The 57,206-nt window shown below is 70.0% G+C and carries 51 protein-coding genes and 2 tRNA genes (1 of these 53 cut by a window edge); 39 read left to right on the top strand and 14 right to left on the bottom strand.

Features of this window, described 5'->3' with window-relative positions:
- Positions 1-97: 97 nt before the first annotated feature.
- The 8 genes from ESP57_RS05150 to ESP57_RS05115 all read left to right on the top strand — a co-directional run bounded on the left by ESP57_RS05150 (position 98) and on the right by ESP57_RS05115 (position 9,242).
- The gene (locus ESP57_RS05150) at positions 98-1,762 is read left to right on the top strand and encodes an ABC transporter substrate-binding protein (RefSeq protein WP_129230755.1); all 1,665 of its coding nucleotides are present in this window, start codon (positions 98-100) and stop codon (positions 1,760-1,762) included.
- 45 nt (positions 1,763-1,807) lie between these two features.
- Entirely contained in the window at positions 1,808-2,812 is a 1,005-nt protein-coding gene (locus ESP57_RS05145) for an ABC transporter permease (RefSeq protein WP_056010243.1), read from the top strand.
- Positions 2,805-3,896, top strand: coding sequence for an ABC transporter permease (locus ESP57_RS05140; protein WP_082571373.1), 1,092 nt, complete (start codon positions 2,805-2,807; stop codon positions 3,894-3,896). The genes ESP57_RS05145 and ESP57_RS05140 overlap by 8 nt, the downstream gene beginning before the upstream one ends.
- Positions 3,893-4,789, top strand: coding sequence for an ABC transporter ATP-binding protein (locus tag ESP57_RS05135; RefSeq protein ID WP_129230754.1), 897 nt, complete (start codon positions 3,893-3,895; stop codon positions 4,787-4,789). The genes ESP57_RS05140 and ESP57_RS05135 overlap by 4 nt, the downstream gene beginning before the upstream one ends.
- Positions 4,786-5,652, top strand: coding sequence for an ABC transporter ATP-binding protein (locus tag ESP57_RS05130; RefSeq protein WP_056010239.1), 867 nt, complete (start codon positions 4,786-4,788; stop codon positions 5,650-5,652). The genes ESP57_RS05135 and ESP57_RS05130 overlap by 4 nt, the downstream gene beginning before the upstream one ends.
- Before the next feature lie 69 nt (positions 5,653-5,721).
- Positions 5,722-6,882, top strand: coding sequence for an ROK family transcriptional regulator (locus ESP57_RS05125; RefSeq protein WP_056010237.1), 1,161 nt, complete (start codon positions 5,722-5,724; stop codon positions 6,880-6,882).
- A gap of 102 nt (positions 6,883-6,984) precedes the next feature.
- A complete protein-coding gene (locus tag ESP57_RS05120; RefSeq protein WP_056010235.1) occupies positions 6,985-8,244 on the top strand; it encodes a 6-phospho-beta-glucosidase in 1,260 nt (419 codons plus the stop codon).
- Positions 8,241-9,242: an N-acetylglucosamine kinase gene (locus ESP57_RS05115; protein WP_129230753.1), complete on the top strand. Its 1,002-nt coding sequence runs from the start codon at positions 8,241-8,243 to the stop codon at positions 9,240-9,242. The genes ESP57_RS05120 and ESP57_RS05115 overlap by 4 nt, the downstream gene beginning before the upstream one ends.
- A 15-nt stretch (positions 9,243-9,257) precedes the next feature.
- Here ESP57_RS05115 and ESP57_RS05110 read toward each other — a convergent pair whose 3' ends face one another.
- Positions 9,258-9,887, bottom strand: coding sequence for a MerR family transcriptional regulator (locus ESP57_RS05110; protein ID WP_129230752.1), 630 nt, complete (start codon positions 9,885-9,887; stop codon positions 9,258-9,260).
- 86 nt (positions 9,888-9,973) lie between these two features.
- Here ESP57_RS05110 and ESP57_RS05105 point away from each other — a divergent pair, with 86 nt between their 5' ends.
- The 12 genes from ESP57_RS05105 to ESP57_RS05050 all read left to right on the top strand — a co-directional run bounded on the left by ESP57_RS05105 (position 9,974) and on the right by ESP57_RS05050 (position 23,122).
- Positions 9,974-10,393, top strand: a complete 420-nt coding sequence (locus ESP57_RS05105) for a hypothetical protein (protein WP_129230751.1) — start codon at positions 9,974-9,976, stop codon at positions 10,391-10,393.
- Positions 10,394-10,440: 47 nt separating this feature from the next.
- On the top strand, positions 10,441-10,887 hold the full coding sequence (locus ESP57_RS05100) for a VOC family protein (protein ID WP_056010229.1): 447 nt from the start codon (positions 10,441-10,443) through the stop codon (positions 10,885-10,887).
- Between the two features lie 37 nt (positions 10,888-10,924).
- Positions 10,925-12,412, top strand: coding sequence for a malate:quinone oxidoreductase (locus tag ESP57_RS05095; RefSeq protein WP_279387789.1), 1,488 nt, complete (start codon positions 10,925-10,927; stop codon positions 12,410-12,412).
- A gap of 353 nt (positions 12,413-12,765) precedes the next feature.
- The gene (locus ESP57_RS05090; RefSeq protein ID WP_129230749.1) at positions 12,766-14,565 is read left to right on the top strand and encodes an ABC-F family ATP-binding cassette domain-containing protein; all 1,800 of its coding nucleotides are present in this window, start codon (positions 12,766-12,768) and stop codon (positions 14,563-14,565) included.
- 76 nt (positions 14,566-14,641) lie between these two features.
- Positions 14,642-15,763, top strand: a complete 1,122-nt coding sequence (locus ESP57_RS05085) for an Rv2578c family radical SAM protein (RefSeq protein ID WP_129230875.1) — start codon at positions 14,642-14,644, stop codon at positions 15,761-15,763.
- Positions 15,764-15,854: 91 nt separating this feature from the next.
- Entirely contained in the window at positions 15,855-17,177 is a 1,323-nt protein-coding gene (locus ESP57_RS05080) for a sensor histidine kinase (RefSeq protein WP_129230748.1), read from the top strand.
- Positions 17,174-18,325 (top strand): hypothetical protein, encoded by a 1,152-nt coding sequence (locus tag ESP57_RS05075; RefSeq protein ID WP_056010220.1) that lies wholly within the window; start codon positions 17,174-17,176, stop codon positions 18,323-18,325. The genes ESP57_RS05080 and ESP57_RS05075 overlap by 4 nt, the downstream gene beginning before the upstream one ends.
- Complete coding sequence (locus ESP57_RS05070; RefSeq protein ID WP_129230747.1) at positions 18,312-18,998, top strand: response regulator transcription factor; 687 nt, start codon at positions 18,312-18,314, stop codon at positions 18,996-18,998. The genes ESP57_RS05075 and ESP57_RS05070 overlap by 14 nt, the downstream gene beginning before the upstream one ends.
- Positions 18,999-19,613 (top strand): thymidine kinase, encoded by a 615-nt coding sequence (locus tag ESP57_RS05065; protein WP_129230746.1) that lies wholly within the window; start codon positions 18,999-19,001, stop codon positions 19,611-19,613.
- Between the two features lie 101 nt (positions 19,614-19,714).
- A complete protein-coding gene (locus ESP57_RS05060; RefSeq protein WP_129230745.1) occupies positions 19,715-20,593 on the top strand; it encodes a universal stress protein in 879 nt (292 codons plus the stop codon).
- Positions 20,594-20,655: 62 nt separating this feature from the next.
- The gene (locus ESP57_RS05055; RefSeq protein ID WP_129230744.1) at positions 20,656-21,717 is read left to right on the top strand and encodes a DUF418 domain-containing protein; all 1,062 of its coding nucleotides are present in this window, start codon (positions 20,656-20,658) and stop codon (positions 21,715-21,717) included.
- A gap of 94 nt (positions 21,718-21,811) precedes the next feature.
- Positions 21,812-23,122, top strand: a complete 1,311-nt coding sequence (locus ESP57_RS05050) for a UDP-glucose dehydrogenase family protein (RefSeq protein WP_129230743.1) — start codon at positions 21,812-21,814, stop codon at positions 23,120-23,122.
- Positions 23,123-23,192: 70 nt separating this feature from the next.
- Here the strand turns inward: ESP57_RS05050 and ESP57_RS05045 are convergent.
- The 3 genes from ESP57_RS05045 to ESP57_RS05035 form a co-directional block, all read right to left on the bottom strand.
- A tRNA-Pro gene (locus ESP57_RS05045) sits at positions 23,193-23,266 on the bottom strand.
- A 106-nt stretch (positions 23,267-23,372) separates the two neighbouring features.
- Positions 23,373-24,347, bottom strand: a complete 975-nt coding sequence (locus ESP57_RS05040) for a metallophosphoesterase (RefSeq protein WP_129230742.1) — start codon at positions 24,345-24,347, stop codon at positions 23,373-23,375.
- A gap of 9 nt (positions 24,348-24,356) precedes the next feature.
- Entirely contained in the window at positions 24,357-26,957 is a 2,601-nt protein-coding gene (locus ESP57_RS05035) for a transglycosylase domain-containing protein (RefSeq protein WP_243648400.1), read from the bottom strand.
- Between the two features lie 183 nt (positions 26,958-27,140).
- Between ESP57_RS05035 and sp36 the strand changes: the two genes are divergently transcribed.
- Together sp36 and ESP57_RS05025 are read left to right on the top strand one after the other, a co-directional pair.
- On the top strand, positions 27,141-27,368 hold the full coding sequence (gene sp36 / locus ESP57_RS05030; protein WP_056010205.1) for a Sp36 family protein: 228 nt from the start codon (positions 27,141-27,143) through the stop codon (positions 27,366-27,368).
- Positions 27,368-27,838 (top strand): RidA family protein, encoded by a 471-nt coding sequence (locus ESP57_RS05025; RefSeq protein WP_129230740.1) that lies wholly within the window; start codon positions 27,368-27,370, stop codon positions 27,836-27,838. The genes sp36 and ESP57_RS05025 overlap by 1 nt, the downstream gene beginning before the upstream one ends.
- 84 nt (positions 27,839-27,922) lie before the next feature.
- Here ESP57_RS05025 and acs read toward each other — a convergent pair whose 3' ends face one another.
- Positions 27,923-29,875 carry an acetate--CoA ligase gene (gene acs, locus ESP57_RS05020; RefSeq protein ID WP_129230739.1) on the bottom strand — a complete coding sequence of 651 codons (1,953 nt, stop codon included), beginning with the start codon at positions 29,873-29,875 and terminating at the stop codon, positions 27,923-27,925.
- A 465-nt stretch (positions 29,876-30,340) separates the two neighbouring features.
- On the opposite strand from acs, the gene ESP57_RS05015 reads away from it, so the two are divergent.
- Genes ESP57_RS05015 through ESP57_RS04995 form a run of 5 tightly spaced genes read left to right on the top strand, consistent with a single transcriptional unit; the run spans position 30,341 to position 33,472 of the window.
- Positions 30,341-31,450: a TadA family conjugal transfer-associated ATPase gene (locus ESP57_RS05015; RefSeq protein WP_129230738.1), complete on the top strand. Its 1,110-nt coding sequence runs from the start codon at positions 30,341-30,343 to the stop codon at positions 31,448-31,450.
- An 8-nt stretch (positions 31,451-31,458) separates the two neighbouring features.
- The gene (locus tag ESP57_RS05010) at positions 31,459-32,433 is read left to right on the top strand and encodes a type II secretion system F family protein (RefSeq protein WP_056010198.1); all 975 of its coding nucleotides are present in this window, start codon (positions 31,459-31,461) and stop codon (positions 32,431-32,433) included.
- Between the two features lie 58 nt (positions 32,434-32,491).
- Positions 32,492-32,731, top strand: coding sequence for a DUF4244 domain-containing protein (locus ESP57_RS05005; protein WP_115957165.1), 240 nt, complete (start codon positions 32,492-32,494; stop codon positions 32,729-32,731).
- A gap of 16 nt (positions 32,732-32,747) precedes the next feature.
- The gene (locus ESP57_RS05000; protein WP_243648399.1) at positions 32,748-33,056 is read left to right on the top strand and encodes a TadE family type IV pilus minor pilin; all 309 of its coding nucleotides are present in this window, start codon (positions 32,748-32,750) and stop codon (positions 33,054-33,056) included.
- Complete coding sequence (locus ESP57_RS04995; protein WP_129230736.1) at positions 33,056-33,472, top strand: Rv3654c family TadE-like protein; 417 nt, start codon at positions 33,056-33,058, stop codon at positions 33,470-33,472. Before ESP57_RS05000 ends, ESP57_RS04995 begins: the two co-directional genes overlap by 1 nt.
- Positions 33,473-33,490: 18 nt before the next feature.
- Here the strand turns inward: ESP57_RS04995 and ESP57_RS04990 are convergent, their stop codons facing one another.
- Positions 33,491-33,727 (bottom strand): hypothetical protein, encoded by a 237-nt coding sequence (locus tag ESP57_RS04990; protein ID WP_129230735.1) that lies wholly within the window; start codon positions 33,725-33,727, stop codon positions 33,491-33,493.
- 210 nt (positions 33,728-33,937) lie between these two features.
- Here ESP57_RS04990 and topA point away from each other — a divergent pair, with 210 nt between their 5' ends.
- The 5 genes from topA (at position 33,938) to ESP57_RS04965 (ending at position 40,337) form a co-directional block, all read left to right on the top strand.
- Entirely contained in the window at positions 33,938-36,769 is a 2,832-nt protein-coding gene (topA, locus tag ESP57_RS04985) for a type I DNA topoisomerase (RefSeq protein WP_115957171.1), read from the top strand.
- Positions 36,766-37,386: a dTMP kinase gene (tmk, locus tag ESP57_RS04980; protein WP_129230734.1), complete on the top strand. Its 621-nt coding sequence runs from the start codon at positions 36,766-36,768 to the stop codon at positions 37,384-37,386. Before topA ends, tmk begins: the two co-directional genes overlap by 4 nt.
- A gap of 61 nt (positions 37,387-37,447) precedes the next feature.
- On the top strand, positions 37,448-38,629 hold the full coding sequence (locus tag ESP57_RS04975) for a DNA polymerase III subunit delta' (protein ID WP_129230733.1): 1,182 nt from the start codon (positions 37,448-37,450) through the stop codon (positions 38,627-38,629).
- Positions 38,626-40,182: an alpha/beta hydrolase gene (locus ESP57_RS04970; RefSeq protein WP_165877375.1), complete on the top strand. Its 1,557-nt coding sequence runs from the start codon at positions 38,626-38,628 to the stop codon at positions 40,180-40,182. The genes ESP57_RS04975 and ESP57_RS04970 overlap by 4 nt, the downstream gene beginning before the upstream one ends.
- A 79-nt stretch (positions 40,183-40,261) precedes the next feature.
- Positions 40,262-40,337: transfer RNA gene (locus tag ESP57_RS04965), tRNA-Thr, on the top strand.
- A gap of 251 nt (positions 40,338-40,588) precedes the next feature.
- Here ESP57_RS04965 and ESP57_RS04960 read toward each other — a convergent pair.
- On the bottom strand, positions 40,589-41,428 hold the full coding sequence (locus ESP57_RS04960; RefSeq protein WP_165877374.1) for an SGNH/GDSL hydrolase family protein: 840 nt from the start codon (positions 41,426-41,428) through the stop codon (positions 40,589-40,591).
- Positions 41,425-42,264, bottom strand: a complete 840-nt coding sequence (locus ESP57_RS04955; protein WP_129230731.1) for an SGNH/GDSL hydrolase family protein — start codon at positions 42,262-42,264, stop codon at positions 41,425-41,427. Before ESP57_RS04955 ends, ESP57_RS04960 begins: the two co-directional genes overlap by 4 nt.
- Before the next feature lie 80 nt (positions 42,265-42,344).
- Here ESP57_RS04955 and ESP57_RS04950 point away from each other — a divergent pair, with 80 nt between their 5' ends.
- Entirely contained in the window at positions 42,345-43,328 is a 984-nt protein-coding gene (locus ESP57_RS04950; protein ID WP_056010181.1) for a Gfo/Idh/MocA family protein, read from the top strand.
- 86 nt (positions 43,329-43,414) lie between these two features.
- Entirely contained in the window at positions 43,415-45,031 is a 1,617-nt protein-coding gene (locus ESP57_RS04945) for a D-alanyl-D-alanine carboxypeptidase/D-alanyl-D-alanine-endopeptidase (RefSeq protein WP_243648398.1), read from the top strand.
- A 64-nt stretch (positions 45,032-45,095) separates the two neighbouring features.
- Here ESP57_RS04945 and ESP57_RS04940 read toward each other — a convergent pair whose 3' ends face one another.
- The gene (locus tag ESP57_RS04940) at positions 45,096-46,061 is read right to left on the bottom strand and encodes an AraC-like ligand-binding domain-containing protein (RefSeq protein WP_243648397.1); all 966 of its coding nucleotides are present in this window, start codon (positions 46,059-46,061) and stop codon (positions 45,096-45,098) included.
- Positions 46,062-46,273: 212 nt separating this feature from the next.
- Here ESP57_RS04940 and ESP57_RS04935 point away from each other — a divergent pair, with 212 nt between their 5' ends.
- On the top strand, positions 46,274-47,809 hold the full coding sequence (locus ESP57_RS04935) for an APC family permease (RefSeq protein ID WP_129230729.1): 1,536 nt from the start codon (positions 46,274-46,276) through the stop codon (positions 47,807-47,809).
- A gap of 31 nt (positions 47,810-47,840) precedes the next feature.
- Here the strand turns inward: ESP57_RS04935 and ESP57_RS04930 are convergent, their stop codons facing one another.
- Positions 47,841-48,377 carry a hypothetical protein gene (locus ESP57_RS04930; protein ID WP_129230728.1) on the bottom strand — a complete coding sequence of 179 codons (537 nt, stop codon included), beginning with the start codon at positions 48,375-48,377 and terminating at the stop codon, positions 47,841-47,843.
- Between the two features lie 73 nt (positions 48,378-48,450).
- On the opposite strand from ESP57_RS04930, the gene ESP57_RS04925 reads away from it, so the two are divergent.
- The gene (locus ESP57_RS04925) at positions 48,451-50,571 is read left to right on the top strand and encodes a primary-amine oxidase (protein ID WP_129230727.1); all 2,121 of its coding nucleotides are present in this window, start codon (positions 48,451-48,453) and stop codon (positions 50,569-50,571) included.
- A 75-nt stretch (positions 50,572-50,646) separates the two neighbouring features.
- On the opposite strand, the gene ESP57_RS04920 is transcribed toward ESP57_RS04925, so the two are convergent.
- Positions 50,647-51,234 (bottom strand): TetR/AcrR family transcriptional regulator, encoded by a 588-nt coding sequence (locus ESP57_RS04920; RefSeq protein WP_129230726.1) that lies wholly within the window; start codon positions 51,232-51,234, stop codon positions 50,647-50,649.
- Between the two features lie 143 nt (positions 51,235-51,377).
- The gene (locus ESP57_RS04915; protein ID WP_129230725.1) at positions 51,378-52,811 is read right to left on the bottom strand and encodes an aldehyde dehydrogenase family protein; all 1,434 of its coding nucleotides are present in this window, start codon (positions 52,809-52,811) and stop codon (positions 51,378-51,380) included.
- Between the two features lie 261 nt (positions 52,812-53,072).
- On the opposite strand from ESP57_RS04915, the gene ESP57_RS04910 reads away from it, so the two are divergent.
- Together ESP57_RS04910 and ESP57_RS04905 are read left to right on the top strand one after the other, a co-directional pair.
- Positions 53,073-53,675, top strand: coding sequence for an isochorismatase family protein (locus tag ESP57_RS04910; RefSeq protein WP_129230724.1), 603 nt, complete (start codon positions 53,073-53,075; stop codon positions 53,673-53,675).
- Positions 53,672-54,478, top strand: a complete 807-nt coding sequence (locus tag ESP57_RS04905; protein ID WP_207904476.1) for an alpha/beta fold hydrolase — start codon at positions 53,672-53,674, stop codon at positions 54,476-54,478. The genes ESP57_RS04910 and ESP57_RS04905 overlap by 4 nt, the downstream gene beginning before the upstream one ends.
- Positions 54,479-54,526: 48 nt before the next feature.
- Here ESP57_RS04905 and ESP57_RS04900 read toward each other — a convergent pair whose 3' ends face one another.
- Positions 54,527-55,732, bottom strand: coding sequence for a metallophosphoesterase family protein (locus ESP57_RS04900; protein WP_056010165.1), 1,206 nt, complete (start codon positions 55,730-55,732; stop codon positions 54,527-54,529).
- Positions 55,733-55,927: 195 nt separating this feature from the next.
- Here ESP57_RS04900 and ESP57_RS04895 point away from each other — a divergent pair, with 195 nt between their 5' ends.
- Complete coding sequence (locus ESP57_RS04895; protein ID WP_082571365.1) at positions 55,928-56,986, top strand: LacI family DNA-binding transcriptional regulator; 1,059 nt, start codon at positions 55,928-55,930, stop codon at positions 56,984-56,986.
- On the opposite strand, the gene ESP57_RS04890 is transcribed toward ESP57_RS04895, so the two are convergent.
- A protein-coding gene (locus ESP57_RS04890; protein ID WP_129230723.1) for a glucosidase family protein crosses the window boundary here: on the bottom strand, positions 56,934-57,206 show its end. The gene runs 1,224 nt beyond the window's last position; the window shows 273 of its 1,497 coding nt (coding positions 1,225-1,497); the start codon falls outside the window, past its right edge; the stop codon is at positions 56,934-56,936. The genes ESP57_RS04895 and ESP57_RS04890 overlap by 53 nt on opposite strands.

The following is a 57,206-nucleotide window of genomic DNA, read 5'->3' as shown; positions in this document are numbered from 1 at the left end:
CTGTTAGGGTCACTTCCAGTAACGCGTGAGCATCGACCCCCTGCGCACGGCGAACTGCACCACCTTCCACGCAACGAAGCACGAGAGGAATGCCGAGATGACTCGAACCAAACGCTCCCTCGCGGTGGCACTGGCCGCCGGAGCGGCCGCGATCGCCCTGGGAATGACCGGATGCACCCCGTCGGCCGGAGGAGGCGGCGACGACGCCCCGGTCCTCCGCATCTGGGCGGGCAGTGCCACGCCGATCAACAACAACTTCAACCCGTTCGCCGTCGACACGGCCGTGCACGCGACCTTCGGCGTGATCTACGAGCCTCTGTTCTTCTTCAACCAGCTCTCGGCCGACGCACCGGTCGGACTCATCGGCGACAGCTACGAGTACAGCGAAGACGGCCGCACGCTCACCGTCACGATCAAGCCCGGCCTGCAGTGGAGCGACGGTGAGGACCTCACTGCCGACGACGTCGCCTTCACGTTCGGCTACGGCTCGAACAAGTCCGAGCAGTTCGTCTCGGCCGAGGCCACCGACCCAACCACCGTCGTGCTCACCTACACCGAGCCGCAGTTCACGAGCGCCTCGCTGACGCTCGGCTCGACGTACATCATCCCCGAGCACATCTGGGCCGACATCGACGACTTCATGGCCGAGACGAACCCCGAGCCCGTCGGCTCGGGTCCGTACGTGCTGAAGAGCTTCTCCGACGCCGCCTACACGGTCGAGGCGAACGAGCTCTTCCGAGACGGTGCTCCCGCCGTGACCGAGGTGCAGTACCTCGGACTCGACTCGAACCAGTCGTCGCAGGACCTCCTGACGACCGGCAAGATCGACTGGGTCGGCCAGTTCATTGCGAACCCCGACGCCGTCACCGGCGCGGGTGACATCACGACGCTGAACCTCCAGCAGGACCCGACGACGATCACGACCTGCGCGAACGCCGACCTCGGCTGCAAGGGACCGCAGACCGACCCGGCCGTGCGCCAGGCGATCAACGTCGCGATCGACCGCGCCACGATCGCCGACAAGGCGTTCGCCGGGCTCGCGGGCGAGTCCTCGCCGTCGTTCACCCTCCAGCCGCGCGACGAGCAGTGGCTGAGCGACCCTGAGCTCGCGACGAGCCCCCAGGAGGCGGACGCAGCGGAAGCCGGCGCCATTCTCGAGGCAGCCGGATACACGAAGGACGCCGACGGCTTCTACGGCAAGGGCGGCACGGCGATCGAGATCGACCTGTTCTCGCCCGACGGCTGGACCGACTACAATGACGCGGCCAAGCTCATCTCCGAGCAGGCGGCCGAGGCGGGCATCCGCATCAACGCCCGCACCGTCTCCGACGCCGAGTACTGGACGCCGATCCAGTCGGGCGACTTCCAGATGGCGCTCTACGGCCTCACGCAGAGTCTCGTCGCCGACCCGTACTCGAACTACCACGAGTACTTCGCCGGCTCCTCGACCGTGAAGGTCGGCGAGTCGCCGCTCGACGGACAGAACTACGCGCGTTACTCGAACCCGGCCGTCGACGCGGCCGTGCTCGCCGCGGGTGCCACGCAGGACGTCGCGACGAAGCAGGCGGCCTATGCGACCATCCAGACCGAGATCGCGCGGGACCTTCCGTACATCCCGGTGGTGCTGAACGCCTCGCAGTCGTTCTTCAACACCGAGAAGTTCAGCGGATGGCCGAGCGAGGACGACCTCTACGCCGCGCCGCTGCCGTACCTCGCGGTGGCGAATGCGGTCGTGCTCGCCCACCTCACGCCGGCGAAGTAGCCCGGTCGGTCCCATGGAACTCCCCAACTCGAGGACGGCAGCGGCATGAGCTTCTACCTTCGGCGGGTCGCCTTCTACCTGGTGACCCTCTGGGCGGCGATCTCGCTCAATTTCCTGCTCCCGCGACTCCTGCCGGGCGACCCCGCGGCCATCATGCTGGGCAAGCTCCGGCGTGCCAGCGGCGGACGCCCGCTCTCCGAGGAGACGATCGCGGCGATCACCTCGATCCTCGGCGCCGGGAAGGACATGTCCCTCTGGGACCAGTACGTGGCGTACTGGGGCCGGTTGCTTCAGGGAGACCTCGGCGTCTCCTCCACGAGGTACCCGGCCCCGGTCGCCGATCTCATCGCGGCCGCCCTGCCGTGGACGATCATCCTGGTCGGCGTCGCGACCGTCATCTCCTTCGTGCTCGGCATCATCGTCGGCGCATGGGTCGGATGGCGGCGCGGCACCTGGCTCGACCACCTCGTGCCGGTCACGACGGTCTTCCAGTCGATCCCGTACTTCTGGCTGGCACTCGTGCTCGTCGCGGTGTTCTCCGTTCAATTGGGGTTGTTCCCGATCGTCGGCGGCTACGACGTCTTCGAGTTCCCGGCCGGTCCAGAGCTCAGCTGGGCGTTCATCGGGAGCGCGATCTACCACGCGATCCTTCCGGCGATCACGATCGTGCTCTCCTCGGTCGGCGGATGGCTCCTCGGCATGCGCAACATGATGGTGTCGACGATGTCGGAGGACTACGTCGTCACCGCCGAGGCGAAGGGGCTCACCCCTCGCCGGGTGCGCACCAAGTACGCCTCGCGCAACGCCGCCATCCCGAGCCTCGCCGGATTCGGCATCGCCCTCGGCTTCGTCGTGGCCGGTTCCATCGTCATGGAGCAGGTGTTCAGCTATCCCGGGATCGGCAAGCTCATGATCCAGGCGGTGCAGGGCCTCGACTACGCGCTCATGCAGGGCGTCTTCCTCGTGATCACGCTCACGGTGCTCGCCGCCAACTTCTTCATGGACCTCATCTACGGCTTCATCGACCCGAGGGTGCGACACAATGGTTGACTCCCAGCCCACGCTCGAGCGTGCCGACGACTCGTACGCGACCGGCGACGACGCACTGTTCCAGTCACCCGTCTCGGCTGAGGCGGTGCGCGAGACGAACCGCGAGGCGACCGCCACCGCCGCGATCGCAGCCGCACGGGCGACTCGCGGCGGCCGATTCCGGCACATCCTGCCGAGTCGCTCGGGCAAGCTCGTCACGGGCGTCGTGATCGTCGGCCTCATCACGCTCTTCGGCATCTTCGGCCCGATGATCGCCCAGCCGCCGCGCGACTCAAGCAACGAGGCGCTCCAGCCGCCCTCGGCCGAGCACTGGCTGGGCACGACCAAGCTCGGGTACGACGTCTTCTCGCAGCTCGCGTGGGGCACCCAGGGCTCGCTCTTCATCGGCATCGTCGCGGGCATCGTGGCGCTGCTCCTCGCCGTGATCTTCGGCGTCTTCGCCGGCTACTTCGGCGGGGTGCTCGACGAGGTGCTCACGCTGTTCACGAACATCGTGCTCGTGATCCCCGGTCTGCCCGTCGTCATGGTGATCGCCGCCTACGTGCAGAACGCCGAGGGGCTCGGGCCGCTCGCGAGGAGCTCCCTGCTCGTCGCGCTCGTGCTCGGCATCACGGGCTGGGCCGGATCCGCCGTCGTGCTGCGGGCGCAGGCACGGTCGCTGCGCACCCGCGAGTACGTCGCGGCGGCGCGCGTGGCCGGCGAGAAGCCCGGCCGCATCATCTTCGTCGAGATCCTGCCGAACCTCGTGCCGCTGCTCGCGGCCCAGTTCATCTTCGGCGTCATCTTCGCGGTGCTCGGCGAGGCCGGACTCTCCTACCTCGGCCTCGGGCCGACCGGGTCGATCACGCTCGGCACGATGCTGAACGACGCCCAGACCGGCCAGGCGGTCGGCACCGGAGCCTGGTGGTGGTTCGTGCCGCCCGGCCTCATCATCGCCGCGCTCGGCGCCGGACTCTCCCTCATCAACTTCGCGATCGACGAGGTCGTGAACCCGAAGCTCAGGCTCGCGCCTGAGAACGCGAAGCGCCAGCGCCGGGCCGCCAAGGCCGGCAAGGGCGTCGCCGACACCGGAGCATTCGCATGAACGCCGATTCCATGAACGCCAATGCCAGGAACGTCGCCGTCCTCGGCGAGCCCGTCCTGACCGCACGGAACGTCTCGATCGAGTACGAGGTCGACCCGCCGGTGAAGGCCGTGCGCGGGGCATCGATCACGCTGCATCGCGGTGAGATCCTCGGCCTCGCGGGGGAGTCTGGCTGCGGCAAGACGACCCTCGCCTACGGGCTCAACCGGCTGCTCAAGGCCCCGGCGCTCATGACCGGGGGAGACGTGGTGTTCCACGACGCATCCGGTGACGACGTCGATGTCGTGGCCCTCGATGGCGAGGCCCTGCGCCGGTTCCGATGGAACAAGGTGTCGATGGTCTTCCAGGGCTCGATGAACTCGCTGAACCCCGTCATGAACGTGCGGAAGCAGTTGCACGACGTGTTCTCGACCCATCGGCCGGAGATGCGGCGCGCCGAGCGCGAGGCCAGGAGCGCCGAGCTGCTGACCCTCGTCGGCGTCGACCCGACGCGGCTCTCGAGCTTCCCGCACGAGCTGTCGGGCGGCATGCGACAGCGCGTCATGATCGCGATGGCGCTCGCCCTCGACCCGCAGGTCATGATCATGGATGAACCGACCACGGCGCTCGACGTGGTCGTGCAGCGCGGCATCATCCGCGAGATCATGCGGCTGCGCGAGCGACTCGGCTTCGCCGTGATCTTCATCACGCACGACCTGCCGCTGCTCATCGAGATCAGCGATCGCATCGCGATCATGCTCGACGGCGAGATCATCGAGCAGGGCGACGCCGAGCAGATCTACCGGGCGCCGGGGCATCCGTACACGAGGCGGCTCCTCTCGAGCTTCCCGAGCCTGCGCGGCGAGCGCGGCGACTTCATCCGCACCGGCGTAGCGGCCGGAGGTGCTGCATGAGCGGGCAGGCACAACCCCAGGCGCAGGCCCAGGCGACCTTGACCACGACGCTCGAGGCGCGCAACCTGGTCAAGGACTTCCGGCTGCGGAGCGGCACCAAGGTGCGCACGCTCAACGCGGTGAAGGATGTCTCGTTCACGCTCGAGCCCGGTCGCACCATCGCCCTCGTCGGCGAGAGCGGCTCGGGCAAGTCGACGATCGCACGGATGATGGCCAAGCTCGAGACGCCGACGTCCGGCGAGGTATTGCTCGACGGGCGCACGAGCGCGACTCGCGGCGGAGGACTCGCCCGGTATCGGCGCGACGTGCAGATGGTGTTCCAGGACCCGTTCAGCTCGCTGAACCCGTTCCACCCGATCCTGCACCACCTCGAGCGGCCGCTGCGCATCCACAACCCGCGGCTGTCGTCGCGGGAGATCCGCGAACGCGCCGAGGAGCTGCTCGAGCGCGTGCGCCTCTCGCCCGCGGCGACCTTCGCCGATCGTCGGCCGCACGAGCTCTCGGGCGGGCAGCGGCAGCGCGTCGCGATCGCGCGTGCGCTCGCCCCGGGATCGCGGTTCATCATCGCCGACGAGCCCGTGTCGATGCTCGACGTCTCGATCCGCCTCGGCGTGCTGAACCTCCTCGCAGAGCTGCAGCGGCAGGAGCACCTCGGCGTGCTCTACATCACGCATGACCTCGCGACCGCGCGGCACTTCTCCGACGAGATCCTCGTCATGTACCGCGGGGAGATCGTCGAACGAGGACCGAGCGAGCAGGTGATCCTCGATCCGCAGCACGAGTACACGAAGACGCTGCTCGAGGCCGCGGCCGACCCGGATCGACTCGGGCGGCTGCGCGACGACGTGCGGAACGGCGGGTGAGTCAACAAACAGTAAACATTCTTATCAGATAGAGTGACCACGAACACGAAACGAGAGAGGCGGCCCGACGTGAACCAGATCGACCCCGGCACCCCGACGTGGCTCGCCGCGCGCAACGACCGCACCGCCTTCCGGCTCATCCTCGAGCATGGTGCACTCACTCGATCCCAGCTCGGCGAGCTCACGGGTCTCTCCAAGCCCACTGCGTCGCAGATGCTGGCTCGGCTCGAGCGGGTGGGCCTGATCCGACCCGTCGGCGAGCTGTCGGGCGGCCGCGGACCGAACGCGATCACCTACGGCGTGCGGACCGACCGCATCACGGGCGTCGCGATCTCGATCCTCGACCGGGCCATCCAGGCCGTCGTCGTCGATGCCGTCGACCATGACCACCCGATCGTGCAGATCGCGACGGACTCGCACGAGCGCTCTCCCGAAGGTGACGTGCGCGCCGCCGTGCGGGCGGCCTGCGCCGAGGCCGGCATCGACGAGAGCACGGTCAGCCGCGTCGTGATCGGCGTGCAGGCCGCGTTCTTCGTCGACGGCGACGAGCTCTCGTTCACCGACACCCTGCCGGGGTGGCCGGCGACCGGGGCTCGCGCGCGCATCGAGCGGGAACTCGGCCTGCAGGTGACGATCGACAACGACGTCAACCTCGCGACCATGGCCGAGCGTTCGGCCGGTGCGGCTCAGCAGGCTCCGAGCTTCGCGCTGTTCTGGATCGGCGACGGCCTCGGCGTCGGCCTGGATCTGGGCGGAGTCGTGCACCGGGGCGCTTCGGGCGGGGCCGGCGAGATCGGCTACCTCGCGGTGCCGCGAACGGCGGAGCCGCTCGCTCCCGCCGCGAACGACTTCACCGACCTGCTCGGGGGCCCCGCCGTGGTCCGCCTGCTCGGCGACGGCGGGAGCGGAGAGACGCTCGCCGAGGTGCTGCCTCGCCTGACCCACGACGACGACGCCCTCTCGGCGCTCGCCGACCGCGTGATCCTCGCCGTCAACCCGCTGCTCGCGATCCTCGATCCCTCGATGATCGTGCTCGGCGGGCCGACCGGCATCGCGGGCGGCGCCCGGCTCGCCGAGCTCGTCGCCGAGCGCGTCGATCCGGCGGCGCACCCGAAGCTCGTGATGCGCACGAGCGGCACGGGTTCCCAGCCGGTGCTCCTCGGCGCGCGCCAGCAGCTCGTCGAGCAGATCCGCGACCATCTCGAGGCGGACATCTCGCTCGCCTCCTGAATCGGCCGAAGAGCGGATGCCACGGGGCATCCGTCGTCCGTTCACCGACCCTTCGCTCCTTGCGCCAGTGGCGCGGGCGACCCACGCACGAATTGAGGACCCATGAAGCTCGCCATCGTCGGCGGAGGCTCGACCTACACGCCCGAACTGATCGACGGGTTCGCACGCCTGCGCGACACCCTCCCGCTCGAGGAGATCCGCCTCGTCGACCCCGATGAACGCCGTCTCGCGCTCGTCGCCGGCATGTCGCAGCGCATGCTCGAGCACGCGGGGCATCCCGCGAAGGTCATCGGCACGACCGATCTCGTCGCCGGCGTCGCCGACGCCGACGCGGTGCTCATCCAGCTGCGGGTCGGCGGGCAGGACGCCCGCCATGCCGACGAGACCTGGCCGCACGAGGCCGGATGCATCGGCCAGGAGACGACCGGACCCGGCGGCCTCGCGAAGGCGCTGCGCACCGTGCCCGTGGTGCTGCGCATCGCCGACGTCGTGCGAGCACATGCGAAGCCAGACGCCTGGATCGTCGACTTCACGAACCCCGTCGGCATCGTGACCCGGGCGCTGCTCGAAGCGGGCCACCGCGCCGTCGGCCTCTGCAATGTGGCGATCGGCTTCCAGCGCCGGTTCGCGTCGCTCTTCGACGTCGAGCACGACCGGGTGAGCCTCGGCCACGTCGGCCTCAACCACCTCACGTGGGAGCGGAGCGTCGTGATCGACGGTGCCGACCGGCTGCCGGGGCTGCTCGAGCACCGGCTCGGCGAGCTCGCCGAAGAGGTGCACCTCGCGCCGGCCCTCATCGCGCAGCTCGGCGTCGTCCCCTCCTACTACCTGCGCTACTACTACGCCCACGACGAGGTGCTGCGCGAGCAACTGCACGAGCCCACGCGGGCCGAGGCGGTGCGCGCCATCGAGCGCGAACTGCTCGAGCTCTACGCCGATCCGGCCCAGCACGAGAAGCCGGCGGCACTCGAGGGGCGCGGCGGCGCGTTCTACTCGGAAGCGGCGATCGAGCTGCTCGCGGCGATGCGCGACGGCGCGAGCCGATCCCGCGTGGTCAACCTGCGCAACGACGGCGTCCTGCCGTTCCTGCCCGACGACCACGTCATCGAGGTGCCGGCCGTGTTCCGCGACGGGGGATTCGTCGCGGAGCCGGTCGCGCCGTTGCCCGACGACATCCGCGGGCTCATCGCTGGGGTCGCCGGCTACGAGCGCCTCGCGCTCGACGCCGCCGTGCACGGGGGGCGCGACCGCGTGCTCCGAGCCATGCGCGCGCACCCGCTCGTGCTGCAGCACGATCGTGCCGAGCAACTGACCGACCTGCTGATGGCCGAGAACGCACCGTTCCTCGAGTGGGCGCGATGAACGGCGTCATCGTCGCCGTCGACGGCGGCGGCTCGAAGACCGACGCGGTCGCGCTCACGATCGACGGCGAGCTCGTCGCCCACGCGCGCGGCGCCGGCTCGAGCCCGCACTTCGAAGGGCTCGGCGAGGCCGTGGCCGTCGTCGACGAGCTCGTGCGAGGGGTCGCGGCGCGACGCCCCGTCGCACATGCGGGCCTCTACATCTCGGGACTCGACCTCACGGTCGAGGTCGAGCAGTACGCTGCCGCGATCGCCGGATTCGAGTGGTCCGGGCCGTCCACCGTCGTCGCCAACGACCTCTACGCCGTGCTCAGGGCGGGCACCGACGAACCCGACGCCGTGGCGATCGTCTGCGGCACGGGAGTGAACGCGGTCGGCGTGCGCGCCGACGGCGCCGAGGTGCGGTTCCCCTCGCTCGGCCCCATCTCGGGCGACTGGGGCGGCGGCAGCGGCATCGGCGAGCAGGTGCTCTGGCACGCGGCGAGGGATGTCGACGGCCGGGGCCCGCGCACGGTGCTCACCGCCGCGATCCTCGAGCAGCTCGGGGTCGCCTCGGTGCCCGCGCTCATCGAGGACCTGCACTTCGGCCGGCGCGACTCCGGCGAGCTCACGGCGCTCACGCCGACGGTGTTCGAGGCCGCGCGAGCTGGGGACGCCGTCGCGACCGGGCTCGTCGACCGGCAGGCGGAGGAGATCATTGCGTTCGCCCGGGCATGCGTGACCCGGCTCCGGCTCACGGATCGAGACATCCCGATCGTGCTGGGGGGCGGCATCATCCGGGCGGGCGACGATCGACTCATCGGCGGCATCACCCGGGGCCTCGCTCTCAGCGCTCCGCGTGCGCGCCTCGAGATCCTGGATTCGGCGCCGATCGTCGGCGCGGCTCTCCTCGCGCTCGACCGGGCGGGGGCGAGCGCCGGCGCGCTCGAGCGAGCTCGCGTCGCGGTCGCGGCCGCAACGCGGGAGCGCATCGCGGCCACCGTCGGGTCGGGCCGGTAGCGCCGAGACGGTTCGCTACTCGACCGGGCGCGCGCGGCCGAGGCGCCGCACCGCGACATCCTGGTGCGCGAGCCGGCGGAGCGCGAGCAGCACCGGTTCGTAGAGCGCGGTGCCGAGCACCGTGTACTCGACGGCGGCGTGCGGCTCGCGGGGCATCCGCTCGAGATCGTAGGCGGCGAGGTCCGCGGCCGCCCGACCGTAGCGTGCGAGGCGCTCGCGCGTGATCGGCATGCCGGCGTCCTCGGCGGCGGCGAGGGCGCACTCGAGCTGGGCGACCGCGGCGAACCCGGGATCGTAGACCTGGCCGAGCTCCTCGAGCGCGGCGCGCGCACGCGGAAAGGGGTCGGAGGCCTCGGCGGGTTCGGCACCTTCGGGCGGCAGCGCGCCGACGGCGCGCCCGAGCGTGGCGTACAGGTCGTCGCCGGGCTCGTCGACGAGCTGGAGCACGGCGCGCGCCTGCTGCACGCTGAGTCCGACCGGACCCGTGAGGGCGCGCACGAGCCGGAGCCGGCGGAGGTGGTGCTCGTCGTAGCTCGCCTGCGTGGCCGAGGTCGCGATGCCCGGTTGCAGGAGCCCCTCGCGGAGGTAGTACTTCACGGTCGCGACCGGCAGGCCGGCCTCGGCGGCGAGTGCGGAGATGCGCATCGGAACCCCTTGCATTGGATAGTACAACTCTCTAATATTGGAGAGTACAACTATCCAATCATGAATCCGCGAAGAAGGGACCGGCCATGCCGTCCGCACCAGATCTCATCCTCATCGGCGTCCTCCTGCTCGCGCTCGTCACGGTCGAGAGCGGCGGCTACTTCCTCACCCGGGTGGTGCGCGGGCTGGCGCCGGCGAACCGCCTGCAGACGAACTTCTACCGTGCCGGGCACGCGCACGCGGCCGTGCTGCTCGTGCTCTCGATGGTGATCCTCTCCGTCGTCTCGTACGCCGCGCTCGACGGGTTCTGGCTGTGGCTCGCGCGCCTCGGTGCGCCGATCGCGGCGATCCTCATGCCTGCGGGCTTCTTCCTCTCCGTGCTCGGCCGCGAGCCCGAGAAGCCGAATCGGCTCATCGTGCTCCTGTGGATCGGCGCCGCGTCGCTCACCGCCGGGCTCATCGCGGCGGGTGTCGGCCTCATCTCGGGCGGCATCGCGGCCCTCTGAGGCCGAGGAAGGGTGCGCGATCGCACCGACCGGCGTAGCGTCGGCCCATGGCCATTCCGCAGCGCTTCTCACTCGTCACGCTCGGCGTCGCCGACGTCGAGGTCGCCACGGCGTTCTACCGAAGGCTCGGATGGCGCGAGGCGCCGTCGTCGATCCCCGGCGAGATCGCGTTCTTCGCCACTCCCGGGGGAGTCCTCGCCCTCTGGGAGACCGCCGAACTCGCGAAGGATGCCGCGCTCCCGACCATGCACGCGAATGCCCCCGGCTTCCGCGCGGTCGCCCTCGCGATCAACCTCGCCTCGCCCGAAGAGGTCGACGACGCGGTCGGCGACTGGGTGCTCGCGGGCGGTTCGATCTCCAAGGCGGCCGCCGCGACCGAGTGGGGCGGCTACAGCGGGTACGTCGCCGACCTCGACGGCAACCTCTGGGAACTCGCGCACAACCCGTCGTGGCCCCTAGACGAGCGGGGCCTGCCGGTGCTGCGCGGCGCCTGAACGCCGCTGGTCGGGGGCGGCATCCACGGCATCTACACTGGAATCCGTGACTTCAGAGGAAACCGTCGACGTCGTGCTGATCGGCGGGGGCATCATGAGCGCGACGCTCGGCTCCCTGCTCTCGCAACTCCAACCCGATTGGACGATCCGCGTCTACGAGCGACTCGGCGAGGTCGCGCAGGAGTCCTCGAACGCGTGGAACAACGCGGGCACCGGCCACGCAGCCCTCTGCGAGCTCAACTACATGCCCGAGAACCCCGACGGCACGGTGAGCGCCGACAAGGCGGTCTCGATCAACGAGCAGTTCCAGGTGAGCCGGCAGTACTGGTCGTACCTCGTCGAGCAGGGCGCGCTGCCCGAGCCGCACAACTTCATCAACACCGCTCCGCACATGACCTTCGTCAGGGGCAAGGCGAACATCGAGTACCTGAAGAAGCGCGTCGCCGCACTGGCCGACCAGCCGCTCTTCGAGGCGATGGAGTTCACCGAAGACCTCGAGCGCATCGCCGAGTGGACCCCGCTCCTCGCGAAGAAGCGCAACCCGAAGGCGCGCGTCGCCGCGAGCCGCACGGTCGCCGGCACCGACGTCGACTTCGGCGCACTCACGAAGCTCCTCTTCCGCGACATCGAGCGCCGCGGCGCTGAGATCGCGACCAACCACCAGGTCACGTGGCTGAAGCGCCAGAAGGACGGCACCTGGAAGCTGCGCCTGCGCCACCTCGTCGGCAACACCCCCAAGACCGTCAACGCCCGCTTCGTCTTCGTGGGCGCCGGCGGCGGTGCGCTCGCGCTCCTGCAGCACTCGGGCATTCCCGAGATCAAGGGCTTCGGCGGCTTCCCGATCTCCGGTCAGTTCTTCCGCACGACGAACCCCAAGATCGTCGCGCAGCACCATGCGAAGGTCTATGGCAAGGCCGCGAAGGGCGCCCCGCCGATGTCGGTGCCGCACCTCGACACCCGCGTCGTCGATGGCGAGACGGCGCTGCTGTTCGGCCCCTACGCCGGCTTCACGCCGAAGTTCCTGAAGAGCTCGACGTGGTTCGACCTGCCCTTCTCGATCCGGCTGCACAACCTCGGTCCGATGATCCAGGTGGGCCTGAAGAACTTCGATCTCGTCAAGTACCTCGTCTCCGAGCTCGTCGCCTCGCGCGAGAAGAAGCTCGCAGCGCTCCGCGAGTTCATGCCCACCGCCAAGAGCGAGGACTGGGAGCTCATCACCGCCGGCCAGCGCGTGCAGGTCATGAAGAAAGATCCGGAGAAGGGCGGCGTGCTGCAGTTCGGCACCGAGGTCATCACCGGAGCCGACGGCACGATCGCGGGCCTGCTGGGCGCCTCGCCGGGGGCGTCGACCGCCGCGCCGATCATGCTCGACGTGCTCGGCCGCTGCTTCCCCGACCGCATGGCCGGCTGGGAGCCGAAGCTCCGCGAGATGATCCCGAGCTACGGCACGAAGCTCTCGAGCGACCCCGAAGCGGCTGCGGCATCCCTCGCGGCCACCGCGAAGGTGCTCGACCTCACCGCCTGAGGCGCTCGATCCAGGTCTCGACAGCCTCGACCAGCAGGTCCTCTGCGGGTCGAGCTTGTCCAAACCCCGAATGCTCTGGTACCGTCGTACCCGCTATGAAGTGAGCACACACCCCGTCCCGCGCCTGAGGCGCCGTCGACATCGGGTGTGCTCACGGCTCTGATCAGGCCGTGCCGGTCGCGACAGCGGCAGCGTGCACCCATCGACGGCAATGCCCCCGCGGGGTCCTTCCGCTCCCGGGCGGTCGCCGGCGCCGCGCGCCCGCGTTCCGCAGCTCGGTGCATCGTGCGTGCAGCACGCGCGCCGCGGCATCCGTCGACTGCCCGGGGGCATTCGCGCAAAGGGCGTATCGCATGGCTGTATCCGTCATCCATTCCCACCATCTCCGTGTCGACGGGCTCTCCGTCTCGTATCCCGACCGACGCGTGTTCTCCGACCTCGGCTTCGCCGTCTCACCGGGCCAGCGGCTCGGGCTCATCGGCGAGAACGGGGCCGGCAAGTCCACACTGCTCCGGCTCATCGCCGGCGAGTTCGAGCGAGCGGATGCCGCGGCATCCGTCGGCTCAGAGGCCACCACCTCGGGTCGCATCACGAGGCCGCGGCGCACCGCACTGCTCGCCCAGGAACTGCCGTTCGGCCCCGACGAACGCATCGGCGAGGTGCTCGAGGCCGCGCTCGTCGAGGTTCGGGCGATCGAGCGCGAGCTCGACGCCGCCTCGGCGGCGCTCGCCTCGGAGTCCACCGCCGCCTCCGCGGCGCGCTACTCGGCGGCCCTCGACGCAGCCGAACGTGCCGACGTGTGGAGCGCCGAGGCGCGGCGCGACGAGCTGCTCGACGGGCTCGGCGTCGGCTCGCTCGGTCTCGACCGCCGCGTCGACGAGCTCTCGGGCGGCCAGCGATCGAGGTTCGCGCTCGCCGCGCTGCTCCTCAGCGCGCCCGACGCGCTGCTCCTCGACGAGCCGACCAACCACCTCGACGACGCCGCGGCGGCGTTCCTCGAGGACCGGCTGCGCACCTGGCGCGGACCGGTCGTGTTCGCGAGCCACGACCGGGCGTTCCTCGATCGCGCGGCCACCGGGCTGCTCGACCTCGACCCCGGCAGGACGGGTGCCCTCGCCCTGGCCGCTGGGGGATCCGAGCGCGGTGCGGCGGGCGGATCGGCCGACGATCTGCTCGCCGCCTCGGGCGGCACCGTGTTCGGCGGGGGATTCAGCGAGTTCCTCGCGGTGAAGGCCGACGAGCGTCAGCGCTGGCTCCGGCAGTACGACGACGAGCAGGAGGAGCTGCGGCGACTCCGCATCGGGCTGGCCGAGACCGCTCGCGCGGTCTCGCACAACGCGCCCATCTCCGACAAGAACAAGATGGCGTTCGGGCGCCGCGGCGATCGCGTCGAGCAGCAGGTGAGCCGGCGGGTGCGCAATGCGCAGTTGCGGCTCGAGACGCTCGAGCGCGAGCAGGTGCCGAGGCCGCCCGCGCCGCTCGTCTTCGCCGGCATCCCATCGGGCTCCCACGCGTTCGACGAGGAATCCGGCCTGCTGCTGCAGCTGTCGGATGCGGTCGTCGACGGTCGGCTCTCGCTCGAGGCGCTGCGCGTCGCGCCGCTCACGCGGCTGCTCGTGACGGGAGCGAACGGCGCGGGCAAGTCGACGCTGCTGGGCGTGCTCGCGGGTGCGCAGCGGGTCGACGGCGGCATCGTGCACCGGCGGAAGGGGCTGCGCGTGCAGCTGCTCGAGCAGGACGTGCGGTTCACGGATCCCGGTGCGTCGCCGCGTCGGCTCTACGAGCGCGCACTCGGCGAGCGGCGGGCCGAGCAGGTGCCGCTCGGCAGCCTCGGCCTCATCGCCCCGCGCGACGAGTCGAGACCGGTCGGCGCGCTCTCCGTCGGGCAGCAGCGGCGACTCGCGCTCGCTCTCGTGATCGCGAGGCCGCCGCACGTGTTCCTGCTCGACGAGCCGACGAACCACCTCTCGCTGGCGCTCGCGACCGACCTCGAGGAGGCGCTCGGTGCCTACCCCGGCGCGGTCGTCATCGCGAGCCACGACCGTTGGCTCCGTCGACGGTGGTCGGGCGAGGAGCTCGAGCTCGTGGCGGGCAGAGCCGTGGCGGGCACAGCCGTGGCGGGCAGTGCCGTGCCGGCCGGGGCGCTGCAATAGACGAGCGGATGCCGCGGCGACACGCGCGCCGCGGCATCCACTTGCTTCCCATTCGAACATGTGTTCGAATGAGGGTATGCGGTGGAGCGGGCAGGAGCTGGGGGTCGAGCAGTCCGGCGCACTTCCCGGGCTCGTCAAGCTCAACAACCTGGTGCGTTCGGTGCAGACCCCCGATTTCGCGGGCGTCACTTTCCACGAGGTGCTCGCGAAGTCCGCGCTCAACCGGGTGCCCGGTCAGTCGGCGATGCCCTTCGGCTGGACCATCAACCCCTATCGGGGCTGCACCCACGCTTGCGCCTACTGCTTCGCGCGGCCCACGCACACCTACCTCGACCTCGACGCCGGCGACGACTTCGACCGGCAGATCATCGTGAAGGTGAACGTCGCCGAGGTGCTGCGCCGCGAGCTCGCGAAGCCGTCGTGGCGGCACGAGCCCGTCGCCCTCGGCACCAACACCGACCCCTACCAGCGTGCCGAGGGTCGTTACACGCTCATGCCCGGCATCATCGAGGCGCTCGCGACGAGCGGCACGCCCTTCAGCATCCTCACGAAGGGCACGCTGCTCCGGCGCGACCTGCCGCTCCTCAGAGAAGCCGCCGCCCACGTGCCCGTCGACATCGCGATGTCGATCGCGATCTACGACGACGAGTTGCAGCACTCCGTCGAGCCGGGCACCCCGAGCACGAAGGCACGTCTCGCGACCGTGGCCGCGGTGCGCGACGCGGGGCTCGACTGCTCGGTCTTCCTGATGCCGATCCTGCCCTACCTCACCGACACGAGAGCGCACCTCGACGAAGCGTTGCGCTCTGTGAAGGCCGCCGGCGGCACGAGTGTGCTCTACTCGGCGCTGCACTTGCGGGGCGCGGTGAAGCCGTGGTTCATGCAGTGGCTCGAGCGCTCCCACCCCGACCTGGTGCCCAAGTACCGCTCGATGTACTACGGCACCAACGCCTACGCGCCGAAGGCGTATCGGCAATGGCTCGGCGAACGCATCCGCCCGCTGATCAGGGCGCATCGACTCGAACACGGTCGTGAAGACCCGGCCACCGGCGGAGTGCGCTCCTCTGCGCTCGCCGGTGGTCCGGCGCGCGGCGCGGCCGATGGCCGACGGTTCGCCGGGGCTGCCCGCATGGTCGCCGCGGGCGATGAGCTCCCCGGGTCGCTGAGCCTCCCACCCGATCCGTCGGCGCTGTTCTGACCGCGTCGTCCCCGAGAGCCGCCCGGAAACTGGGATAATCCGCTGGAGGCCCGAACAGTGGTGTTCGCAGGCGGTACGAGCGGAGGTAACGATGACCCTGGGGTTGCCGGGGCACCTTGCGCGCGAATCGCTCAGTCGCGCGCTCGCGAACGCCGGGCATGCTGCGGCGTTCACCTGTCTCGGCGTCGGCGTGGTGCTCGGCGGTGTCATGGCGACGATCGGCGGCCAGCCCGAACGATGGAGCAGCGCGTTGCTGCTGATCATCATGATCGTGCTGCTTGCGCTCGTCGCGCGGTACCCGACGGTGACGCTGACGGTGCTCTATCTCATCGTCGGAGCCGGCATCGTCCTGGCCGTCACGATCATGGTCATGCCCGGCGGCGAGTTCGCGACCACGAACAACGCGGTGCTCGCCCTTCCGAGCACCGCCCTCCTCCTCGTCGGGGGCGCGGGAAGCGGGTCGGCGATCGCGCTCACATGGGCGACCCTCGGCTTCGCGCTCGGCGAGGCTGCGGTGTTCCTCGGCGTCGTCGTGGCGGGCGGGACGTACGCGCCGAACGTCGCCGTGTGCTTCGCTTTCGTGGTCGTCGTGATCGTCCGGGTGTTCGACGGCCTCACTCGCCGCATCGACATGCGGCGCGACACCGGTCTGCATCGCGCCAGCCAGCAGACGAGGGAACTCGCCATCCGTCACGATTACGAGCTGCGCGCCACCGCGAGGCTGCACGACACGGCGCTGAGCCACCTCGTGGCCATCGCCGCGGCCGGATCGGGGCCGGTCGACGAGCGCCTGCGCGTCGGCATCCGGCAGGATCTCGGCCTCATCGTCGGGCGCGACTGGGCGATCGACCACGCCCTCGGCAGCGACGGCTCCGCGAGTGCCGCGGCGCAGGGCGCGAGCACCCTGAGATCCTTCGCGCCGTCCGCGTCGTCGCCGACGTCCGGGAGGAACGGGCGGCAGAACGGATGGCGCGGCCGAGGGCGCGCCAACGGCGCCACCGACCCGCGCACGCCCGTCGAAGAGACGGTCCCATCGCTCGCCCACGCGTTCTCGGCTGCGGCCAACGCGGGCCTCGAGGTCCGCGTGACCGGCGATTTCACGGTGCTCGGCACACTCGGTCCGCGACGGGTCGCGGCTCTCGACGCCGCGGTCGCGCAGTGTCTCATCAACGTCGCCCGCCAAGCCGGGGTCGCCGAGGCCGAGCTCGCGCTGGGCCTCGGCGGCGGCGAGGTGACGGTCGCCGTCATGGACAGCGGTGTGGGGTTCGACGAGAGCGAGGTGCCGCCCGATCGCATCGGGCTGCGCACCTCGATCCGCGCACGCATCGAGCAGGAGCAGGGCACCGTCCGCCTCTGGTCGACCAAGGGCATCGGCACGACCATCGTGCTGACCGTGCCGGAGGGCGGCGAATGAGCGGACATCTGCGACTGACCCAGCAGGAGGCCGACCCGATCGGGGCGATCAGCGCGTCGCCGATCGTGACGGTCGGGGCGATCCTCGCCTTCGCGCTGGCGGCCGTGCAGACGTGGTCGCACTGGAGCGAGGTCGGGTCGCCGCTGGCAGCCGGCCTCGCGCTGCTGCTCGTGGCGGCCGCGGGCACGGCGGCGATCATCGCAGCGGCTCCCGCGCGTGCACCGTTCACGAACGAGCGTCTCTGGATCATCGTGACACTGGCGGTGGGTGGTGCGATCGCCGAATACGTCAGCACGATCGGCAACAATCGCCAGCTCTACGACGACTTCGGGCCGACCGTCATCGGCATGCTGATCCTCTCCCTCGCCCCGTTCTGCACCTGGGTGTCGCTCGCGTTCGCCGGAGTGCTCTCGGCGGCCGTCGTCTCGATCCTCGTCGCCGGAGCATCGATGTACGCGGCATCCGAGGCGCCGGTCGCCGCACTCATCACGCTGAACTCGGCACCGGTACTCGCGATGTCGGCGGCAGCGGCGGGCTATTCGTACGGAATCGTGGCCGAGACGCTCGCATGGCAGCGCGAGGCCAACCGGGCGGCATTGCAGCGCGACGCGGAACTGCGGGCCGGCATCGCCCGATCGGTGCAGCAGAGCCGCGTCTCGGTGCTCGGGCGCGAGGTGCTGCCGTTCCTCGCGGGCGTCATGACGGCGGAACGCATCTCGGTGGCCGATGCCGACCGGGCACGTGAACTCGCCGAAGCCCTCCGCCGTGCGCTGCGGGCCGGCATCGAATCGACCTGGCTCGACGACCTTGCGGCGAACATCCGGTTGAGCCGCGGTGTCGACACGATCATCGACGACCCGACCGGTGCGGCGGCGGCCCTCACCGCCGACCAGCGTTCCGCCCTGACGGCGCTCATCTCGTGGCTCGGCGATGCAGCCCGATCCCGGCTCATCAGGGTCGCGTTCACCGGCGGGAGCGACGGCGAGGGGCACGGCGACATCGTGCTCGTCTCCGATTCGGGAGCCTCGCCGCCGAGCCGGCGAGAACTCGATCGCTTCGTCGCGGTGGCGCGCGCAGTCGCCTTGCGTGCGGATGCGACGCTGACGCGAGAGAATGTGACAGTGGGGTTGAGTTATGACATCGATTGAGCACGCACCGACACCGGTTCCGGCTTCGCCGTATCGGCTGGCGCTGCTCGACGACCACGAACTCATCGTCGATGGTCTCGCCCGCTGGTTCACCGACTTCGCTGCCGACTTCACGGTCGTGATCCGCGCGACGAGCTGGATGGATCTCGTGCGCGACCCCGAGTTCCCCGTCGACCTCGTGCTGATGGACCTGCAGCTCGGCGATACCGTCTCGATCGAGTCCCGCATCCGTGCGTGCCGCGCCGCCGGGGCGAAGGTCATCGTCGTGACCGCGATCGACGACGAGGAATCGCGTCGGCGTTCGCTCGTGGCGGGCGCTGTCGGCTTCGTCTCCAAGACGCTGCCGGCCGATGAACTCGTCGACTACGCACGACGCGTGATGCGGGGTGAACGGGTGCAGCGCCATCAGCCGGCTCCGCGGGCGGATTCGGCGATTGCCGGCGATCCTCCCGACCGCCATGGCGTGGCACTGAGCGCGGCCGAGGAGAAGGCCCTGCGCTACTACGCGCAAGGGCTCAGCACGGTCGAGGTCGGTCGGCGCATGGAAGTGGGCTACGAGACGGCGAAGACCTACCTGCGACGTGTGCGGGAGAAGTACGCCAAGGCGGGCCGCCCGGCCAGTCGCAAGGCCGAGCTGATCCGTCGTGCGGCGGAAGACGGGTACCTCGAGTAGATGGCGAAGCTGTACTTCCGCTATGGGGCGATGAACTCCGGCAAGTCGACGGCGTTGCTCCAGGCGGCCTTCAACTACGAGGAACGCGGGCACGAGGTGCTCCTCGCGAAGCCTGCGATCGACACGAAGGGCGACCGCGACATCGTGTCGCGCCTCGGTGTCATCCGCGAGGTGGATTTCACGATCGGACCCGAGTCGAGCGTGCGCGAGGGATTCGAGCGGCACCGCAGCTTCGTCGTCGAGCGCAGCGGTCGCGACGTGAGCTGCCTGCTCGTCGACGAGGCCCAGTTCCTGAACTCCGACCAGGTCGACGACCTGCTGCGGATCGCACTCATCGACGGCGTGCCGGTGCTCGCCTACGGCATCCGCACGGACTTCCAGACCGTCGCCTTCCCCGGCAGTCGGCGTCTGCTCGAGATCGCGCACAGCCTCGAAGAGCTGAAGACGATCTGCCGGTGCGGACGCAAGGCGATCTTCAACGCGCGCCTCATCGACGGCCAGTTCGTCTTCGACGGCGACCAGGTCGCGATCGACGGCGAGGCGGTCACGTACGAGTCGCTGTGCGGTGTCTGCTACCTCGCCGAGAGCGGCGGCGTGCTGAACGGGCGTCACTGAGCGGAGTTCTCGCTCGGTCGCTCGCAGCGTCCCCGCGGCGTGGGCTGGTGCTTTCGGTGCGCGGCGCGTGAAGATGGAGGAGGACTCCTCGGAGGTGCGCCATGAACGAGATCGCGGTGGGTGTCAGTACCGGCGGATCCGCCACGATGCGCGCCGTGCGCTGGGCGGCCGAGCGAGCGTCCGCGTCGGGCAGCAGCCTGCGGCTCGTGCACGTCGTCGACGACGACTCGGCGATCGTCGCGCGAGCGGCCGCCGCGCCGGGGGAGGCGACGAGCGTCGAGAGCATCGACGCCGAACGACAGGTGCGGCAGTGCCTCGACGACGCTGCAGCACTCGTGATGAGCATCGACGACGGCATCGAGGTCGTCACGACGCTCGAGCGAGGGTCTCCGGTCGACGTCTTCGAACACATCTCCGCCGATGCCGGAATGCTCGTCGTCGGCAGCGACTGGCACGGGGGGCGCCGGGCGAGCCGCCGTCGGGTGTTGAGCCTCCGCATCGCTGCGGTCAGCCGAGCGGCGGTCGCGGTCATTCCCGACCTCGATCCTGGGGGTCGCCGTGGAATCGTCGTCGGGGTCGACGGCTCGCACATCTCCGATCGAGCACTCGCCTTCGCCGCCGACGAGGCCGATCGCACCCGGGAACCGCTCATCGCGGTGCACTCGTGGGACGTCGTCGCAATGGTCGGCGGCGAGTACGGGTACGGAGCTCCGGTCATCGCGGCGGATGACCTCTCGCTGGCGGAATCGGAGATGCTCGAGGCGGCACTCGCTCCGATCATCGCCGCGCACCCCGGCCTCGAGATCGTGCGATCCGTCGTGGCGGGCGACCCGGTGCACGATCTCACGGAGGCTGCGGCGGGAGCGAGCATGCTCGTGGTCGGCAGCCACGGCCGTGGCGCGCTCGCGAGGTTCCTGCTCGGGTCCGTCAGCCAGGGCGTGCTCGCCGACCTGGTGGCACCGACGATCGTGCTCAGGTGACGGGCGCCGCCCGACTCGGCACGCCGTCCTCCCTCGCGCCCGTCGCGAGGAGAGTCGACGGCGTGGACGCCGCTCGGGGACTCGCCCTGATCGGCATGTTCGTCGCGCACGTCGCGCCCGTCGCGGCATCCGCTGACCTGGTGTCGTTGATCGCGATCGCCGACGAACGGCCCCGACTGCTGTTCGCCCTCACCGCGGGCATGGGGTTGGCCTTCATCTCGGGCGGCATCCGACCGATCGTCGACGGGCGGAGGACGCTGCGTCGTCAGATCGCGATCCGGGCGGTGATCCTCATCGTGCTCGGACTGCTCATCGCCGCAACCCTGCATCCGCTCGTGTTCATCATCCTCGACGTCTACGGGGTCGCATTCCTCGTCATGTTGCCGTTGCTCTTCATTCCGGCGCGCGCGGCGCTCGGCGTCGGCATCGCCCTGCTCGCGATCATGCCGGGACTCGCCGAGCTCGCGAGCGCCACTGATCTCGTCGCTGAACTGCAGTTCGGCCCGTTCGCGATCATCGTGGACTGGTTCGTCAGCGGCGCATACCCAGTGGTCGAGTGGGTACCCGTGATGATGATCGGCCTCGCGCTCGTGCGCCTCGACCTCGGTTCGCCGCGTGTCGTCGCCCTCGCCGCGCTCGTGGGCGCCGTCACGGCCGCGGTGCTGCTGCCCATCGTCGCACTCATGCCAGGAGGCATCGCTGCGCCACTCGACGTCGAGGTCGAGGTCGATCCGGCGGTGTCGGCGCTGCGCACCTCGCTCGAGGCGCTCGGCAACGTCGGCGTCGGGGTCGTCGTCGTGGCGGGGATGCTGCTGCTCACGTTCTTCGCACGCCCGCAGGTGCGGCGAGTGGCGGGCGTCGTGCTCTCGCCGATCATCGCCATGGGCTCGATGCCGCTGACCATCTACACGCTGCACCTCGTGGTGCTCGCCGTCTCGATCCGCGTCGAGAACGGCTACTACACCGACGACTCCGGTGAACTCCTGCTCGGGCTGGTCGTGGGGTCGATGGTGTTCGCGTGGCTGTGGCGGCACTACCTCGGCCGCGGGCCGCTCGAGCGTCTGCTCAGGTGGGCGAGCGGTCGGAGCCGAGCGGATGCCGCGCGCGCGACCACTCCCGAGTGAACCGCAGGCGGCGTTCGGATGGTGAGCCGTGCCCGTCCATCGTGGGTGTGCTGTCGGTACGGCAGAATGGAACGGTTCGATCGGGAGGATCTCCATGCGCATCTCCGTCATCGGCTGCGGCTACCTCGGCGCGGTGCACGCCTCCGCGATGGCCGAGCTCGGCCACGACGTGGTCGGCATCGACGTCGACGAGCGCAAGATCAAGGCGCTGGCTGCCGGTCGGCCGGCGTTCTACGAGCCCGGCCTGCCCGAGATCCTCGCCTCGGCGACGGCGAGCGGGCGTCTGCGCTTCAGCACCGACATCGCCGAGGCTGCCGAGGCCGAGGTGCACTTCCTTGCCGTCGGCACGCCGCAGACTGCCGACACGGGCGCCGCAGACGTGTCGTACGTCGATTCGGCGTTCTCCGCCCTGCTGCCGCACCTGGCCGAGGGAGCGCTCATCGTCGGCAAGAGCACGGTGCCCGTCGGCACGGCGGCTCGCCTCGCAGCGCGTCTCGCCGCAGAAGCCCCGCACGCCGGTCTGGCATGGAACCCCGAGTTCCTGCGCGAGGGATTCGCCGTGAAGGACACCCTCTCGCCCGATCGCCTCGTGTACGGCGTCGCGCAGGGCGACGGCGGCCGCGCAGCATCCGCGCTCGACCACGTCTATCGGGCCGCGATCGAGGCGGGCACGCCTCGCATCGTGACCGACTACGCGACCGCCGAACTCGTGAAGGTCGCCGCCAACGCCTTCCTCGCGACGAAGATCAGCTTCATCAACGCGATGTCCGAGATCGCTGACGCCACCGGCGCGGATGTCACGGCGCTCGCCGACGCGATCGGCCACGATGCGCGCATCGGTCGGCGCTTCCTGAACGCCGGCGTCGGATTCGGCGGCGGCTGCCTCCCGAAGGACATCCGCGGCTTCATCGCGCGCGCGGAAGAACTCGGTTTGAACGACACCCTCGCGTTCCTCGGCGAGGTCGACGAGACGAATCTTCGCCAACGGCGCCGCGTCGTGGACCTCGCTGTGCAGGATCTCGGCGGCTCGGCGGCCGGCAAGAAGGTCGCGGTGCTCGGCGTGACCTTCAAGCCCGATTCCGACGACGTGCGCGACTCGCCCGCACTCGACATCGCGGTCAGCCTCCAGGAGCTCGGTGCCCGGGTCGTCGTCACCGACCCCGAGGGACTCGAGAACGCCCTCGCGCGGCACCCCGACCTCGGCACGGCGCCCACGACCCGGGAAGCGCTGTTCGGGGCGCATCTCGTGATCCTCGCCACCGAGTGGAACGAGTACCGCACGCTCGACCCCGAGACGACCGGACGACTCGTGGGGGAGCGCCGGATCATCGACGGCCGCAACGTGCTCGAACCCGCAGCGTGGCGGGCCGCCGGCTGGCGGTATCGCGGGATCGGCCGCCCGTAGCGGGCGGCCTTGCGAGGTTGCTGCAGCGGGAATGAGAAAACCCCCTCCCGAAGGAGGGGGTTTCACCCGGTCGGGGTGACAGGATTTGAACCTGCGACCTCGTCGTCCCGAACGACGCGCGCTACCAAGCTGCGCCACACCCCGGGTCGGCCCTTGCGAGCCTCAACAAGAATAGCCGATAAATCGGTCCCGCCAGACCACTGCATGCGGGCGGCGGCGGTTCGTGCGGAACCGTCGGCGAGCAGCGGGGCTACGCGGCGGGCACGAGGGTCAGCAGCGTGGCCTCGGGCGGGCAGGCGAAGCGCACAGGGGCATAGATCGAGGTGCCGAGGCCGGCAGAGACGTTCAGGAATGCCGACCGCAAGCCGTGGCGCCAGATGCTGAGGCCCTTGACCTGATCGCGGGGGATGTCGCAGTTCGTGACGAGGGCACCGATGCCGGGGACGCACACCTGGCCGCCATGCGTGTGTCCGGCGAGCAGCAGCTGCGCACCGTGGTTCACGAACGAGTTGAGCACGCGCTGGTACGGCGCGTGGGCGACGCCCACGGTCACGGTCGGGCGGTCGACGGCGGATGCCTCATCGGGCCAGGTCTCATCGCCGAGCGGGTCTTCCGAGCGCAGCTCGTCGATCGCCGCGGTGATGAGATCCAGCCGGTCGTAGCCCTTGTGCGGATCGTCGACGCCGAAGAACTCGAAATGCGTGCCCCGCAGGTCGAGGGCGGTCGCGGTGTTGTCGAGGTCGCGCCAGCCGAGGTCCGCGAAGTAGGCGTGCAGTTCGCCGATGTCGATGGGCTTCGCGCGCAGCCCGAGGCGCGACGGGCCCGAGAAGTAGGCGAACGGATTCTTCAGGACGGGCCCGAAATAATCGTTCGAACCGTTGACGAAGACGCCTGGCACGCCGCGGAACGGCTCGAACGCCCGTCGGATGCCTTCGATGCCGCGTTCGTGTCCCAGGTTGTCGCCGGTGTCGACGACGAGGTCGGGTTTCAGGGCGGCGAGGCCGCGCACCCACTCCTGCTTGTCGCGCTGCCACGGCGCCATGTGCAGGTCGGAGAGGTGCAAGACGCGGATCGGCTCAGCGCCCGGAGGAAGCACGGGGACATCGACCCGGCGGAGCGTCCACCGGGTGCGCTCGATCAGCGAACCGTACGCGAAGGCGGCAGCGCCCGCCGCGACGATCGCCAGAGCGATCGTCGCGACGGGCGGGAAACGAGTCGTCGCCATCGATCGCGACTAGTCGTCGCCGGGGGCGTTGCCGCCGAGCTTGCCGACGCTGATCGTGATCTGGTCGCCGGGCTTCGCGAAGCCGCCGCCCGCCGGGTTCTGCGAGATCACGACGCCTACCTTCGTGGGGTCGGCCGTGTTCTCGTTCTGGCGCTGCACCTTGAAGCCGGCCTGCTTCAGCGCGGCCTCAGCCTGATCACCCGTCATGCCGACGACGTTCGGCACTCCGGTCATCGAGCCGTTGCTCGTGAAGATGCGGATCGTGGTGCCCTTGCCCGCCTGGCCCGAAGGGTCCGTGCCGCTGACGGTGCCCGCTGGAAGGTTGGAATCCTGCTGGCCGCCGTCTTCGGCGACGAAGCCGGCCGTCTCGATCGCCTGCTTCGCGGCGTCGAACGACAGACCCGCGACCTGCGGGATGTCGACGAGCACCTGCTTGAACGCCGACTGGTCGGGTTCAGGGAACTCGGCACCGCCGTACTTGTTGTCGGCGAGGGTCATGATGCGCTTCCACATGCGGTGACGCGCGGTCGCGGCCGCACCGCTGTCGAAGCTCAGCTGACGGAGGTTGGCATGCCCCGTGACGTTGCCGACCCAGACGGCGGTCGCGACGCGAGTCGACGCACCGTTCATCCAGGTGCCCTCGTTGTTGTCGGTGGTTCCGGTCTTGCCGATGTGCGGCACGCCCGTGCCGGTGTTCGACGCACTCGCAGTGCCGCTGAAGGTCTGCGCCATGGCGTATCCCATCGCATGTGCGACCTCGGGGGCCACCGACTGCGGGCACGCTGTTTGCGGCACGGCCTGCTCTTCGCCCTTGTTGTTGACGATGCGCGCGATGGCGACGGGCGAGCAGGTCGCGCCGTTGTTGGCGACACCGGCGAACGCGCTCACCATGCTCAGCGGCGAGACCTCCTCGGTGCCGAGGATCGCGCCCGGGCCGAAGATCGCATCAGGGTTGATGGAGCGCGTGCCGTCTTCGGCGTACTGGTACTGCTGTCCGAGATCGAGCCCATCGGCACGACGGACACCGAATGCCTGCGCCGTGTCGCGGATCTTGCAGAGGTCGAGCTGCTGCGCCATCGCGATGAACGCGGTGTTGACGGAGTACTTCGTGGCGTCGACGGCGTTGTTCGCTCCGGTGCCGTCGTCGTTCTTCGGATCGTAGTTGCCCTTCCAGCCGCCGTAGCATGCCGCGGGGAAGGAGGTGAAGTTCCGCCGGCTCCCGTTGAAGGTCTCCCGCAGCGAATGGCCCTCGTTCAGCCACTCTGCGAGGGTGAACACCTTGAAGGTCGAGCCGGGCTGGAAGCCGAGAGACCCGCCGTACGCGTAGTCGGTGCTGAAGTTGATCGAGCTGTAGTCGCCCGCGCTGGCGGCGATGACGTCAGGATCCTGCGTGTACTGCTTGTTCTGCGTCATCGCGAGGATCTTGCCCGTGCCGACCTCGACGCTGACCGCCACCGAACCGACGTCGAATCGCGGATCCGCGAACGGCACGTTCTCGCGCATGGCTGCCTCGGCTTCGCCCTGGAGCTCGAGGTCGAGCGTCGTGTAGATGTCGAGCCCGCCCTTCTGCAGCATCTGCGTGCCCTCGTTGACATCCGTCGTCTCAGGGTTGTCGAACTGGTTCTTGATCACCCAGGTCACGTAATCGCAGAAGAACGCCGATCCGCCCGCCGACTGGCAGCCGGTGCTCGGCGCGTGGATCACGGGCGTCACCGGAGTGGCGATCGCAGCCGCATGTTCCTCAGCAGTGATCTTCTGGTACTCGAGCATCTTGTCGAGGATGTAGTCGCGACGCTCCTTGTTCGCGGCGTACGGCGTCGGCTCGCCCTTGTCGTTGACCGACGCGGCGCCGTTGTCTTCGTCTTCGGGCTGGTCGAGACGCAGGGCCTCGGGGAAGTTCACGATGGCGATGAGGCTGGCCGCTTCGGGCAGCGACAGGGTCGCCGCGGTCTTCGTGAAGTAGTACTGCGCGGCCGACTCGATGCCGTACACGCGACCACCGAAGGCGGCGATGTTCAGGTAGCCCTTGAGAATGTCGTCCTTCGAGTACTCCTTCTCGAGGGCGATCGCGTAGCGGATCTCCTTGAGCTTGCGGGAGACACTCACCTCGGTCGCCTCGTCGTACGCCTTCTCGAACTCCTCCTGGTTCGTCGCCTTCGCCGTGTTGTTGTTGATGAGCACGTTCTTGACGTACTGCTGCGTGATCGACGATCCGCCCTGCGTGTCTTCGCCGCTCACGGTCTTGAGTGCGCCGCGCACGGTGCCCTGGATGTCGACGCCGCCGTGCTCGTAGAAGCGCGGGTCTTCACCGGCGACCGCTGCGTCCTTCACGTACTGGCTGATCGCGTCCCACGCGACCTCTTCGCGGTTGTCGTCGAAGAAGGAGGCGAGCAGGTACGGGGAGCCGTCGGGAGCCGTCGCGTAGATGTTCGACCGCTCGGCGAGGTCGGCGGGCTCGAGGTACCCGGGCAGGTTCTCGAACAGCGAGATGCTGTTGTTCGCCGCCATGCCGGTGACGGCGAGGGCCGGGGTCACGGCGGCGGTGACGAGCACACCTGCGAGAGCGCTCATGCCGACGAAGCCGAGGATTCCGGCGCCGACGTCGCTCATCGTACGTTTTTGGGCAGACATATAGTGGAGCTTAACGGAGAAGGCTGACAAATCCCGCTATGCACGCTGTGCGTCGCAGCGCGGTGAAGGCGCGCCGACGCACGCGATTCCCGCGCTCCGTTCGACACCGCGCACATCCGACGGTCGCGGCCGTCGATGCATGCGACACAGAGACGAGGAACCATGACGACCTGGGAGTACATCACCACCCCGCTGCTCATCCACAACACGGCGGCCATCCTGAACAACTGGGGTTCCGAGGGATGGGAGCTCGTGCAGATCGTGCAGGGCCCCGAGGGCGGCCTCGTCGCCTACCTGAAGCGCCCCACCGGAGGAGAATCGTCCGCCGCGGCATCCGCCGGCGCGGCGGCGGCGGCACAGGCCGCCAAGCAGTTCGAGGGCGAAGCCTGATGGCCGCCTTCGAGGCGCGACTCGCCGAACTCGGCATCGTCCTGCCCGACGTCGCACCGCCCGTCGCCGCCTACGTGCCGGCCGTCGTCACCGGCGCCCACGTCTACACCTCGGGTCAGCTGCCCTTCACCGCGGGTGCGCTGCCCGCGACGGGCAAGGTCGGCGACGGCCATGGCCTCGTGCCCGCCGACGATGCGAAGGCGTACGCCCGCACCGCGGCGCTCAACGCCCTCGCGGCGGTGCGCGCCGAGATCGGCTCGCTCGACCGGGTCACCCGCATCGTGAAGCTCGTCGGCTTCGTGGCATCCGACCCGGCGTTCACCGGACAGCCCGGCGTCATCAACGGCGCGTCCGAGCTGCTCGGCGAGGTCTTCGGCGAAGCGGGCCGCCACGCGCGCTCCGCGGTCGGCGTCGCGGTGCTGCCGCTCGACTCGCCCGTCGAGCTCGAACTCGTGGTCGAGTTCGAGTAGGCGCAGGCAGCAGGCACGAATGACGGATGCCGCGTCGGGATCGCTCCCGACGCGGCATCCGTCGTCTCAGGGCTGGAAAGCCCCCTACTTCACCTGCTCGCTGATGACCTGCATGATCGAGGTGTCGGCGAGCGTCGTCGTGTCGCCGATCTCCCGGCCCTCTGCGAGGTCGCGGAGGAGCCGGCGCATGATCTTGCCCGACCGTGTCTTCGGCAGCTCATTGACGATGAACACCTGACGGGGCCGTGCGATCGCGCCGATCTGCTGGGCGACGTGCTTGCGCAGTTCGTCGCTCGCCGCGCCGATGTCGGTCACCTGATCGGCCTGGCTGGCCTTCAGGATCACGAACGCGACGACGGCCTGGCCCGTCGCCTCGTCGGAAGCGCCGACGACCGCGGCCTCGGCCGTCCACGGGTGGGCGACGAGCGAGGACTCGATCTCGGCGGTCGAGAGCCGGTGGCCCGAGACGTTCATGACGTCGTCGACCCGGCCGAGCAGCCAGATGTCGCCGTCTTCGTCGCGGCGGGCACCGTCGCCGGCGAAGTACTTGTCGCCGAATTTCTCCCAGTAGGTCTCCTTGAACCGCTCCGGGTCGCCCCAGATGCCGCGGAGCATCGACGGCCACGGCTCCGTGATCGTGAGGAGGCCGCCTCCCTCGCCCTCGATCGGCGTGCCCTCGTCGTCGACGATGTCGATCGAGATGCCGGGCACTGGAACCTGCGCCGAACCGGGCTTCAGGTCGGTGATGCCGGGCAGCGCGGAGATCATGATCGCGCCGGTCTCGGTCTGCCACCACGTGTCGACCACGGGGATGGAACCGCCGCCGATCACGTGCCGGTACCAAATCCAGGCCTCGGGGTTGATCGGTTCGCCGACCGAGCCGAGGAGTCGCAGCGACCGCACGTTGTAATCGCGCACGACGTCGCGTCCCTGCTTCATGAAGGAGCGGATGGCGGTGGGCGCCGTGTACAGGATCGAGACGCGGTACTTCTCGATGATCTCCCACCAGCGGCCGGGATGCGGCGTGTCTGGCGTGCCCTCGTAGAGCACCTGCGTGGCGCCGTTGGCCAGCGGTCCGTAGACGACGTAGGAGTGGCCGGTGATCCAGCCGACGTCGGCGGTGCACCAGTAGACGTCGCGCTCGGGGTGCAGGTCGAAGACGTTCTTGTGGGTGAACGCCGTCTGGGTGAGATACCCGCCCGAGGTGTGCAGGATGCCCTTGGGGTTGCCGGTCGTTCCCGAGGTGTAGAGGATGAACAGCGGGTGCTCGGCGTTGAAGCCCTGCGCCTCGTGCTCGGCATCGGCCGCGGCGAGCTGCTCGCTCCACGACACGTCGCGCCCGTCGACCCATGCCACGTCGTCGCCGGTGCGGTTCACGACGAGCACCGAGCGCACCGTGGTCTCGGCGGCTTCGATCGCCTCGTCGACCGTGGGCTTCAGCGGGAAGGCCTTGCCCTTGCGGTAGCCGCCGTCGGCGGTGATGACGACCTCGGCCTGGGCGTCGTCGATGCGCGACTGCAGGCTCTTCGAGGAGAATCCGCCGAACACCACCGAGTGGACGGCGCCGATGCGCGCGCACGCGAGCATCGCGATGACGGCCTCGGGGATCATCGGGAGGTAGATGGCGACGCGGTCGCCGGACTGCACGCCGAGCGTGAGGAGGGCGTTGGCCGCGCGCTTGACCTCGGCGGTCAGCTCCGCGTAGGTGATGGAACGGCTGTCGCCCGGCTCGCCCTCGAAGTGGAGCGCGACGCGATCGCCGAGGCCCGCCTCGACGTGGCGGTCGAGGCAGTTGTACGCGACGTTGAGTTCGCCGTCGTGGAACCACTTGGCGAAGGGCGGGTTCGACCAGTCGAGGGTCTGCGTGAACGGGGTGCTCCAGGTGAGCAGCTCGCGGGCCTGGTCGGCCCAGAATCCGAGCCGGTCGGCCGCGGCGTCTTCGTAGAGATGCTCGTCGGCGACGGCTTGGGCGGCGAACTCGGGGCTCGGGCGGAATCGCCGGATCTCCTCGAGCGCGTGATCGATCTGAACGGTCATGGTTCTTCAGTCGCTCCTTCGCGAGTGTTCTTCGGATGGGTCGCCTGCCCCACGCAGCACACTACCCGCCGCTCCGATCAGGCGCGGAATCGTGGCGTCGTGTAGCGTCGCAGACGGATTTCGCGGCGGAACGGCGCGCGTTCCTGTGTCTAAGCGCAGAGAATTCTGTATGTCGGCACAAATGAGGACAAAAAGTGCTTGCGCATACTTCTACAGGCCGTATGCTGAGTACCGCCCGAACACTCGTTTCGTGGCCTGCAGCGCTCGTGATTCCCCCCAATCCTTGCGCTGCCGAGGCGGCACCTGTTCCCCCCAATGGGTGCCGCCCCCTTTCGTTAACGGGCAGTGCCCGTGTGCACCGCAAACGAGATCGAGTCCTCCTCCACAATGATGTGGGGGAGGCTCTTTCCGTATCAGGGGTCGAACGGATGCCGCAGCGCCGCAGTCGGTTCGTACGCTCGCGACATGACCCTTCCCTTCGTCGCTTCGCCCTCCTGGCAACGTGAACCGCCGGTGCCGCCCGCCGTCGAGCGTGCGTTCGGGCCTCGCGTCACCGGGCCCTCGCGTGAAGCCGAGTCGCGCGCCATCGCCGTCGACGCGCTCGAACCCGCGATGCCGACTTCCTCGCATGCCGCACCGGTGCAGCAGCACGGCGGCGATGTCTCCCTGCTCGGCCCGCTCGAGGCGTTTGCCGTCGATGGGCCGGTGACCGATCTCTTCGTGAACGGCGACCGCGGACTCTGGATCGACCGCGGCGCCGGAGCCGAGCCCGAACCGGGTTGGGCGGCCGATGAGGCGGAGGTGCGCGCGCTCGCCGTGCAGCTGATCGCTCGCGGCGGGCGCCACATCGACGAGGCGACACCGGCGGTCGACGTGCGACTCGGCGCCGGCATCCGCGTGCACGCCGTGCTGCCGCCCGTCTCGGTGAGCGGCACGACGATCTCGGTGCGCGTGCCACGGGCCGGGGGATTCTCGCTCGCGGCGCTCGCGCGGGCCGGGATGGTCGATGCGGCGCAGCGGGAGGTGCTGCGAGACGCGGTCCGTTGCCGCAAGAACCTCCTCGTGACGGGCGCCGGCGGCACCGGGAAGACGACGTTGCTCGCCGCGCTGCTCGCGGAGGCACCCGATCGGGAACGATTGATCGTCATCGAAGACGTCGCGGAGCTCCAGATCGATCATCCCCACGTCGTCTCGCTCGAAGCGCGCCAGGCGAACCTCGAGGGCACGGGTCGGGTCGGGCTCGACGCACTGCTCAGGGAGGCGCTTCGCATGCGACCCGATCGACTCGTCGTCGGCGAATGTCGGGGCGCCGAGCTCCGCGAACTCCTCGCCGCGCTCAACACCGGGCACGACGGCGGCGCGGGCACGCTGCACGCGAACTCGCTCGCCGACGTCCCAGCACGTCTCGAAGCACTCGGCTCCATCGCCGGTCTCTCTCCCGATGCGCTCGCCCGACAGACGGTGAGCGCGTTCGACCTCGTGCTCCACCTCGACCGAGCCGGCGGTCGGCGCCGCCTCGCGCAGATGGGCAGATTCGAGCAGCGAGGCGACCGGCTCGTCGTCGAGGCGATATGAACGGGCGGATGTCGGCGCCGAGACAGCTGCTCGACCGCGTCACCGGGCGTCGGCGCACCGACCCGGCGGCCGAGGTCGACGCGATCGCCGCCGTCACGGAGCGGCTCGCCGTGCTCCTCGCCGCCGGCGTCCCCGCCCCGAACGCATGGAGCCACGTGGGTGCCGACTCGATGTCGGTCGCCGATGCCGCCGTCCTCGAGACCGCGGCAACGGCGGCGAGAAGCGGCGATCCGGTTGCGCCGGTCATCGTCGAAGGGCTCGCCGACCGCCCGACGACGTCGTCGGCGTGGCCGGTGCTCGCGGCGGCTTGGGCGGTCGCCGCCGAGTCGGGTGCACCACTGGCCGGGAGCCTGCGCGACCTCGCGACGGTATTGCGCGACGAGGCACAGTTGCGACGGGAGGTGCGGTCGGCGCTCGCCGGCCCCGAGGCGAGCGCTCGCCTCGTGATGGCGTTGCCGGCGATCGCGGTGCTGTTCGGCGCGACGCTCGGCTTCGACACGATCGGCGTGCTCTTCGGCAACCCGATCGGGCTCACCTGTCTGGCGCTCGGCCTCGCCATGCTCTGGCTCGGACACCGGTGGAACCGGGCTCTCGCCGAGCGGGCCGGTCGTTCACGCGTCGATGCCGGCCTCGAACTCGAACTGCTCGCGATCGCGATGTCGAGCGGAGTGTCGATCGATCGGGCGCGAGGGTTGACCCGCGACACCATCGTGGCGTTCGTCCCGCATGCCGGGGACGGCGCAGAGGTCGAGGCCGTGCTCGGCCTCGCGGCACGAGCGGGTGCCCCGGTCGCCGAGCTGCTGCGCGCCGAGGCCTTCCGGCTCCGCAGGGCCGCGAGATCGGCGGGCGTCGAGCGGGCGGCCGCGCTCGGCGTGCGCCTCATGCTGCCGCTCGGACTCTGCGTGCTTCCGGCGTTCGTACTGCTCGGCGTCGCGCCGCTCATGATCTCGGTCGTCACCGGCACGCTCGGCGGTGCCGTGTGACCCGATCCGACTCGTGCCATTCGAGAGCCGACCAGCCGGCACCACAGGAGGGAACACCATGCACGCACGATCCGACACCGAACCCCGACGAGAGCGCAAGCGACCCGGGCCGAGCTCTCGCCTCGTCAGGCGGATCGTCGTCCGCCTGGCGGGCGAACGGGGAGCCGCGACCGCCGAGTACGCCGTGGCGACGATGGCGGCGGTCGGGTTCGCCGGCCTCCTCGTCATCATCCTCCGCGGCGATGAGGTGCGAGGTATCCTCACCGATCTCGTGCGGAATGCGCTCACGGTCGGCTGACGGCGAACGCGGGAGCGTGACCGCGGAGTTCGCGGTCGCGCTACCCGCCATCGCACTCGTCCTCGCGGCCAGCCTCGCCTCGGTGCAGCTGGCGGGCCAGCAGGTGCGCCTGACGGACGCGGCCGCGGACGCGGCCCGCGCGCTCGGTCGTGGCGAGTCGGAAGGCGCAGCGGCGGCCATCGCCGATCGCGTCTCGGGCGGGGCCGGGCTCTCCGCGGCGACCGACGGGCAGTTCGTCTGCGCCGTGCTCACCGGTTCCGGCAGCGGGCTGCTCGCTGCGATCGAGTTGCGCGCGGAGGCCTGCGCGGTGACGGGAGGCCGGTGATGGTCCCGCGTCGATGCACCGACCGGCGTCGGGCCGCCGCCCTCGATCGCGCCGGAGATCCCGAGACGGGGGCGGCGTCCGTGGTCGCGGTCGGCATCATCGGGGCGATGACCGCGCTCGCCGTGGCGCTGCTCGCACTGCTCGGCGTGTTCGTTGCGTCGCAGCGCGCGGCGAACGCCGCCGACGCCGCCGCGCTCGCGGCGGCGGATGCGATGTCTGGCGCCGTCGCCGGTGTGCCGTGCCGGCTCGCCGGTGCCGTCGCTGCTCGCAACGGCGCCCGGCTCGACGCCTGCGAGGGCGATGGTGCCGCCGCATCCGTCACGGTCGTCGTCGCGGCGGTGCCGGGATTCGCGGTCACGGCCTCAGCGAGGGCAGGGCCGCCCGGATGGGCGGGTCAGCCGTCGGCGCCGCCGTGATCGGCGCGAACCGATCGATCAGTCGAACACGGTCTCGACGAAGCGGTATTCCACCGCCGTCGGTCGGTCGTCTCCCGGTGCTGCGAACTCCATGCCGGCCGCGCGGGAGTACACGTAGTGCTTGCCCTGATCCGTGTTCAGCTCGAGTCGCGGTCGAGGGTCTCCGGACTCGAGGAAGGCGGTGGCCACCGTCTTCCCCTCGAGCGGTCCATCGACCAGCATCGCCGTGTACGAACTCGTCGTTGAGGTGTCCATGATCGCCATTCTCCTCGGCGTGCCGAGAACCGCAAGGGGGCGCGGGGAGCAAGCAGGAACCGGTCCCGTCGTTCCGCGAGTGCGCCTCCTCCCGGCCAGTGTGTGTATGGTGTGGCTGTCGGCGCAGCATTTCGCCGGCTCTGGCACACCGCTCGGGGGCGCGGCTTCGAATGTGCGTTCTCGTCCCAATTGTCAACAAAGAGGAGTCTGGTGTCAGGCGCGAAAAAACTGGTCATCGTCGAGTCGCCCACGAAGATGAAGTCGATCGCCCAATACCTGGGCGACGGCTACGAAGTGCTGTCTTCCGTCGGACACATCCGCGACCTCATCGAGCCCAAGAACCTGCCGGCAGAGCTGAAGAAGGGCCCGCTCGGCAAGTTCTCCGTCGACGTCGACAACGGCTTCGAGCCGTACTACGTGGTGTCCGACTCCAAGAAGAAGACCGTCGCCGAACTCAAGCGCGCGCTGAAGAATGCCGACGAACTCCTGCTCGCAACCGATGAGGACCGCGAGGGCGAGGCCATCGCGTGGCACCTCCTGCAGGAGCTCAAGCCGAAGGTGCCCGTGCGCCGCATGGTCTTCCACGAGATCACGAAGGACGCAATCCAGAAGGCGAAGGACAACACCCGCGAGCTCGACACCGCGCTCGTCGACGCGCAGGAGACCCGGCGCATCCTCGACCGCATCTACGGGTACGAGATCTCGCCGGTGCTCTGGCGCAAGGTCGGCCCCGGCCTCTCCGCCGGCCGTGTGCAGTCGGCGGCCACCCGCCTCGTCGTCGACCGCGAGCGGGAGCGCCTCGCCTTCGTCGCCGCGGGCTACTGGGACCTCGCCGGGCGCTTCTCGGCCGAGGCATCCGACAACGCGACCTCGTTCGAGGCGAAGCTCGTGCGTCTCGGCGGCGAGCGCGTCGCGACCGGCCGCGACTTCGACGACGCCGGAACGCTGAAGAGCAAGGCCGTCGTGCTCGACGAGGCGACCGCGGCCGCACTCGTCACCGCCCTGTCGGCGGAGACCGTCTCTCGCACCGTCTCCAAGGTCGAGTCGAAGCCGTACTCCAGGCGCCCGGCCGCACCGTTCACGACCTCGACGCTGCAGCAGGAATCAGCCCGCAAGCTCCGCCTCTCGGCCCGCGACACCATGCGGGTGGCGCAGTCGCTCTACGAGAACGGCTACATCACCTATATGCGCACCGACTCGTCGTCGCTGTCGCAGCAGGCGATCACCGCCGCCCGCACCCAGGCGACCGCGCTGTACGGTGCCGACTCGATCCCCGACAAGCCCCGCGTGTACGCCGGCAAGTCGAAGAACGCGCAGGAGGCGCACGAGGCCATCCGCCCGTCGGGCGAGGTGTTCCGCACCCCAGCCGAGCTGCAGAGCGTCCTGCGCGGCAGCGAGTTCAAGCTGTACGACCTCATCTGGAAGCGCACGGTCGCCTCGCAGATGGCCGACGCCAAGGGCCAGACGGCCACGGTCACGATCGAGGTCGGCCCGACGGCAGCGGATGCCTCGGCGCCCGCCGAGGCATCCGCTCCGGTCGGCGGCACGATCGCCGAGTTCACCGCGAGCGGTACGGTCATCACCTTCCGCGGCTTCCTCGCCGCATATGAGGAGAGCCGTGACGAGGAGCGCAACGCCGACGAGACTCCCGGCGAGGCGAAGCTGCCCCCGCTGAAGGAGGGGCAGTCGCTCGCCATGGCCGACCTCGAGGCCAAGGGCCACGAGACGTCGCCGCCGCCGCGCTACACCGAGGCGAGCCTCGTGAAGCGACTCGAGGAGCTCGGCATCGGCCGCCCTTCGACGTTCGCCTCGATCATCTCGACGATCATGGACCGCGGGTACGTCACCCAGCGAGGCCAGGCGCTCGTGCCGAGCTGGATCGCGTTCTCGGTCGTGCGACTGCTCGAGGAGCACTTCGGCGATCTCGTGGAGTACGACTTCACCGCCGAGATGGAGGACGACCTCGACCACATCGCCGCCGGCGAGGCCGACCGCGTCGACTGGCTCTCGAGCTTCTACTTCGGGTCCGACAAGCACCGCGGGCTGCGGCAGGTCGTCGACAACCTCGGCGAGATCGACGCCCGCGAGATCAACTCGGTGCAGATCGCGCCCGACATCACGCTGCGCATCGGCAAGTACGGTCCCTACCTCGAGATCGTCGAAGAGGGCGCCGCGCCGGACGCGACGCCGCGACGGGTGAACCTGCCCGAGGGCCTCGCCCCCGACGAGCTCACCGAGGCGAAGGCGCGCGAGCTCATCGACGCACCGGTGCAGGAGGCTCGGGTGCTCGGCGTCAACCCCGAGAACGGCAAGGAGGTCGTCGTGAAGGACGGCCGCTTCGGCCCGTACGTCACCGAGCTCGATCCTGAGCCGGCGGCTGCTCCCGAGGCCGAGGCCGCCGAGGCATCCGTCGACCCCGCCACCGGTGAGGTCGTCGACGCGCCGAAGCCGAAGGCCAAGCGCGCCGCGAAGAAGGCCCCGGCCGAGAAGCCGCGCACCGCCTCGCTCTTCAAGAGCATGCAGGTGGCGGAGATCGACTTCGAGACGGCGCTGAAGCTCCTGAACCTGCCGCGCGTCGTCGGGATCGACCCCGAGACCGAGACCGAGATCACCGCGCAGAACGGCCGCTACGGCCCGTACCTGAAGAAGGGCACCGACACGCGCACGCTGCCGAGCGAGGACGCGATCTTCGAGATCGGCCTCGACGGCGCGCTGGAGCTCTTCGCTCAGCCGAAGTACGGCGGACGTGCCGCTTCGAGCGCCCTGAAGGAGTTCGACGCAGACCCCGTGAGCGGCAAGCCCATCAAGGTGAAGGATGGCCGATTCGGGCCCTACGTCACCGACGGCACGACGAACGCGACCATCCCGCGCGCCGAGTCGGTCGAGGAGATCACCTTCGAACGCGCCGTCGAACTGTTGCAGATCAAGCGGGACAAGGGTCCTGCCGCGCCGCGGGCGAAGAAGCCGGCTGCGAAGAAGCCCGCTGCGAAGAAGGCGCCTGCGAAGAAGGCCCCCGCGAAGAAGGCGGCGACCGACAAGTGAGCGACGGGCTCTTCATCACCCTCGAGGGCGGCGACGGGTCCGGCAAGACGACTCAGGCCGAGCTGCTCGGCGCGTGGCTCGTCGAGTCCGGAAGGACCGTGGTGCGCACGCGCGAACCCGGCGGCACCGACGTGGGCATCGAGGTGCGCGAGATCGTGCTGCACCACCGTGGCGACATCGCGCCCCGCGCCGAGGCCCTGCTCTACGCCGCCGATCGGGCGCATCATGTCGCGACCGTCGTGCGCCCGGCCCTCGCCCGTGGCGAGGTCGTCCTGCAGGACCGCTACATCGACTCGTCGGTCGCCTACCAGGGCGCCGGGCGCGTGCTCGACGCCGGGGCGGTGCGCGGGCTCTCCGAGTGGGCGACGGAAGGGCTGCGGCCCGATCTCACGATCCTGCTCGACCTTGACGCCGCGTCGGCGCGCACGAGGCTCGACGACGCGCGCACGCGCTACGACCGGCTCGAGGCCGAGGCATCCGAGTTCCACGACCGGGTTCGCGGTGCCTACCTCGAGATCGCCGCTGCGGAGCCCGAGCGCTTCCTCGTGGTCGACGCGGCGCAGCCCGTCGAGGAGATCGCCGAGGCGATCCGTGCCCGAGTGGCCGGTCTCCTCTGAGCGCGTCGAGCGCGTCGGGGGCGTCGAGCGCATCGTCAGCCGCTGACGGTAGCGTTGAACCGTGAGCGTGTGGAGTGAGCTGACGGGGCAGGACGCCGCGATCGCGCTCTTCCGCGCCGCTGCCGAGTCTGCAGGGGCGAGAGCGACCGCCGGCACCGGCACCCAGCAGATGACGCACTCGTGGCTCGTCACGGGCCCTCCCGGATCCGGACGCTCGAACCTCGCGTATGCCTTCGCGACGGCGCTCATCTCGGGTGCGCCAGACGGCGACGAGCGAACGCAGGCGCAGGTCGATGCGCGCAGTCACCCCGACCTGCACGTGCTCGCGACCGAGGGCGTCATCATCAAGCGCGACGACGTGCGCGACATCGTGCGCCGCTCGCACTACGCGCCGTCGATCGGCAGGCACCGGGTCATCATCGTCGAAGACGCCGATCGCATGACCGAGCAGACCTCCAACTTCCTCCTCAAGGAGCTCGAGGAGCCGCCGGAGCGCACCGTGTGGATCCTCTGCGCGCCGAGCGAGGCCGACCTCATCCCCACGATCCGGTCGCGCGTGCGTTCGGTGCGGCTCCAGGTTCCGAGCATCGCGGATGTCGCGGCGCTCCTCGAACGCCGCGACGGCGTCGATCCCGTGCTCGCCGAGCGCGCCGCGCGCGAGGCGCAGAGTCACATCGGCATGGCGCATCGGCTGGCCACGAACGAAGAGGCGCGGCGGCGCCGCTCCGAGACGCTCGAGCTCGCGCTCGCGGTGCGCTCGGCATCGGGTGCGGTGGCCACCGCGGCGAGGTTCATCGAGGTCGCCGGTGAAGACGCGAAGGCCATCGGTGAGCTTCGCGACGCCGAAGAGCGAGCGAATGCCCTGCACTCGCTCGGCGTCGCGCCGGGTCAGGCGGTGCCGAACGCCCTCCGCCCGCAGCTGAAGGCGCTCGAAGACGACCAGAAGCGCCGCGCGACCCGCAGCCTCCGCGACGGCATCGACCGAATCCTCGTCGATCTCGCGTCGCTCTACCGCGACATCCTGCTCATCCAGCTCGGCGCCGACGTGCCGCTCGTGAACCGCGAGCTCGAGACGGGCATGCAGCGCGCCGCGGCATCCGCTTCGCCTGCTCGCACGCTCGCGACGCTCGATGCGATCCAGCAGGCGCGCACTCGCATCGACGGCAACGTCTCGCCGGCGCTCGCGCTCGAGGCGATGCTCATCTCCGCCATCCGACGAACGACCGAACGAGGGGCCGCATGACCGACACGACCAGCGCACGGCGACGGATGCCGCGTGGCACGCGCGCGATCGCGATCGTGGGCGCACTCGCCGCGATGCTCGCACTGAGCGGTTGCGTGCCCGAATTCCTGAGCCCGAAGCAGCCGATCTCGACGCCGACCGGTGAAGAGGTCGCCGCCGACCTGGAGCCCTTCTACACGCAGGTGCTCGAGTGGGAACGATGCGGCGACGGCATGGGCTGCGCCACGGCGAAGGCCCCCCTCGACTGGAGCGACCCCTCGGCCGGCGAGACCGAGCTCGCCCTCGTACGCCACGTGGCCACGGGCGACAAGCTCGGCTCCCTGCTCGTGAATCCCGGCGGACCGGGTGGTTCCGGCTACGACTTCGTGATGGACTCCCTCGACTACGCCGTCGGCCAGCCGCTGCAGGATCGGTTCGACGTCGTGGGCTTCGACCCTCGCGGCGTCGGCCGGTCGTCGGGGGTCGTCTGCTACGACGCTCCCGAGATGGACGAGTACCTATACGGCATCACTCCCGGCGTTCGCGGCAGCGACGAGTGGATCGCCGAGATCGAGACGACCGAGAAGGCCTTCGGTGAGGCGTGCGCCGAGAACACCGGTGAGTTGCTCGGCAACGTCGACACCGAGAGTGCGGCGCGCGACATGGACCTGCTGCGCGCGATCCTCGGCGACGAACAGCTCAACTACCTCGGCTTCTCGTACGGAACGTTCCTCGGCGCGACCTATGCCGAGCTCTACCCCGACAAGGTCGGCAAGCTCGTGCTCGACGGCGCGATCGACCCCTCGGCCAGCGAGACCGAGGTGTCCCAGGCGCAGGCCGTCGGGTTCGAGAACGCGCTGAAGGCCTACCTCGAGTACTGCCTCTCAGGAAGCGAGTGCCCCTTCGACGGCACCGTCGATGACGCTCTCGACGAGATCAGCCGGCTCCTCGCCTCGGTCGATGCGAGTCCGCTGCGCGGTACCGATGGCCGCCTCGTCGGCGCCGACACGCTGGTGACCGCGATCATCTACCCCCTCTACAGCGCCGATTCGTGGCCGTACCTGGGCGACATGTTCGAGTCCGTCATGTTCGGAGACGCCGACATGGCGCTCGCCTTCGCCGACGGCTACAACGGGCGCAGCGAAGACGGCACCTACCTCGACAATTCGGCCGAGGCGTTCACCGCGGTGAACTGCCTCGACTACACGTACCAGTCCGACGTCGCCGTGATGCGCGAGAAGGCCGCCGCGACGGCGGAGGTCGCGCCGGTCATCGGCCCGTACTTCGGGTTCGGCGATCTCGGCTGCGTCAACTGGCCGTACCAGAGCGACGTCGAGCGCGCCGAGATCCAAGCGGAGGGCGCCGCGCCGATCCTCGTCATCGGCACCACGGGCGATCCCGCGACGCCCTACGAATGGGCGGTCGCCTTGGCGGAGCAGCTCGAGAGCGGCACGCTCGTCACCTACGAGGGCGAGGGGCACACGGCCTACAACAAGTCGAACCCGTGCGTGAACGACGCCGTCGAGGCCTACTTCATCGACGGCACCGTGCCCTCCAGCGACCCGAAGTGCTGAAGGTGGTCAACGAGACTCCCGAAACCCGCTAACATGGATTCTCGTGCCAGTCGGTGCGCTTCAGCGCTCCGGATGCCACGCCGCCTTAGCTCAGTCGGCAGAGCGTTTCACTCGTAATGAAAAGGTCGTGGGTTCGATTCCCACAGGCGGCTCCACATCAGGAAGACCCGGAGAGATCCGGGTCTTTCCTCGTTTCAGGCGCGCTGGAACGACCTCGTAGGCAGACGAACGGCCCGGGGTCTCCGGGCCGTTCATCGCGCAGGAGGAAGAGTCAGGCGCTCGTCGACGCTAACCCGCCTTCGCCGGCGCCGCACTGCCCCGAACGGGGGCATGTTCGCACACGGACGGCCCGGGGTCTCCGGGCCGTCCGCATCTCACGCGAGGAAGAGCGCGTGCGGTCGGCGGCTCATTGCAGGGCCGGGCGTAGCGCGGCCGCGTAGGCCTGGTACCCGGCGGCGTTGGCATGGAACGAGTCGTTCGAGCGAAGCCAGCTCCAATCGTTGATCCAGGGCGAGCTGCTGCCGATGCCGTGACCCGCGAAGGGCGACTCGACATCGACGTACACGGCTCCGGATTGAACGGCTGCCGCTTCGATCGCGTCGTTGAGCGCCGCGGTGCCGGTGTTGACCCGTGCAGCCCACTGGTAGCGGGAGATGGATGCGAAGAGCAGCGGATAGCCGGTGACGGCGACCCGCGCGCCCGGTGCCTTCGCGATGATCGCCGCGATCGTGTTTCGCACGTTCTGGGCGAGAGTGCCGCTCTGGACGATGGTCTCACCCGCCACGATGTGCGACTCGCACGAGCTGTTCACGAGCACGAAGCAGTTCTGCATCACGTTCGCGAATCCCACGTCATTGCCGCCGACCGTGAGCGTGACGCGCACGGCATTCGCCGGAAGGGCGGGAACCTGCTTCGAGATCACGTCGGCCGTGGTGGCGCCGCGGCAGGCGGGTCGAGCGGCGAGGGCGAGGTTCGCATCGGCGTCGAGCAGTGCCGGATACCCCTTCGAACTCGTGTAGCAGGTCGTCTCGAGGTAGCTGCCGGCGCCGAGGCCCGCCGCATAGGAGTCGCCGACCGCCGCATAGGCGAGCTGGGCGGTGCCTCCGCCGTTGCCGTTCCCGCCGCCGCCTGGCTTGCCCTTCCCGGTCGTGGCGGCCAGTGCCGGCGAGGCGATCGACCCGAGCGCGACGACGGCCGTGACGACCGCCGCGGCGAGTGCGACGCGGTACCGAGATGCGGCGATCACGGCAGTGCCAGTGCGGTGAGCAGCGCGTCGCGGTAGGCGACGTAACCGGCGGCGTTGGGGTGGAGGAAGGTGATCGGATCGGTCGGCTCGATGCCGAGCCACGGGTCCGCGGAGCCGACTCCGTGACCCGCGAAGAGGCCGGTCACGTCGACGTAGCGGGCATCGATTCCGGATGCCGCGGCGCCTCCGACGCCCGCCTGGACCTGCGAGTTCATCACGACGGTGAGCAGGTTCACCTGATCGGTCAGCTCGCTGTAGCCGGGCCTGAAGGGAATCGCGTACCCCGTCACCAGGATCTCCGCGCCGGGTGAACGACTCGCAATCGCCCCGACGAGTCCGCCGACATCGATTGCCAGCTGGTCCGTGGAGAGGTACGCCTGCGCGGCCCCGACGGCCGCGAGGCACGCCTCGACCGGTGACGGCGGCGTGCACGCCGCGAGGATGCCGGTCAGGTCGACCTCGTTCGCGCCGACGGTGAGGGTCACGAGCGTCGTGCCGCGGTTCAGCTGCGAGAGCTGGTCGGCCGCGACATCCGCGATCGTCGCCCCGCTGCAGGAGGGGTTCCGCAGCAGGTTCGTGCGCGGAGCTGCGTCGAGGAGCGTCGGGTAGCCGCTCGGACTCCGGAGGCAGGCGTCGACGTAGCCGCCGGCGCCCTGGCCGGCGGCGACCGAGTCGCCGAGGGCGACGTACTTGGCGACGGTCGATGATGAGGAGGGGGAGGAGGGTGGCGCGGCAGCAGCCGGGCCGGCGATCCCCGCAGGGATGGCCACGAGGGCGATGATGGCCGCGGCGGCGGTGCCGATGACGCGGCCTTTCCAAGGGAGAACAGCCGTCATGACTGAACGTTAGACCTGATCGTGAGGATTCCACATGATCCCCGAACAGGGGGAACGCGCCGGCGCAATAGGCTGTCGTCATGACGGAACGACTGCGGTGGGGCATCCTCGCGACCGGCGGCATCGCGCACGCCTTCGCCAACGACCTGAAGCTCAACGGATTCACCGTGCAGGCGGTCGGGTCGCGCTCGCAGGAGAGCGCTGACGCGTTCGCCGCCGAGTTCGGCATCCCGAACGCGCACGGCAGCTACGAGGCACTCGCCGCCGACCCCGAGGTCGACGTGATCTACGTCTCCACGCCGCACCCGATGCATGCGGCGGGCGCCACGCTGGCGCTCGAGGCGGGCAAGCACGTGCTCGTCGAGAAGGCGTTCACGGTCAACGCAGCCGAGGCGCGTGCCTTGGCGGAGCTCGCCGCATCCAAGGGCCTGCTCGTGCTCGAGGCGATGTGGACCAGGTACCTGCCGCACATGGCCCGCATCCGCGAGATCATCGCCGAGGGCGTATTGGGCGACCTCCGGACGCTCATCGCGGACCACACGCAGTTGCTCTCCGACGACCCGGCGCACCGCATCAACGCGCTCGAGCTCGGTGGCGGGGCGCTCCTCGACCTCGGCATCTACCCGGTCTCGTTCGCGTGGGACCTCTTCGGTGCGCCGGACACCATCCACGCCTCGGCGACGTTCCGGCCCACAGGCGCCGATGCGCAGATCGCCGTCGTCTTCGGATACGAGGGCGGTCGCATGGCGGTCACGCACTCGGCGAGCGATGCGCAGGGCGCGAACACCGCCGTCGTGCTCGGCACCGAGGCTCGCATCGAGATCGATCACGTCTGGTATACGCCGACGACCTTCCGGGTCGTCGCCGCCGACGGAACCGTGCTCGAGGAGTACCGCTCCGAGGTCACGGGTCGAGGCATGCACTTCCAGGCCGAAGCCGTCGAGCGCCTCGTCGCGGCGGGCACCCTCACCGGCGACCTGCTTCCGATCGACGAAACCGTCGCGATCATGGCGACGCTCGACGAGATCCGTCGACAGATCGGCCTCGCCTACCCGGGCGAATGACCGGCGGCGCCGACCTATAGCCGATCGCCTGTAGCCGATCGGGTGCATTACAGGTTCTCTTGAGGATGACTCCGTAGGATTCCCGGGTGATCGACGAGACGGATGGCGCGGGGGAGACCCCCGACGAGGGCGAGCCCTCGGTCGCGGCCGGCGACCCCTCGATCGCGGACCCCACGCCCGACTCGTCGGACTCCGAGACCGTCGTGATCACGACCAGCGAGCCCGAAGCGTCGGAGGCTGCCGAACCGGCCGAACCGGCCGAACCGGCCGACCAGGCCGGGTCGGGCGCGCTCGCCGCGATCGCCGCGTTCGCTCGCAAGCACCGGCTGCCGCTCATGATCGCGGGCGGCGTGGTCGCCTTCGGCCTGATCGGTGCGGGCGCGGTGGCGGCCGGCGTCGCGAGCAGCGGAGGGGCTGCGGCATCCGTTGCGGCCGTCACGACGCCGACGCCCACGCCGACCGTCGATCCGGCACGACCGGTGCCCGCAGCGGTCGGGGCGGCAGCCCGTCTCCGCACCTGCTCGGTCGCCGATCGCGCGGCCGACGGGCGCCTCGCGAACTTCCAGGCGCAGGTGATGAACGCCGCGACCGGCGAGGTGCTCTACGACCGTGGCGGCACGACGGCCTCGCGCACCGCGAGCGTCATGAAGGTGCTGACCTCCGCCGCGGCGCTCTCGGTGCTCGGCCCCGACTACCGCACCGCGACGACCGTCGTGAAGGGCGCCGAGCCGGGCTCGGTCGTGCTCGTCGGCGGCGGCGACGCGACCCTCTCCCGCACCCCTGGCGGCACGGAGACCGTGTACCCCGGCGCCGCGCACCTCGATGACCTCGCCGCCCAGGTCGAGGCTGCATGGTCCGCGGATCCGTCGAACCCGCCGCTGACGAAGCTCATCCTCGACGCGAGCTACTTCAGCGGCGACGAGTGGGAGCCGAGCTGGAACCTCAAGGAGCGCGAAGACGGCTACATGTCGAACATCGCCGCGCTCATGGTCGACGGCGATCGCGACAACCCCGGCTCGAACACCTCGTGGCGCAGCGGCGACCCGGTGGCCCGCGCTGGCGACGCGTTCGCGAGCGAGCTCGGCGGCATCAGCGTGATCGAGCGTGGCACCGCTCCGGCGGGCGCCCAGCAGCTCGGGCAGGTGCAGTCGCCGACGGTCGCGCAACTGGTCGACAAGGCGCTCGTCGTCTCCGACAACACGGTCGCCGAGATGCTGGCACGCCTCGTCGCGATCGAGACGGGCGCCGGCAACTCCTTCGGGGCGATCAACGCCGGGGTGCTGCAGGGCCTCGCCGCCTACGGCGTCGACACCACGGGCATCACGATCGTCGACGGCTCCGGCCTGTCCGACAACAACGCCGTGCCGCCCGCGTACCTGACCCGGCTCTTCGTGAAGATCAACGCGCGCGAGGGCAACCTCGGGGTGCTCATGGACGGGTTGCCCGTGTCGGGCCAACGGGGGTCGCTCGGGTACGACGACCGATTCTCGGGCGACAACTCGGTGGCCGACGGCGCGGTCTCGGCGAAGACGGGCTGGATCGACACCGGCTATACGCTCTCGGGCGTCGTGCGTGCACAAGACGGCGCCACCCTGACGTTCGCGATCTACGCCCTCGGCGATGTCACCGACGAGGCGAAGCAGGCGATCGACACGCTGACGACGGGCTTCTACCTCTGCGGCGACAATCTTTCGAACCAGTGATCCCGCGGTTCGCCGAGCGTCGAGTATCGCCCCGACGTCGTCACGTCGGCCGTCGTCGGGATGCTCAGGCCGCGGTCGTGCGCGCACGGAACGAGCTCGGCGGCTCGCCGAACTCGGCGCGGAATGCGCGGCTGAAGTGCGCGGCATCCGCGAAGCCCCACCTCGTGGCGACCTGGCCGATGGGACGATGCGCGGTCAGTGGATCGCCGAGTTCTCGGCGACAGCGGTCGAGTCGGCGCGCCCTGATGAACGTCGAGACGGTGAGCCCCTCCTCGTGGAAGAGCGCGTGCAGGTGCCTGGTCGAGATGTAGACGGCCGCGGCGATGCTGCCGGGCGTGAGATCGGGATCGCTCAGATGGTCGTCGATGTAGCTCTGCACGCGTCGGAGCATGGCGAGGTGCGGTCGATCGGCATCGCGCGCCACGTCGAGTTCGCGCGCGTAGAGGGTGGTCACGAGGTCGACGGCGTTGCGTGCCAGCCGCCCGCCGATCGGGCCGTCGAGCTGCTGCAGGTCGCCCGCCAGTTCACCGAGGAAACGGGCAACGACCCGCGCGAGACCGGTGCCGCCGTCGATGGTGGCGGCGGTCATGCCGCGCACGGCGTCGGTCGGCAGTTCGAGCATGCGATGCGGCACCATGAGCACGAGGGTGCTGAACTTCTCCTCGAACACGAGCGTGTAGGGCGAGTCGGTGTCGTAGACCGTGAGGTCGCCGGGGCGGAGCACCGCCTCGCGGTCGTCCTGGATGAGCAGGCCCGTACCGGCCAGTTGCAGGCCCACCTTGAAGCAACGGTGGCTCGATCGGGCGACGAGTTCGGGCGTGCGGTGGATCTCGTGGCCGTCGGCGGTGACGACCGAGACGTGCACGTCGTCGTTGGTCGAGGCGCGGATGTCGCCGCGGAACGAGTCCTGTCGGTCGGAGCGCACCTGCAGCGGCACGAACGACTGCGAGACGAGTGCGCTGAACTCGCCGAAGCCGAGCGGCAGGGCCACCCGATCGAGTGGGGCGAAGCGCACGGATTCGTCGGGCACGTGCATGCACCTCATCTCTGGGGGAAGGGACGTCAACGTCCGAGTGGGGAGACTCTACGCCTGTTGAGGCAAAACCGACAGGTCGAGCCTGCGTTGGGGGTCAACCACCCTTCGCTCTGCGACAAGGCGGGAGACGCCCAGAGGGGAATCATGAGGCGGAACCGGGCGACGCCGCCGTGGCTCGCTCCCCGTCGGATAAGGAACCCCCAGCCATGACCTCCACGACGTCCACACCACCGAAGCAGAGCAGCGGCCTCGGTCGCCGCCGCCTGGGCGTGCCATCCGTCACCCTCATGATCATCGCCGCGTCGGCCCCCCTCACCGTCGTCGCCGGCGGGGTCACGACCACGTTCGCGGTCACGGGAGTGATCGGCGTGCCGATCGGCTTCATCGTGCTCGCCGCAGCGCTCGCCGTGTTCGCCGTCGGCTATGCGGCGATGAGCCGGTACGTGACCAATGCGGGCGCCTTCTACGCCTACATCGCGCAGGGAATCGGCCGGCCGTTCGGGGTCGGCGCGTCGCTCGTGGCGCTCGTCGCGTACAACGCGATGCAGGTCGGCATCTACGGGCTCTTCGGGTTCCAGATGTCGATGTTCCTCGAGGCGAAGCTCGGCATCGCGACCCCGTGGTGGCTCTGGATCCTCGTCTGCATCGGCGTGGTTGCCGTGCTCGGAGTGAACCGCGTCGACCTCTCGGCGAAAGTGCTCGGCATCCTCGTGGCGCTCGAGTTCGTCGCCGTGCTGGTCTTCGACATCGTCTCGTTCTCGGTCGCGCCCGAGGGAGTGAGCACGGCGGGCCTCGAACTCTCGAACCTGTTCGTGCCGGGGGTCGGCGCCGTGCTCTCGTTCGGCATCGCCGCCTTCATGGGCTTCGAGTCGGCCGCGATCTACGGCGAGGAGTCGAAGGACCCCAAGCGCACGGTCGCCCGCGCCACCTACGCGGCGGTCGCGATCATCGGCGTCTTCTACGCGTTCAGCGCCTGGGCCTTCACCGTGGGGATCGGTCCGTCGCAGATCGCCGAGGCCTCGGCGACGTACGGCCCCGACCTCATGTTCGTCTTCATGAGCGAGCATGCCCCGGTCATCATCAGCGACCTCATGCAGGTGCTGTTCCTCACGAGCCTGTTCGCGGCCCTGCAGTCGTTTCACAACGCGGTCGCCCGCTATCTGTACTCGCTCGGGCGCGAGGGGGTTCTGCATCCCCGACTCGGCTCGGTGCGCGCCGTCTCCCGTGCGCCGTGGGCCGGTTCGCTCGCGCAGACGATCATCGCGCTCGTGGTCACGCTCGGCTTCGTCTTCGCGGGTGAGGTCATGGGGCTGAAGAACGATTTCGCGCCCACCGAGTTCCTCTATCCGGTGCTCACGATGTTCACCTGGTTGACGAACACGGGTGCGATGGGCCTCGTGCTGCTCATGTGCATCATCGCCATCTCGGTGATCGGGTTCTTCCGGCGCGACCGGCGCGGACTCGGCCGCTGGTCGACGTTCATCGCACCGCTCATCTCGGCGGTCGTCCTCTTCACCGTGTTCGTGCTCATCGTCGCGAACTTCAACGTGCTGCTCGGCCAGGCCGAGACGACCCCGGTGACGTTCGTGCTGCCCGCGCTGCTCATCGTGCCGGGCGTGCTCGGCGTCATCTGGGGCTTTGCCATCCGGAAGCGGAATCCCGAGCTGTACGCGCGCATCGGTCACGGCATCGAGGAGGCCGAGGTCGACCTGATGGACGGCGAGGGGCACCGCGGGATCTGAGCCTGCGCAGGGCGGCCAGTGGCCGACGCGGCTACGAGCCGAGGGCGGCGATGGCGGCCGGGGCGGCCATGGCGGCGAGCATGACGGTCATGCCCGCCGCCATCGCGCCGTGTCGCAGCGCCGCCCGTCCCGTCCGCACGGCCCTGGCCGCCACGCACGCGCCGAGCGCGATCACGGCGATCAGGGCCGGCCACTGGAACGGCAGCACGGTGCCGCCGTGGTGGACGGCGGACGACGCCTCGGCCGCCCCGACGCCGGCGAGCAGCCATCCGGTGGCGATCAGGGCGAGGGCGTGGTGTAGGTCGGCGAGGGGGCGGCCGCATCGTGCCGCCGGGTCGGTCCGACGGATGCCGCGTCGGGCCCGGATGCCGATGGCGAGACCCGTTGCGACGAGGAGCGCCGACCAGGCGAGCCCCGGCACCAGGTGCGTGACGGCCGTGTCGAGCATGGCGGCGGCCATGACGAGGGCGGCCACGACGTCGAGAGTCCGCACCCGGCCGGGCGCCAGGGCGGCCACCGTTCCCGCCAGGGCCCCGAGGAGCATGACACCGTGCGCGATCTCGACCATTCGTCTTCCGAATCTTCCCTGTTCCGGTGCGTGCGGTTATGTTACTCGACAAACGTAGAGAAAAAGGTCCAGCATGACGACGACGTCCACACACCACTCGATCGGCCGGCGCGACGAAGCCAGCGCGGCAGCACCCCAGGCGCCGAACGGCCGAGCGCCGCACGCGGCGAACGACCCGCTGCGCGGACTCTCCGCCGACGAGATCGACGCAGCGCGCGACATCCTGCACGAGGCCGCGCTCATCGGCGAGGCGACCCGCTTCGTCTACGTCGGACTCGACGAACCGGCCAAGGCCGATGTGCTCGCGGGCACCGACCTGCCGCGCATCGTGCGTGCCCTGGTCCTCGATCGGTCGACGGGCGCGTCGGCCGACCTCCGCGTCTCGATCACCGACCGTGCAGTGCTCACGAACGAACCGATCGACGGTGCGAATGGCCACGTGCCGATCCTCGACGTCGAGTTCGAGGCGATCTACGACCTCCTCGGGGCGGAGCAGGAGTGGCACGACGCCCTCGCCAAGCGCGGCATCACGCACGGGCAGGTCGCCCTCGCGCCGCTCTCGGCCGGCAATTACGGCTTCGAGGCCGAGGCGGGCCGTCGCGTCATCCGGGTGCTCGCATTCATGCGCGAGAACGAGCAGGACCACTGCTGGGCCCACCCTGTCGACGGCCTCTGCGCGTACGTCGACATGATCGAGGGACGCATGTTCGAGCTCATCGACCACCGCGTCTACGACATCCCGGCCGAGGGCGGGAACTTCGACGACCCCGCGGTGCAGGGCGCGCCGCTCGACACCCTGAAACCGATCGAGATCAGCCAACCCGAGGGGCCGAGCTACTCGGTCGACGACGATCGGGTGAGCTGGGCGAACTGGCGCTTCTCCCTCGCCTTCGATGCCCGGGAAGGGCTCGTGCTGCGCCGCATCCGCTACGTCGACGCCGACCAGGGCGGCGAGGAGCGCGACATCGTCTACCGCGCCTCGATCGCCGAGATGGTCGTGCCCTACGGCGACCCCTCGCCCGCGCGCTTCTGGCAGAACTACTTCGACACCGGCGAGTACGTGTTCGGCCGTTACGCGAACTCGCTCCAGCTCGGGTGCGACTGCCTGGGCGAGATCCGATACTTCGACGCGACGATCGCCGACGAGTTCGGGCACCCCCGCGTCATCCCGAACGCCATCTGCATGCACGAGGAGGACTACGGCACCCTCTGGAAGCACACCGACATCTACACCGGCTCGAACGAGGTGCGCCGCCAGCGCCGGCTCGTCATCAGCTTCTTCACCACCGTGGGCAACTACGACTACGGCTTCTACTGGTACCTCTACCTCGACGGCACCATCGAGTGCGAGGCCAAGCTCACGGGCGTGCTCTTCACGTCGGCTTTCGACGCCGAGGCCGGCGACCACGCGAGCGAGGTCGCCCCGGGCCTCGGGGCGCCGTACCACCAGCACCTCTTCAGCGCGCGCCTCGACATGATGGTCGACGGCCTCGCGAACGCGGTCGACGAGGTCGACGCCGTGAGCGTGCCGATGGGCGAGGGCAACACCTACGGCAACGCCTTCACCAAGCGGACGACGCGCCTGCGCACCGAGGCCGAGGGTGCACGCGACGCCGACCCCGCGGCAGGACGCACCTGGCATGTCGTGAACACCGAGAAGACGAACCGCCTGGGGCGTCCCGTCGGCTACGAGCTCATCGCCCAGGGATCGCCCACGCTGCTCGCCGACCCCGAATCGGTCATCTCCCAGCGCGCCGGCTTCACCCGGAAGCACCTCTGGGTCACGAGGTACGACCAGGCCGAGCGGTACCCGGCGGGCGACCTCGTGAACCAGGGCCCGGGCGGCGACGGCCTCCCGCGCTACACGGCCGCCGACCGCTCGATCGACGGCGACGACATCGTGCTCTGGCACACGTTCGGTCCGACGCACTTCCCGCGCGTCGAGGACTGGCCCGTCATGCCCGTCGATACCGCCAAATTCACGTTGAAGCCCTACGGCTTCTTCGGCCGCAACCCCACGCTGAACGTGCCGTCGTCGGCCTCGCTCGGCATGGCCTGCCATACCGGCGCCGCGCGCGCCGAAGCCGCCTCGGCCGGTCACGGCGCGAGCGGGCACGCGGCGCACGAAACCCACGAGGCGAGCGGATGCCACTGCGCAGCCGGGGCGTGCACCTGCGCCGGCCACGGGCACTGACCACGCACTGACGCGCACGAGGGCCGGATGTCGCAGCCGCGGCATCCGGCCCCGTCGCCGTCGCTCGGCAGCGCGTCAGCGCAGCAGGTCGAGGTAGCCGTCGAGCAGTCGCGTGAGCCGCGCGGGCGCCGCGCTCGCGGGGGAGACGACGGCGATCACCTGCACGCCGTCGACGAAGGCCATGAGGTGGTCGGTCGCCACCGCGACGTCGACGTCGTCACGCGCCTCGCCGAGCTGCTTCGCACGCTCGAGATGATCGGCGATCTCGACCCGCCACTCGTCCATGGTGCGCTCGTGCAGGGCCAGCAGGTCGGGTTCGTTGGCCGCGTACTCCCAGAAGGGGATCACGATGCGCGCCTCGAGGATGCGCTCCTCATCGAGGGGGAAGATCTGCAGCATGAGCTCGCGCAGCGCGGCCATGCCCTCGAGGTCGGCGCGAACCGCCGCGAACCTGGCGTTGGTCGCCGCGTAGACATGCTCGAACGTGGCGCCGATCAGTTCTTCCTTGTTGCGGAAGTAGGGCACCAGTCCGCCGTTCGCGACCCCTGCCGACCTCGCGATCTCGCGCATGGTCGTCGCGCGGAACCCCTTCTCGGCGATGAGTCGCCAGGTCGCGCGCACGATCTCGAGACGGCGTTCGTCGTGGTCGACGATCTTCGGCATGGTCTCCTCCCGTGACCGGCGGCTGAGCCGTCGAGGTCGCCGTCCACGATACGCGTGCAGGGTCGGCCGCCGGGGATGCACGCGGAAGGGCCGGGAGCGAAACGATCCCGGCCCATCCGCACGCGGTTCGCAGTGCTCGCAGCTCAGCCGTTGATGACCTGCGGCACGCCGAGCGCCTTGAGGCCCTCGACGCCGAACTCCAGCCCGTAGCCCGACTGCTTCGCGCCGCCGAACGGCACCATCGGGTGGATCGTGCCGTGCGAGTTGATCCACACGGTGCCGGCCTCGATGCGCCCCGCGACCCGCCGGGCCTCGTCGCGATCGGTCGCCCAGACCGAGGCGCCCAGCCCGACCTCGACGCCGTTGGCGAGGGCGATGGCTTCATCGACGTCGTGATAGCGGATGATCGGCAGCGCCGGCCCGAACTGCTCCTCCTGGACGAGCGGGTTCGCGTCGTCGATGTCGGCGACGAGCGTCGTCGGGTAGAAGTGGCCCGGCTGGTCGCGGTCGGGCTCTCCGCCGAGCAGCACGCGCGCTCCCGAGGCCTTCGCCGACTCCACGAGCCGGTCGACGACGTCGAACTGCTGGCGGTTCTGCAGCGGGCCGAGCACGTTCGCCTCGTCGAGCCCGACGCCCATCGGCATTGCGCGCGCGACCTCGACGAGGGCCTCGCACACGGCGTCGTAGACGCGGTCGTGCACGTAGAGGCGCTTCAGCGCGGCGCAGGTCTGTCCGGTGTTGATGAAGGCGCCCCAGAACAGCCCCTCGGCGATCGCCTTCGGGTCGACGTCGGGCAGCACGATGCCGGCGTCGTTGCCGCCGAGCTCGAGCGTGAGGCGCTTGACGGTGTCGGCGGAGCTGCGGATGATCGCCTTGCCGGTCGCCGTCGAACCCGTGAACATGACCTTGCCGATTGCCGGGTGCGATGAGAGCGCTGCGCCGATCTCACGGCCGCCCGAGACGATCTCGACGACGCCCTCCGGCAGCACTCGGTTGATCACCGCGACGAGCGCGAGCACGCTGAGGGGCGTGTACTCCGAGGGCTTCACGACGACCGTGTTGCCCATGCGCAGTGCCGGCCCGAGCTGCCACACGGTGATCATCTGCGGCCAGTTCCATGGGCCGATGGCGGCCACCACCCCGATGGGACGGTACTGCAACTCGGCGTGCGTCTGGCCGTCGTCGAAGACCACCTCGGTCTCGAGCGGGGTGGCGGCGGCGGCGCGCAGCCAGCCCGACGCCCCGCCGACCTCGAACCGGGCGTTGGGGCCGTTCAGCGGCTTGCCCTGCTCTCGCGAGAGGATGCGCGCGAGCGCCTCGGCCTCGGCGTCGATCGCGTCGGCGGCCGACATGAGCAGTTCGCTGCGCCGCTCGTGGCCGAGCGCGGCCCACGACGGTTGGGCCGCCGTCGCCCGGGCGATCGCGCGTTCGAGGTCCTCGATCGAGTGCACGGGGGCCCGGCCGACGATCTCGCCGGTCGCCGGGTCGATGATGTCGCGTCGCTCTCCGTCGTGCGACTGGATCTCGGCGAGCAGGTCGTCATGCGTGCCTTCGAGCACGGGGGTCGGGCTGTCCATGGTTCCTCCACAATGAGTCGGGTCTCCACGGTAGGCAGGGCCGGCACGCCGAGCCTTGTCGATGCGTGCGGCGTGCTTGACCGTGCGCGCAGAACGAGGATGACGGGTGCGCTGCGTCGCGCGGCTTGCCACGGATCGAGCTGATCCCGCGGTTCGCGGTGCGCTGAACCGTGCCCTGAACCCTGCGCGCCGCACCTGATCGCTGGAAGAATGGATGCATCGGCCGAGCCGTGCCGTGTATGACGAGCGAAGGAGCGAGCCATGACCCGGGCCCTGTTCATCATCGACGTGCAGAACGACTTCACCGAGGGCGGCGCGCTCGGCGTCGACGGCGGAGCAGCGGTCGCCGCCGGCATCACGCGCCTGCTGCAGCAGCACCGCGGCGAGTACGCGCTCGTCGCGGCATCCCGTGACTGGCATTCGGGCGAGAACGACAACGGCGGGCACTTCGCCGTCGATGCGGAGCCCGACTTCATCGAGACCTGGCCGGCGCACTGCGTCGAGGGCACCGAGGGCGCCGAGTACCACCCCGACCTCGACACCTCCGCCGTCGACGTGCACATCCGCAAGGGGCAGGGCGTGCCCGCCTACTCGATCTTCGAGGGCACGGATGACGCGGGCGACAGCGTGACCGAGGTGCTGGCCGCCCGGGGCATCACCGACATCGATGTCGTCGGCCTCGCCACCGACTACTGCGTACGGGCGAGCGCCCTCGACGCCGTCGAGCACGGCCAGCGCGTGCGGGTCTTCACCGACCTCGTCGCGGGCGTCGCAGCGGACTCGTCGACGGCAGCGCTCGCCGAGCTGGGCCACGCCGGTGTCGTGATCGCCGAGTCGACGGTGCTCGACGAGGCCGCCTCGTGAGGCAGGCCGGCGCGACGACGACCCCGACCCTCTACGCGGAAGCCCCCGACGGGGTGCTGATCGGCTACCGCGTGCACGCGACCGAGCCGGTCGAGCCGGCTGACGGCGGCGGAGCGGATGCCGCGCTGCCGCCCGTGCTCCTCGTGCACGGCTTCGCCTCCGACGCCGCGATCACGTGGGAGGGCACCGGCTGGGTGCGCGCCCTCGAGGACGCCGGCCGTTCGACGATCACGCTCGACCTGCGCGGCCACGGCTCGAGCGACAAGCCGGTCGACGCCGCGTCGTACGCCCCCGAGATGCTCGGCGCCGACCTCGTCGCGGTGCTCGACTCCGCCGGCGCCGAGGTGGTCGACGTCGTCGGCTACTCGATGGGCAACCGCGTCGTCTCGGCGCTCGCGACGAGTGCTCCCGAGCGGGTACGCCGGGTCGTCGTCGGCGGAGCCGGACCGAACGAGCTGTTCGCCACCTGGGCGATCGACGACGCCCGCGCCGTGCTGCTCCGCGACGAGACGCCGCGCGACCCGGTCATCGGCCAGGTGTTGCGCCCCGCGATCGCGGCGGGCGCCGACCGCGAGGCGCTGCTGGCCGTGATCGAGGGCGTGTCGGGCGCGCCGCTCTCGATTCCCGGTGACATCCCCGTGCTCTTCGTTGCGGGCGAGAACGACCCCGTTCCCGCCGGTGCGCAGGAGCTCGCCCGTGAGTGGGGCGCCGGCTTCGTCTCCGTTCCCGGCCGCGACCACGTTTCGACGCTCACGTCACGGGCGTTCAAGTCCTCGGCGATCGACTTCCTCGCCGAGGACTGACCGCGGGCCGGGCGCCGAGGCACCCGACCCGCGGAGACGCCGCAGAGGTCAGATCGCCGCCTGCTTCGGCGCGAGCGGCGTCGGCTCCATGGGCTGGTCGTTCGCCGTCAGGTCGATGCCGTAGTCGCGCGCGTAGACGACCCGCGTCGCGATGTCGACCTCCTCGCCCGCCTGCGTGAGCTCGAACACCCGGCCGCCGCGCATGCGGTTGCGCTCCGCCCCCGCCAGCCCGTAGGCGCCGAAGCCGGTGCCCGGCGCGTAGCCGAGCAGCACGCCGTAGTAGTTGCCCACGTAGTCGTTGACGTGGTCGTGGCCGACGAAGACGCCCTTGACGTCGCCACGCTCGAGGATCGCGTTGTACATGCCGGAGTTGAACGGTCCGGGGCACTCGTCCTCGTTGCGCTCGCCGACGATGGCGTGACGGGTGCGTCCGCGCGCGGCATCCGCTTCGGTGCGGGTGTCGACACCGCCCCACCACATGAACCGGTGCTCCCAGAGCGCGATGTGGATGAACATCAGACCGGGCACCTTGCGCTTGAACTTCTTCTCGAGGCGCTGCGACTCCTCGCGGTACCAGGAGACCTGGTCCATGCGCAGCCAGTCCCACGTGGGGTAGCCGGCGAAGTCCTGCCCGTCGATGGCTCCCGGGGCGTATCGGCCCGAGTCGAGGAGCCAGAGGCTGAAGGCCGTGTCGTTGCCGCGACCCGCCGTGCGGATCGGAACGATCGTGTTGCCGGTGCCCGTGACGCCCGCGATGTTCTCGGCGTTCATGTTGAAGTCGTAGCTGCGGTAGAAGTCGAGCATCATCGCCTCGTCGACCCCCGACTGCGGCAGCGAGTCCTCGTCGTGGTTGCCGTAGGTGACGGCCCACGGGATGCCGCGGCTCTCCATCGGCCAGACGACGTTGTTGATCGCCTGCTTGACGGCCAGTCGCGTCTCGCAGCCGCCGGTGATGACGTCGCCGTTGATGAGCACGAAGTCGGGTGCCTCGGCATCGAGCGTCTTCTCGATCAGCTCGACGGTGCGGCGGTCGGTCAGCTCGTCGTCCTGCGTGTCGTTGAACTGCACGACCTTGAACGTGCCGTCGTCACGGAAGCGCAGCTTCGGCGCCTTGGCGCGCGGGCTGCCGGTCGCGCCGCGGTCGGCGTCGCCGGCTTCGGCGTTCGCGGCCGTCGGGAGTGCGGCGGCGCCGAGCACGCCGAGGCCTCCCGCGGTGAGGATGGTCCGGCGGCTGACGGGCGGCATGCCTGGCATCGATCGTTCTCCTGTTCGTCGGTGGCGGCGCGGGACGGCGCCGCGTCGACGTTAGGGAGGGCGGATGACCCGGGGGCGACCTGCAGGTGAACGGAGTGGAGCGACGTGCGGCCGCGACGAGCGGATCGGGGTGTCGACGCGGATCGCGGCGCCGCGAAACGCACCGGGGCTCGCCGGATCGGCAAGAATGGTGCAATGGGAGACACGACCGCCGATCATGCGCCGAAGGCCGGTGTCGTCCGGCGCACGCGGTCGCCCGCTGGAACGGTTCGCCTCGCCGAGGTCGCCGCGTTGGCCGGTGTCAGCGAGGCCACCGTGAGCCGGGTCCTCAACCGCAAGTACGGCGTCTCGGCGAGCACCCGCGAGCAGGTGGAGCGCGCACTCGCCGAGATCGGCTACGAACGCCCGGTCAAGGGCGAGATCGTGCTGCTCCTCGTTCCGGCGCTCAAGGACGCGATCTTCGCCGCGATGTGCACCGCCGTCGAGAGCGAGTTGAGCCCGCACGGGCTGCGCGCCGTCGTCTGCCCGGTGGTGCCGGGTTCCGTCGTCGAGCGCGACTACATCGAGGTCATGCTCGACGCGGGCATCGCCGCCGCGGTCTTCCTCTCATCGAGCAACACCCTGCGCAACGCCGACCCCGTGGCACGCGAGATGCTCGAGGCGCGCGGCATCCCGTATATGAGCGTGAACGGTGCGTTCGCGAACTCGCGCACCCCGGTCGTCTCCACCGACGACTGGCAGGCTGCCGAGATCGCGGTGTCGCACCTGTACGACCTCGGCCATCGTCGCATCGGCATGTGCGCAGGGCCGGTCGGCAACACGCCCGCCGACCGTCGCGTCGAGGGGTTTCTCGAGGCCATGGATGCACGGGGGCTGAGCGACGCCGAAGACCTGGTGGTGCGACACCACTTCAGCGTCGACGGCGGGCGCCACGCCGCCGATGAGCTCCTCCCGCTCGGTGTCACGGCGATCGTGGCGTCGAGCGACGACATGGCGCTCGGCGCCATCAAGGCGGCCACCCGGCGCGGACTCGAGGTGCCGAAGGACCTCTCGGTGATCGGCTACAACGACTCCTACCTGCTGGACTTCACCGATCCGCCGCTCACGACGGTGCGCCAGCCGGTCGAGAGCCTGGCGGAGAGCTGCGCGCGAACGCTCGTCACCATGATCCAGAACCGTGCGGTGCAGGCGACCGAGGCGCTCATCGATCCTGAGCTGAGGCTGCGGCAGTCGACCGGGCCCGTGCCGGTCTGAGTCCCCGCCCGCCGTCGGGGCCGAGACGGATCGTGCGCCGCTCGCCCGGCGCGACCCGGTGGGCATCGCCGAACGACGCCTCGCCGAGGTGCGGATCTCGGAAGCGGTCGTCGCGAACCGCGATCGGCACCCAGGCGAGGTCGCGCGAGGTGCCGTTCTCGAGCCACTGCTCGTGGCCGAGGTGGATGCCGACGCTGATGACGCCGCCGTCGAAGGGGAT

Source organism: Agromyces fucosus (genome assembly GCF_004134865.1).
GTDB classification, from domain to species: Bacteria; Actinomycetota; Actinomycetes; order Actinomycetales; family Microbacteriaceae; genus Agromyces; species Agromyces fucosus.
The sequence above is the reverse complement of the archived record's forward strand: the minus strand, read 5'-3'. Positions and strand labels throughout refer to the sequence as shown.

Coding starts and splice junctions, on each gene's coding strand:
- ESP57_RS05150 (WP_129230755.1), top strand. CDS start 98: ATGACTCGAACCAAACGCTCCCTCGCGGTGGCACTGGCCGCCGGAGCG.
- ESP57_RS05145 (WP_056010243.1), top strand. CDS start 1,808: ATGAGCTTCTACCTTCGGCGGGTCGCCTTCTACCTGGTGACCCTCTGG.
- ESP57_RS05140 (WP_082571373.1), top strand. CDS start 2,805: ATGGTTGACTCCCAGCCCACGCTCGAGCGTGCCGACGACTCGTACGCG.
- ESP57_RS05135 (WP_129230754.1), top strand. CDS start 3,893: ATGAACGCCGATTCCATGAACGCCAATGCCAGGAACGTCGCCGTCCTC.
- ESP57_RS05130 (WP_056010239.1), top strand. CDS start 4,786: ATGAGCGGGCAGGCACAACCCCAGGCGCAGGCCCAGGCGACCTTGACC.
- ESP57_RS05120 (WP_056010235.1), top strand. CDS start 6,985: ATGAAGCTCGCCATCGTCGGCGGAGGCTCGACCTACACGCCCGAACTG.
- ESP57_RS05115 (WP_129230753.1), top strand. CDS start 8,241: ATGAACGGCGTCATCGTCGCCGTCGACGGCGGCGGCTCGAAGACCGAC.
- ESP57_RS05110 (WP_129230752.1), bottom strand. CDS start 9,887: ATGCGCATCTCCGCACTCGCCGCCGAGGCCGGCCTGCCGGTCGCGACC.
- ESP57_RS05105 (WP_129230751.1), top strand. CDS start 9,974: ATGCCGTCCGCACCAGATCTCATCCTCATCGGCGTCCTCCTGCTCGCG.
- ESP57_RS05100 (WP_056010229.1), top strand. CDS start 10,441: ATGGCCATTCCGCAGCGCTTCTCACTCGTCACGCTCGGCGTCGCCGAC.
- ESP57_RS05090 (WP_129230749.1), top strand. CDS start 12,766: ATGGCTGTATCCGTCATCCATTCCCACCATCTCCGTGTCGACGGGCTC.
- ESP57_RS05085 (WP_129230875.1), top strand. CDS start 14,642: ATGCGGTGGAGCGGGCAGGAGCTGGGGGTCGAGCAGTCCGGCGCACTT.
- ESP57_RS05080 (WP_129230748.1), top strand. CDS start 15,855: ATGACCCTGGGGTTGCCGGGGCACCTTGCGCGCGAATCGCTCAGTCGC.
- ESP57_RS05075 (WP_056010220.1), top strand. CDS start 17,174: ATGAGCGGACATCTGCGACTGACCCAGCAGGAGGCCGACCCGATCGGG.
- ESP57_RS05070 (WP_129230747.1), top strand. CDS start 18,312: ATGACATCGATTGAGCACGCACCGACACCGGTTCCGGCTTCGCCGTAT.
- ESP57_RS05065 (WP_129230746.1), top strand. CDS start 18,999: ATGGCGAAGCTGTACTTCCGCTATGGGGCGATGAACTCCGGCAAGTCG.
- ESP57_RS05060 (WP_129230745.1), top strand. CDS start 19,715: ATGAACGAGATCGCGGTGGGTGTCAGTACCGGCGGATCCGCCACGATG.
- ESP57_RS05050 (WP_129230743.1), top strand. CDS start 21,812: ATGCGCATCTCCGTCATCGGCTGCGGCTACCTCGGCGCGGTGCACGCC.
- ESP57_RS05040 (WP_129230742.1), bottom strand. CDS start 24,347: ATGGCGACGACTCGTTTCCCGCCCGTCGCGACGATCGCTCTGGCGATC.
- ESP57_RS05035 (WP_243648400.1), bottom strand. CDS start 26,957: ATGAGCGACGTCGGCGCCGGAATCCTCGGCTTCGTCGGCATGAGCGCT.
- sp36 (WP_056010205.1), top strand. CDS start 27,141: ATGACGACCTGGGAGTACATCACCACCCCGCTGCTCATCCACAACACG.
- ESP57_RS05025 (WP_129230740.1), top strand. CDS start 27,368: ATGGCCGCCTTCGAGGCGCGACTCGCCGAACTCGGCATCGTCCTGCCC.
- acs (WP_129230739.1), bottom strand. CDS start 29,875: ATGACCGTTCAGATCGATCACGCGCTCGAGGAGATCCGGCGATTCCGC.
- ESP57_RS05015 (WP_129230738.1), top strand. CDS start 30,341: ATGACCCTTCCCTTCGTCGCTTCGCCCTCCTGGCAACGTGAACCGCCG.
- ESP57_RS05010 (WP_056010198.1), top strand. CDS start 31,459: ATGTCGGCGCCGAGACAGCTGCTCGACCGCGTCACCGGGCGTCGGCGC.
- ESP57_RS05005 (WP_115957165.1), top strand. CDS start 32,492: ATGCACGCACGATCCGACACCGAACCCCGACGAGAGCGCAAGCGACCC.
- ESP57_RS04995 (WP_129230736.1), top strand. CDS start 33,056: ATGGTCCCGCGTCGATGCACCGACCGGCGTCGGGCCGCCGCCCTCGAT.
- ESP57_RS04990 (WP_129230735.1), bottom strand. CDS start 33,727: ATGGACACCTCAACGACGAGTTCGTACACGGCGATGCTGGTCGATGGA.
- ESP57_RS04970 (WP_165877375.1), top strand. CDS start 38,626: ATGACCGACACGACCAGCGCACGGCGACGGATGCCGCGTGGCACGCGC.
- ESP57_RS04955 (WP_129230731.1), bottom strand. CDS start 42,264: ATGACGGCTGTTCTCCCTTGGAAAGGCCGCGTCATCGGCACCGCCGCC.
- ESP57_RS04950 (WP_056010181.1), top strand. CDS start 42,345: ATGACGGAACGACTGCGGTGGGGCATCCTCGCGACCGGCGGCATCGCG.
- ESP57_RS04935 (WP_129230729.1), top strand. CDS start 46,274: ATGACCTCCACGACGTCCACACCACCGAAGCAGAGCAGCGGCCTCGGT.
- ESP57_RS04930 (WP_129230728.1), bottom strand. CDS start 48,377: ATGGTCGAGATCGCGCACGGTGTCATGCTCCTCGGGGCCCTGGCGGGA.
- ESP57_RS04925 (WP_129230727.1), top strand. CDS start 48,451: ATGACGACGACGTCCACACACCACTCGATCGGCCGGCGCGACGAAGCC.
- ESP57_RS04920 (WP_129230726.1), bottom strand. CDS start 51,234: ATGCCGAAGATCGTCGACCACGACGAACGCCGTCTCGAGATCGTGCGC.
- ESP57_RS04915 (WP_129230725.1), bottom strand. CDS start 52,811: ATGGACAGCCCGACCCCCGTGCTCGAAGGCACGCATGACGACCTGCTC.
- ESP57_RS04910 (WP_129230724.1), top strand. CDS start 53,073: ATGACCCGGGCCCTGTTCATCATCGACGTGCAGAACGACTTCACCGAG.
- ESP57_RS04900 (WP_056010165.1), bottom strand. CDS start 55,732: ATGCCAGGCATGCCGCCCGTCAGCCGCCGGACCATCCTCACCGCGGGA.
- ESP57_RS04895 (WP_082571365.1), top strand. CDS start 55,928: ATGGGAGACACGACCGCCGATCATGCGCCGAAGGCCGGTGTCGTCCGG.